Origin of the sequence: Pseudomonas sp. GOM6, from assembly GCF_029537485.1 — a bacterium.
GTDB lineage: Bacteria > Pseudomonadota > Gammaproteobacteria > Pseudomonadales > Pseudomonadaceae > Aquipseudomonas.
This window is the reverse complement of the sequence record NZ_JARPUS010000004.1, coordinates 115,344-171,328: the sequence shown is the minus strand read 5'-3', so window position 1 is coordinate 171,328 and position 55,985 is coordinate 115,344. Positions and strand designations below refer to the sequence as shown.

Annotated in this window: 55 protein-coding genes (2 of these 55 cut by a window edge); 30 read left to right on the top strand and 25 right to left on the bottom strand. The window is 65.7% G+C overall.

Going from position 1 to position 55,985, the window contains the following annotated elements; translation table 11 throughout:
• The 4 genes from P7A97_RS06680 to P7A97_RS06665 form a co-directional block, all read right to left on the bottom strand.
• Positions 1-48, bottom strand: the beginning of a protein-coding gene (locus P7A97_RS06680) for a M23 family metallopeptidase (RefSeq protein ID WP_277689138.1). The gene continues 927 nt to the left of window position 1, outside the view; the window shows 48 of its 975 coding nt (coding positions 1-48); it begins with the start codon at positions 46-48; its stop codon lies beyond the left edge, outside the window.
• A gap of 156 nt (positions 49-204) precedes the next feature.
• Complete coding sequence (locus P7A97_RS06675) at positions 205-1,146, bottom strand: AEC family transporter (protein ID WP_277689137.1); 942 nt, start codon at positions 1,144-1,146, stop codon at positions 205-207.
• 95 nt (positions 1,147-1,241) lie between these two features.
• Positions 1,242-1,802 (bottom strand): response regulator transcription factor, encoded by a 561-nt coding sequence (locus P7A97_RS06670; RefSeq protein WP_277689136.1) that lies wholly within the window; start codon positions 1,800-1,802, stop codon positions 1,242-1,244.
• A complete protein-coding gene (locus P7A97_RS06665) occupies positions 1,795-3,054 on the bottom strand; it encodes an ATP-binding protein (protein WP_277689244.1) in 1,260 nt (419 codons plus the stop codon). Before P7A97_RS06665 ends, P7A97_RS06670 begins: the two co-directional genes overlap by 8 nt.
• 340 nt (positions 3,055-3,394) lie before the next feature.
• Here P7A97_RS06665 and P7A97_RS06660 point away from each other — a divergent pair, with 340 nt between their 5' ends.
• From P7A97_RS06660 to P7A97_RS06630, 7 genes are all read left to right on the top strand, one after another.
• Positions 3,395-4,108: an SIMPL domain-containing protein gene (locus P7A97_RS06660; RefSeq protein ID WP_277689135.1), complete on the top strand. Its 714-nt coding sequence runs from the start codon at positions 3,395-3,397 to the stop codon at positions 4,106-4,108.
• Positions 4,109-4,322: 214 nt separating this feature from the next.
• Positions 4,323-5,924: an ABC transporter substrate-binding protein gene (locus P7A97_RS06655; RefSeq protein ID WP_277689134.1), complete on the top strand. Its 1,602-nt coding sequence runs from the start codon at positions 4,323-4,325 to the stop codon at positions 5,922-5,924.
• A 139-nt stretch (positions 5,925-6,063) separates the two neighbouring features.
• Complete coding sequence (locus P7A97_RS06650) at positions 6,064-7,647, top strand: ABC transporter substrate-binding protein (RefSeq protein WP_277689133.1); 1,584 nt, start codon at positions 6,064-6,066, stop codon at positions 7,645-7,647.
• A 78-nt stretch (positions 7,648-7,725) separates the two neighbouring features.
• A complete protein-coding gene (locus P7A97_RS06645; RefSeq protein WP_277689132.1) occupies positions 7,726-8,736 on the top strand; it encodes an ABC transporter permease subunit in 1,011 nt (336 codons plus the stop codon).
• A 226-nt stretch (positions 8,737-8,962) separates the two neighbouring features.
• The gene (locus P7A97_RS06640; RefSeq protein WP_277689131.1) at positions 8,963-9,868 is read left to right on the top strand and encodes an ABC transporter permease subunit; all 906 of its coding nucleotides are present in this window, start codon (positions 8,963-8,965) and stop codon (positions 9,866-9,868) included.
• Between the two features lie 132 nt (positions 9,869-10,000).
• Positions 10,001-10,990 (top strand): ABC transporter ATP-binding protein, encoded by a 990-nt coding sequence (locus P7A97_RS06635; protein ID WP_277689130.1) that lies wholly within the window; start codon positions 10,001-10,003, stop codon positions 10,988-10,990.
• Entirely contained in the window at positions 10,990-11,961 is a 972-nt protein-coding gene (locus P7A97_RS06630; protein ID WP_277689129.1) for a peptide ABC transporter ATP-binding protein, read from the top strand. Before P7A97_RS06635 ends, P7A97_RS06630 begins: the two co-directional genes overlap by 1 nt.
• A 5-nt stretch (positions 11,962-11,966) precedes the next feature.
• On the opposite strand, the gene P7A97_RS06625 is transcribed toward P7A97_RS06630, so the two are convergent.
• Complete coding sequence (locus P7A97_RS06625) at positions 11,967-13,115, bottom strand: ABC transporter substrate-binding protein (protein WP_277689128.1); 1,149 nt, start codon at positions 13,113-13,115, stop codon at positions 11,967-11,969.
• A 348-nt stretch (positions 13,116-13,463) separates the two neighbouring features.
• Here P7A97_RS06625 and P7A97_RS06620 point away from each other — a divergent pair, with 348 nt between their 5' ends.
• The gene (locus P7A97_RS06620) at positions 13,464-13,778 is read left to right on the top strand and encodes a hypothetical protein (protein ID WP_277689127.1); all 315 of its coding nucleotides are present in this window, start codon (positions 13,464-13,466) and stop codon (positions 13,776-13,778) included.
• A gap of 89 nt (positions 13,779-13,867) precedes the next feature.
• Here P7A97_RS06620 and P7A97_RS06615 read toward each other — a convergent pair whose 3' ends face one another.
• The 4 genes from P7A97_RS06615 to P7A97_RS06600 all read right to left on the bottom strand — a co-directional run bounded on the left by P7A97_RS06615 (position 13,868) and on the right by P7A97_RS06600 (position 17,514).
• Positions 13,868-14,788 carry a biotin-dependent carboxyltransferase family protein gene (locus P7A97_RS06615; protein WP_277689126.1) on the bottom strand — a complete coding sequence of 307 codons (921 nt, stop codon included), beginning with the start codon at positions 14,786-14,788 and terminating at the stop codon, positions 13,868-13,870.
• A complete protein-coding gene (gene pxpB / locus P7A97_RS06610; RefSeq protein WP_277689125.1) occupies positions 14,785-15,459 on the bottom strand; it encodes a 5-oxoprolinase subunit PxpB in 675 nt (224 codons plus the stop codon). Before pxpB ends, P7A97_RS06615 begins: the two co-directional genes overlap by 4 nt.
• Positions 15,456-16,202, bottom strand: coding sequence for a 5-oxoprolinase subunit PxpA (locus tag P7A97_RS06605; RefSeq protein WP_277689124.1), 747 nt, complete (start codon positions 16,200-16,202; stop codon positions 15,456-15,458). The genes pxpB and P7A97_RS06605 overlap by 4 nt, the downstream gene beginning before the upstream one ends.
• A 148-nt stretch (positions 16,203-16,350) precedes the next feature.
• Entirely contained in the window at positions 16,351-17,514 is a 1,164-nt protein-coding gene (locus P7A97_RS06600; RefSeq protein WP_277689123.1) for a type III PLP-dependent enzyme, read from the bottom strand.
• A gap of 573 nt (positions 17,515-18,087) precedes the next feature.
• Between P7A97_RS06600 and P7A97_RS06595 the strand changes: the two genes are divergently transcribed.
• The 5 genes from P7A97_RS06595 to P7A97_RS06575 all read left to right on the top strand — a co-directional run bounded on the left by P7A97_RS06595 (position 18,088) and on the right by P7A97_RS06575 (position 25,102).
• Positions 18,088-19,671 (top strand): peptide chain release factor 3, encoded by a 1,584-nt coding sequence (locus P7A97_RS06595; RefSeq protein ID WP_277689122.1) that lies wholly within the window; start codon positions 18,088-18,090, stop codon positions 19,669-19,671.
• Positions 19,672-20,006: 335 nt separating this feature from the next.
• Positions 20,007-20,618, top strand: coding sequence for a transcriptional regulator BetI (gene betI, locus P7A97_RS06590; RefSeq protein ID WP_277689121.1), 612 nt, complete (start codon positions 20,007-20,009; stop codon positions 20,616-20,618).
• Entirely contained in the window at positions 20,615-22,078 is a 1,464-nt protein-coding gene (gene betB, locus P7A97_RS06585) for a betaine-aldehyde dehydrogenase (protein WP_277689120.1), read from the top strand. The genes betI and betB overlap by 4 nt, the downstream gene beginning before the upstream one ends.
• A 16-nt stretch (positions 22,079-22,094) precedes the next feature.
• Positions 22,095-23,783: a choline dehydrogenase gene (betA, locus tag P7A97_RS06580; RefSeq protein ID WP_277689119.1), complete on the top strand. Its 1,689-nt coding sequence runs from the start codon at positions 22,095-22,097 to the stop codon at positions 23,781-23,783.
• Between the two features lie 104 nt (positions 23,784-23,887).
• Entirely contained in the window at positions 23,888-25,102 is a 1,215-nt protein-coding gene (locus P7A97_RS06575) for a BCCT family transporter (protein ID WP_277689118.1), read from the top strand.
• A gap of 97 nt (positions 25,103-25,199) precedes the next feature.
• On the opposite strand, the gene P7A97_RS06570 is transcribed toward P7A97_RS06575, so the two are convergent.
• Together P7A97_RS06570 and P7A97_RS06565 are read right to left on the bottom strand one after the other, a co-directional pair.
• Positions 25,200-25,805 carry a 3'-5' exonuclease gene (locus P7A97_RS06570; protein ID WP_277689117.1) on the bottom strand — a complete coding sequence of 202 codons (606 nt, stop codon included), beginning with the start codon at positions 25,803-25,805 and terminating at the stop codon, positions 25,200-25,202.
• Positions 25,806-25,813: 8 nt separating this feature from the next.
• Positions 25,814-26,293 carry an NYN domain-containing protein gene (locus P7A97_RS06565; RefSeq protein ID WP_277689116.1) on the bottom strand — a complete coding sequence of 160 codons (480 nt, stop codon included), beginning with the start codon at positions 26,291-26,293 and terminating at the stop codon, positions 25,814-25,816.
• Between the two features lie 112 nt (positions 26,294-26,405).
• Between P7A97_RS06565 and P7A97_RS06560 the strand changes: the two genes are divergently transcribed.
• Both P7A97_RS06560 and P7A97_RS06555 read left to right on the top strand, forming a co-directional pair.
• Positions 26,406-27,080 (top strand): hypothetical protein, encoded by a 675-nt coding sequence (locus P7A97_RS06560; RefSeq protein WP_277689115.1) that lies wholly within the window; start codon positions 26,406-26,408, stop codon positions 27,078-27,080.
• Between the two features lie 72 nt (positions 27,081-27,152).
• The gene (locus tag P7A97_RS06555; RefSeq protein ID WP_277689114.1) at positions 27,153-27,551 is read left to right on the top strand and encodes a VOC family protein; all 399 of its coding nucleotides are present in this window, start codon (positions 27,153-27,155) and stop codon (positions 27,549-27,551) included.
• A 12-nt stretch (positions 27,552-27,563) separates the two neighbouring features.
• On the opposite strand, the gene P7A97_RS06550 is transcribed toward P7A97_RS06555, so the two are convergent.
• Positions 27,564-28,295, bottom strand: coding sequence for a transporter substrate-binding domain-containing protein (locus tag P7A97_RS06550; protein WP_277689113.1), 732 nt, complete (start codon positions 28,293-28,295; stop codon positions 27,564-27,566).
• A 3-nt stretch (positions 28,296-28,298) separates the two neighbouring features.
• Positions 28,299-29,141: an SDR family oxidoreductase gene (locus tag P7A97_RS06545; RefSeq protein WP_277689112.1), complete on the bottom strand. Its 843-nt coding sequence runs from the start codon at positions 29,139-29,141 to the stop codon at positions 28,299-28,301.
• Between the two features lie 209 nt (positions 29,142-29,350).
• Here P7A97_RS06545 and P7A97_RS06540 point away from each other — a divergent pair, with 209 nt between their 5' ends.
• The gene (locus P7A97_RS06540) at positions 29,351-30,091 is read left to right on the top strand and encodes a transporter substrate-binding domain-containing protein (RefSeq protein WP_277689111.1); all 741 of its coding nucleotides are present in this window, start codon (positions 29,351-29,353) and stop codon (positions 30,089-30,091) included.
• A gap of 179 nt (positions 30,092-30,270) precedes the next feature.
• Positions 30,271-32,073 (top strand): ABC transporter ATP-binding protein/permease, encoded by a 1,803-nt coding sequence (locus P7A97_RS06535; RefSeq protein WP_277689110.1) that lies wholly within the window; start codon positions 30,271-30,273, stop codon positions 32,071-32,073.
• A gap of 305 nt (positions 32,074-32,378) precedes the next feature.
• Here the strand turns inward: P7A97_RS06535 and hrpB are convergent, their stop codons facing one another.
• Entirely contained in the window at positions 32,379-34,898 is a 2,520-nt protein-coding gene (hrpB, locus tag P7A97_RS06530; protein WP_277689109.1) for an ATP-dependent helicase HrpB, read from the bottom strand.
• Between the two features lie 109 nt (positions 34,899-35,007).
• On the opposite strand from hrpB, the gene P7A97_RS06525 reads away from it, so the two are divergent.
• Genes P7A97_RS06525 through P7A97_RS06515 form a run of 3 tightly spaced genes read left to right on the top strand, consistent with a single transcriptional unit; the run spans position 35,008 to position 36,814 of the window.
• Positions 35,008-35,427 (top strand): polyribonucleotide nucleotidyltransferase, encoded by a 420-nt coding sequence (locus tag P7A97_RS06525; protein WP_277689108.1) that lies wholly within the window; start codon positions 35,008-35,010, stop codon positions 35,425-35,427.
• The gene (locus P7A97_RS06520; protein WP_277689107.1) at positions 35,427-35,933 is read left to right on the top strand and encodes a DinB family protein; all 507 of its coding nucleotides are present in this window, start codon (positions 35,427-35,429) and stop codon (positions 35,931-35,933) included. The genes P7A97_RS06525 and P7A97_RS06520 overlap by 1 nt, the downstream gene beginning before the upstream one ends.
• Complete coding sequence (locus P7A97_RS06515) at positions 35,930-36,814, top strand: cation diffusion facilitator family transporter (protein WP_277689106.1); 885 nt, start codon at positions 35,930-35,932, stop codon at positions 36,812-36,814. The genes P7A97_RS06520 and P7A97_RS06515 overlap by 4 nt, the downstream gene beginning before the upstream one ends.
• A 64-nt stretch (positions 36,815-36,878) precedes the next feature.
• On the opposite strand, the gene P7A97_RS06510 is transcribed toward P7A97_RS06515, so the two are convergent.
• The 6 genes from P7A97_RS06510 to P7A97_RS06485 form a co-directional block, all read right to left on the bottom strand.
• Complete coding sequence (locus tag P7A97_RS06510) at positions 36,879-38,246, bottom strand: DUF1329 domain-containing protein (RefSeq protein WP_277689105.1); 1,368 nt, start codon at positions 38,244-38,246, stop codon at positions 36,879-36,881.
• Positions 38,247-38,383: 137 nt separating this feature from the next.
• Positions 38,384-38,794, bottom strand: a complete 411-nt coding sequence (locus P7A97_RS06505) for a limonene-1,2-epoxide hydrolase family protein (RefSeq protein ID WP_277689104.1) — start codon at positions 38,792-38,794, stop codon at positions 38,384-38,386.
• The gene (locus tag P7A97_RS06500) at positions 38,779-39,720 is read right to left on the bottom strand and encodes a sterol desaturase family protein (RefSeq protein WP_277689103.1); all 942 of its coding nucleotides are present in this window, start codon (positions 39,718-39,720) and stop codon (positions 38,779-38,781) included. The genes P7A97_RS06505 and P7A97_RS06500 overlap by 16 nt, the downstream gene beginning before the upstream one ends.
• Before the next feature lie 36 nt (positions 39,721-39,756).
• A complete protein-coding gene (locus P7A97_RS06495) occupies positions 39,757-40,752 on the bottom strand; it encodes an AraC family transcriptional regulator (protein ID WP_277689102.1) in 996 nt (331 codons plus the stop codon).
• Between the two features lie 10 nt (positions 40,753-40,762).
• Positions 40,763-41,560, bottom strand: coding sequence for a fumarylacetoacetate hydrolase family protein (locus P7A97_RS06490; protein ID WP_277689101.1), 798 nt, complete (start codon positions 41,558-41,560; stop codon positions 40,763-40,765).
• Positions 41,557-42,453: a TauD/TfdA family dioxygenase gene (locus P7A97_RS06485; RefSeq protein ID WP_277689100.1), complete on the bottom strand. Its 897-nt coding sequence runs from the start codon at positions 42,451-42,453 to the stop codon at positions 41,557-41,559. Before P7A97_RS06485 ends, P7A97_RS06490 begins: the two co-directional genes overlap by 4 nt.
• Positions 42,454-42,563: 110 nt before the next feature.
• Here P7A97_RS06485 and P7A97_RS06480 point away from each other — a divergent pair, with 110 nt between their 5' ends.
• The 4 genes from P7A97_RS06480 to P7A97_RS06465 all read left to right on the top strand — a co-directional run bounded on the left by P7A97_RS06480 (position 42,564) and on the right by P7A97_RS06465 (position 45,222).
• Positions 42,564-43,616, top strand: coding sequence for an AraC family transcriptional regulator (locus P7A97_RS06480; protein WP_277689099.1), 1,053 nt, complete (start codon positions 42,564-42,566; stop codon positions 43,614-43,616).
• A 71-nt stretch (positions 43,617-43,687) separates the two neighbouring features.
• Positions 43,688-44,107, top strand: coding sequence for an MAPEG family protein (locus tag P7A97_RS06475; protein ID WP_277689098.1), 420 nt, complete (start codon positions 43,688-43,690; stop codon positions 44,105-44,107).
• A 323-nt stretch (positions 44,108-44,430) separates the two neighbouring features.
• The gene (locus P7A97_RS06470) at positions 44,431-44,910 is read left to right on the top strand and encodes an Lrp/AsnC family transcriptional regulator (RefSeq protein WP_277689097.1); all 480 of its coding nucleotides are present in this window, start codon (positions 44,431-44,433) and stop codon (positions 44,908-44,910) included.
• 93 nt (positions 44,911-45,003) lie between these two features.
• On the top strand, positions 45,004-45,222 hold the full coding sequence (locus P7A97_RS06465) for a DUF2788 domain-containing protein (RefSeq protein WP_277689096.1): 219 nt from the start codon (positions 45,004-45,006) through the stop codon (positions 45,220-45,222).
• Between the two features lie 100 nt (positions 45,223-45,322).
• On the opposite strand, the gene P7A97_RS06460 is transcribed toward P7A97_RS06465, so the two are convergent.
• Positions 45,323-45,889, bottom strand: coding sequence for a pseudouridine synthase (locus P7A97_RS06460; RefSeq protein WP_277689243.1), 567 nt, complete (start codon positions 45,887-45,889; stop codon positions 45,323-45,325).
• A 180-nt stretch (positions 45,890-46,069) separates the two neighbouring features.
• Here P7A97_RS06460 and P7A97_RS06455 point away from each other — a divergent pair, with 180 nt between their 5' ends.
• Positions 46,070-47,095 (top strand): NAD(P)-dependent alcohol dehydrogenase, encoded by a 1,026-nt coding sequence (locus P7A97_RS06455; protein WP_277689095.1) that lies wholly within the window; start codon positions 46,070-46,072, stop codon positions 47,093-47,095.
• Positions 47,092-47,571 (top strand): GNAT family N-acetyltransferase, encoded by a 480-nt coding sequence (locus P7A97_RS06450; RefSeq protein ID WP_277689094.1) that lies wholly within the window; start codon positions 47,092-47,094, stop codon positions 47,569-47,571. Before P7A97_RS06455 ends, P7A97_RS06450 begins: the two co-directional genes overlap by 4 nt.
• Positions 47,572-47,603: 32 nt before the next feature.
• On the opposite strand, the gene amn is transcribed toward P7A97_RS06450, so the two are convergent.
• Complete coding sequence (amn, locus tag P7A97_RS06445) at positions 47,604-49,070, bottom strand: AMP nucleosidase (protein ID WP_277689242.1); 1,467 nt, start codon at positions 49,068-49,070, stop codon at positions 47,604-47,606.
• Between the two features lie 146 nt (positions 49,071-49,216).
• Between amn and P7A97_RS06440 the strand changes: the two genes are divergently transcribed.
• From P7A97_RS06440 to P7A97_RS06425, 4 genes are all read left to right on the top strand, one after another.
• Positions 49,217-49,927 (top strand): hypothetical protein, encoded by a 711-nt coding sequence (locus P7A97_RS06440; RefSeq protein WP_277689093.1) that lies wholly within the window; start codon positions 49,217-49,219, stop codon positions 49,925-49,927.
• A 140-nt stretch (positions 49,928-50,067) separates the two neighbouring features.
• Positions 50,068-50,211 carry a hypothetical protein gene (locus P7A97_RS06435; protein ID WP_277689092.1) on the top strand — a complete coding sequence of 48 codons (144 nt, stop codon included), beginning with the start codon at positions 50,068-50,070 and terminating at the stop codon, positions 50,209-50,211.
• Between the two features lie 113 nt (positions 50,212-50,324).
• Entirely contained in the window at positions 50,325-51,479 is a 1,155-nt protein-coding gene (locus P7A97_RS06430) for an MFS transporter (RefSeq protein WP_277689091.1), read from the top strand.
• A 67-nt stretch (positions 51,480-51,546) separates the two neighbouring features.
• Positions 51,547-52,212 (top strand): YoaK family protein, encoded by a 666-nt coding sequence (locus tag P7A97_RS06425; protein WP_277689090.1) that lies wholly within the window; start codon positions 51,547-51,549, stop codon positions 52,210-52,212.
• A 122-nt stretch (positions 52,213-52,334) separates the two neighbouring features.
• On the opposite strand, the gene P7A97_RS06420 is transcribed toward P7A97_RS06425, so the two are convergent.
• The 3 genes from P7A97_RS06420 to P7A97_RS06410 form a co-directional block, all read right to left on the bottom strand.
• Entirely contained in the window at positions 52,335-53,984 is a 1,650-nt protein-coding gene (locus tag P7A97_RS06420; protein WP_277689089.1) for an acyl-CoA dehydrogenase family protein, read from the bottom strand.
• Position 53,985: 1 nt separating this feature from the next.
• Positions 53,986-54,621, bottom strand: coding sequence for a TetR/AcrR family transcriptional regulator (locus P7A97_RS06415; protein WP_277689088.1), 636 nt, complete (start codon positions 54,619-54,621; stop codon positions 53,986-53,988).
• Between the two features lie 138 nt (positions 54,622-54,759).
• On the bottom strand, positions 54,760-55,985 hold the 3' portion of the coding sequence (locus tag P7A97_RS06410) for a hybrid sensor histidine kinase/response regulator (RefSeq protein ID WP_277689087.1). It continues 1,165 nt past the right edge of the window; the window shows 1,226 of its 2,391 coding nt (coding positions 1,166-2,391); its start codon lies beyond the right edge, outside the window; the stop codon is at positions 54,760-54,762.

Below are 55,985 nucleotides of genomic sequence, written 5' to 3'. Positions count from 1 at the left end.
AATGGTGTCGCGGGTAAGAGACCGACTAGACGGCGAGATGAACTTCATAGTGGCTTCCCGGAAAACAGTTCGGTCTGCCTGATAAGGCAGCCCGTCGAATGGCGCACGGGAATTTGCCGTAAATCGAAGATCTTTTCTGCGGCCTGCTGGGCGATTATGACAATTAACCGGCGTTGGTTTGCCGGCACCCAGATCACCTCAGGCTCAGATCCAGCCGCCCCACTGCAGCACCAGCAGACCGATATTGATGGTCAGCACCGCCATCAGCGTGGTGATGACGATGATGGTGCTGGCCAATACGTGGTTGCCGCCGCTGGCCTTGGCCATGACGAAACTGGCCGCCGCCGTAGGGCTGGCGAAATAGAGGAACAGGATGCCCAGCTCAGCATTGCGAAAACCGCAGAGGAAAGCCCCCAGGGTAGCCAGCAACGGCAGCCAGACCATCTTCATCAGGCTGGCACTCAGGGCCAGGCTACTGCCCTCGCGCAGGGCCGCCAGCGACAGCGTGCCACCAATGCAGATCAGCGCCAGCGGCAGGGTCATGCTGGCGAAGTAATCGCCCGAGGTGAGCAGCCAGGCAGGCAGCTTGACCTGCCAGTAGGCAAAGGGGATGGCGCTCACCACGCCGATGATCAGCGGGTTGGTCAGGATGCTTCTGAGGATGCTGCGCAGGTCGGCCTTGGCCTCGCGGCTGTAGACCGCCAGGACGATGGCCGACAGGGTGTTATAGCTCAGGATCACCACGCCACCGAGTACACCGCCGACCGAAAGACCATAGTCGCCATACAGGCTGGTAGCCAGGGCCAGGCCGAGGATGCCGTTGTTGCCGCGAAACGCACCCTGGGTGTAGACGCCGCGCTCCGAGCGCGGCACCCGCAGGATGGCCCAGGCCCAGGCCAACAGGAAGGTGAAGATGGTCGCCAGCAGGAAGTAGCCAAGCAGCGCCGGCTGCAGTGCAGCCTGCAGGTCGGCATGCAGGATGGCGAGAAACAACATGACCGGCATGGTGCCTTTGAACACCAGGCTGGACGCGGTGTCGATGAAGCGCGTGTCGATCCAGCCCAAACGCTTGAGCGCCACGCCGACAAACAGCATGGCGAAGACCGGCGCAGTGACGGCAAGGGTCTGCTGAACGACAGCGAGCATAGTGGCCCCACGTATTTGATTAGGGGGCTAATGATACTCGCCGACTGCGGAAAAAACCTTTCGCCAGGCTTTCGACTTAGGTCGGGGTGGTGCGCTCAGCGCCTGACCGGGCGCTTCTGCAGTTTGCGCTGCAGGGTGCGCCGGTGCATGCCAAGCGCACGCGCGGTGGCGGAGATATTGCCCTCGTGCTCGGCCAGCACGCGCTGGATGTGCTCCCACTGCAGGCGGTCCACCGACATCGGGTTTTCCGGCACCAGGGTTTCCAGGTCGGCATGTTCAGAGAGCAGCGCGGTCAGCACGTCGTCGGCGTCGGCCGGCTTGCACAGGTAATTGGTGGCGCCACGCTTGATCGCTTCCACGGCGGTGGCGATGCTGGAGTAGCCGGTGAGGATCACCACGCGCATTTCGGCATCCAGCTCCAGCAGCTTGGGCAGCAGCACCAGGCCGGAATCGCCCTCCATTTTCAGATCGAGCACGGCGTAGTCCGGCAGGTCTTCCTTGGCCAGGGCCAGCCCCTCTTCCGCCGAGTTGGCCACGCTCACACGCAGACCGCGACGATCCATCGCGCGCGCCATCACTCGGGTGAAGGTGGGATCGTCGTCCACCAGCAGCAGGTGCGGCTGCTCTTCCTGTTCGTGCAGTAGTTCGTCAGACATGCTCATCTCCAAGCCGGGGCAGCCGCAGTTCCGTCAGCGTGCCGCCTTCTTCGTGGTTGTAGAGTTTCACCGAACCGCCGGCCCGCGTCACGCTGGCCTGGCTGAGGAACAGGCCGAGGCCGAACCCCTTGCCCTTGGTGGTAAAGAAGGGTTTGCCCAGCTGTTCCGCAATGGCCAGCGGCACTCCGGCCCCCAGATCGCGGATGCTCAGGTTGATCCAGTCCTCGTCCCAGTCCAGGCGGATGTCCAGCTTGTCCGGGCAGGCATCGGCGGCGTTATTCAGCAGGTTGAGCAGCGCCTGGGTCAGATCGGCCGGCGGCAACAGGCGCGGCACCGCGCCGGAACCCAGGCACTGGAAACGGTAGGTGGCCTCGGGGCGCATCAGGTGCCAGCGATTGAGGGTGCTCTCCAGCCATTGCACGGCGGTCTGCTCGAATACCGCCTGACGGCGGTCGGCCTCGGCGGCGCGCACCAGTTGCTGCAGGGTTTCCTTACACAGCTTGACCTGCTCCTGGAGCAGCGCCAGATCGTCCTGCAGCACCGGCTTGTCGCGATATTCCTGGCGCAGCTCCTTGAGCAGCACGCTCATGGTCGCCAGCGGCGTGCCCAGCTCATGGGCGGCGCCGGCAGCCTGGGTGGCCACGGCCAGCAGCTGCTGGTCGCGCATACCCTCTTCGCGGCGCAGCGCCAGCAACTCATCCTGGCGACGCAACGCACCGGCCATCTTGGCGGCAAAGAAGGTGATCAGCACCGCCGCCATCGCCACCGACAGCCACATACCGTAGATCAGCAACGACTCGCGCTGCCCCAGCGGGATATCCAGCGGATGCGGCCAGAACAGCAGTACCGTGTAGCCGGCCAGGCCCAGGCCACAGAGCGCCATGGTGTGCAGCCAGGGCAGGGTCGCCGCGGCGATGGTCAGCGGCACCAGGTAATAGGACACGAAGGGGTTGGCCGGCCCGCCCGAGTAGTACAGCAGCACGCTGTGGATCACCAGGTCGCAGGCCAGCTGGATGGTGTATTCCAGCTCGGTCACCGGCCACGGCCCACGCAAGCGCAGGGCAGTGAACAGGCACAGGGCCAACGACACGGCGAGGGTCACGCACAGCGCCAGCCAGGGCAGCGGCACCATACCGGACAGATAGGCGATCCCCACCGAGCCGGCCTGGGCAGCCAGCACCAGCAGGCGGATCAGGGTCAGGCGCCAGAGGTTCTGCCGGCTGGCGGACAATAATTGCACCGGGGCATAGATAGAGGTCGTTGGCATGCCCGCGAGTATAACCAGAGGGCCGGGGCAGCCGCCTGCCTGCGGCAACCGGACGCAGAGGCTGCCAGCCTCAATAGGTGGCGACGCGGGGCGGTGAAATCGCGGCTGAAGCCACTCCCACAGGACATATCAGGGCTTTGTGGGAGCAGCTTTGGCCGCGATTGGCTCCCGGATAAGACCGTTCGGATGAAACGGCGTGCCGCTCAGTGCCATCCTCAGGCATAGGGTCTGAAATAAACGCCGCACAAATCCTGCGAACCGCCGTTAACCCGAACAGTCTGATCGTTTCGTCAACTACCAGGACAACCACCCGCAAGGAGTTCCCATGCACCCACTCAACCGCCTCGCCGCCACTTTTGCCCTCGGCCTGGCCACGTTCGCCAGCCTGCCGGCCCTGGCCGACGAGCCCCGCTACAACCAGGTGTCGCTGCGTGCCGAAGTCAGCCAGGAAGTGGCCCACGACCGCATGTTCGTCACCCTCTACACCGAAGCGCAAAGCGACGACCCGGCCGAGCTGGCCGCTGGTGTGACCAAGACCCTCAATGCCGCCATCGAGCAGGCGCGCAAGGTACCGGGCGTGAAAGTCAGCCTGGGCAGCCGGCAGAGCTATCCGGTGTACGAGGACGAAGGCCGCAAGATCGGCGCCTGGTGCGAGCGCGCCGAACTGCGCCTGGAAAGCGCCGAATTCGCCCGTCTGTCGCAGCTGTCCGCCGACCTGCTGGGCGAGCTGAAGATGGCCGACATGAGCTTCGCCGTCGCCGAAGACACCCGCAAGACCCACGAGGACGCGCTGATCAAGGAAGCAGTCGCAGCCTTCAAGGCCCGCGCTCAGCTGGCCACCGAAGCCATGGGCGGCAAGAGCTACAAGGTGGTCAATCTGGCCCTCAATGGCGGCGGTTTCCAGCCGGTGATGCCGATGCGCGCCATGGCCATGGACCGCGGCAGCTTCAGCAAGAGCGAGGCGGCGCCACAGATCGAGGCCGGCACCAGCCGCATCCAGCTGAGCGCCGACGGCACCATCGAAGTGCAGATGCCCTGACCGAATAGACAGGAGACACCGCCCAATGCGCGGTGCCTCCTGTTACGCAACCGACCGATCCTGTCGAGATTGCGACACGCGCTTACAACTTCATCACAACTACTAAACTGACCGACGCTCCAAGCTTGCGACAGGCACATGCCCTGCATAGCTTCACGCAAGGTGCTCACAAGGCACCCCTCACGATGACAACCACAACAAACATGAGGTCGACATGCGTAAGAACGCCGTTATCCAGGCTCTCCTCGCCGCCGGGCTGATCGCCAGCGCGCCCCTCGCCAGCGCCGCCAGCAGCCTGGTGTTCTGCTCCGAAGGCAGCCCCGCCGGGTTCGATCCGGGCCTGTACACCACCGGCACCGACTTCGATGCCGCGGCCGAGACCGTCTTCAATCGCCTGACCCAGTTCGAGCGCGGCGGCACCGCCGTGATCCCCGGCCTGGCCGAGAAGTGGGAGGTAACCCCGGACGGTCTGACCTACACCTTCCACCTGCGCCCGGGCGTGAAGTTCCACAGCACCGACTACTTCAAGCCGAGCCGCGACTTCAACGCCGACGACGTGCTGTTCACCTTCGGCCGCATGCTCGACAAGGAACATCCCTTCCGCAAGGCCTACCCGTCGGAGTTCCCCTATTTCACCGACATGGGCATGGACGCCAACATCGCCAAGCTCGAAAAGCTCGACGACCTGACCGTCAAGTTCAGCCTCAACGCAGTGGACGCCGCCTTTATCCAGAACCTGGCGATGAGCTTCGCCTCGATCCACTCCGCCGAGTACGCCGACCAGTTGCTCAAGGCCGGCAAGGCCGCCGACATCAACCAGAAGCCGATCGGCACCGGCCCGTTCGTGTTCAAGCGCTACCAGAAGGACGCGCAGATCCGCTTCACCGGCAACAAGGACTACTGGCAGCCGGACGACGTGAAGGTCGACAACCTGATCTTCGCCATCAACACCGATGCCTCGGTGCGCATGCAGAAGCTCAAGGCCGGCGAATGCCACATCACTCTCAACCCGCGCCCGGCCGACCTCGACGCGCTGGCCAAGGACCCGAACATCGTCATGCCCTCGCAACCGGGCTTCAACGACGGCTACATCGCCTACAACGTAACCCACGCGCCACTGGACAAGCTGCAAGTGCGCCAGGCGCTGGACATGGCGGTGAACAAGCAGGCCATCATCGACGCTGTGTACCAGAGCGCCGGCCAGCTGGCGGTCAACGGCATGCCGCCGACCCAGTGGTCCTACAACGACAGCATCAAGGACGCCGGCTACAACCCGGAAAAAGCCAAGGAGCTGCTCAAGGCCGCCGGCGTACCCGAAGGCACCGAGATCACCCTGTGGGCCATGCCGGTGCAGCGCCCGTACAACCCCAATGCCAAACTGATGGCCGAGATGCTCCAGGCCGACTGGGCCAAGGTCGGCATCAAGGCCAAGATCGTCACCTACGAGTGGGGCGAGTACCTCAAGCGCTCCAAGGCCGGCGAGCATGACGCCATGCTGATCGGCTGGAGCGGCGACAACGGCGACCCGGACAACTGGCTGGGCACCCTGTATGGCTGCGATGCGGTCGACGGCAACAACTTCTCCAAGTGGTGCTATGAGGACTACGACAAGCTGATCAAGGCCGCCAAGCGCACCACCGACGTGGCCGAGCGCACTCAGCTGTACAGGCAGGCCCAGGTCATCCTCAAGGAGCAGGTGCCGATCACCCCGATCGCCCACTCCACCGTGTACCAGCCGATGCGCAAGAACGTGCAGGACTTCAAGATCAGCCCGTTCGCACTCAACTCCTTCTATGGCGTGGGCGTCGGCAAGTAAGCCGGCCACCGGGCGGCATGCGCCGCCCGGCTCCGCCACAGAAGGACGCACTCATGCGCAGCGAGTAGCACGGATGCAATCCGGGAAGCACTCCCCCGGATTGCATCCGGCTACAGGCTCACCGCCCTAAGGACCCCCGATGCGTCGAGACCTGCTCTCCCTCGTCCTCTGTCTTCCTTTCTACGCCCACGCGCAGTCCCTGGTGGTCTGCAGCGAGGCCAGCCCGGAAGGCTTCGACATCGCCCAATACACTGCCGCCACCACCGCCGACGCATCGGCGGAAACGGTGTACGAGCGCCTGGTGCAGTTCGCGCCCGGCAGCACCCGCCTGGTACCGGCCCTGGCCGAGCGCTGGGAGATCAGCGACGACGGCCTGCGCTACACCTTCGAGCTGCGCCGAGGCGTGCAGTTTCACCAGACGCCCTGGTTCAAGCCCAGTCGCGACTTCAATGCCGATGACGTGCTGTGGAGCTTCCAGCGCCAGCTGGACAAGCAGCATCCCTGGCACGCGCTGTCGCCGCGCGGCTTTCCCTATTTCGAGGCGATGAGCTTCGGCGAGCTGATCGACAAGGTCGAAAAGCTCGACGACTATCGCGTGCGCTTCACCCTGAAACACCCCGAGGCACCCTTCCTGGCCGACCTGGCCATGGGCTTCACCTCCCTCTATTCCGCCGAGTACGCAGGGCAGCTGCTAGCCGCCGGCACGCCGGACAAGCTCAACAGCCAGCCCATCGGCACCGGGCCCTTCGTCTTCCAGCGCTATGCCAAGGATGCCCAGGTGCGTTTCACCGCCCACCCGACCTACTGGGCCGGCAAGCCGGAGATCGACAAGCTGGTATTGGCGATCACTCCCGATCCCAACACCCGCCTGCAACAACTCAAGGCCGGCGTTTGCCAGATCGCCCTGCACCCGCGCCCGACGGATATCACCGCACTGCGCCAGGAGCCCGGGCTCAAGGTGCTGGAGCTGGACTCGCTACTCACCGCCTATGTGGCACTCAACACCCGGCACCAACCGCTGGACGATGTGCGCGTGCGCCAGGCCATCAACCTGGCCTTCGACCGCCAGGCCTACCTGCGCGCCCAGTACGGCGAGGGCAATGCCAGCCTGGCCGTGGCGCCTTATCCGGCGACCCTACCGGGCTTCGACCAGGGCCAGCAGCCCTGGCCGCTGGACCCGGCTCGTGCACGCCAGCTGCTGAGCGATGCCGGTCATGCCCAGGGTCTGAAACTGTCGATCTGGACCCGCCCCGGCGGCGGCCCGACCAACCCCAACCCCGGGATCGGCGCGCAGATGCTGCAGGCCGACCTGGCCGCCATCGGCATTCAGAGCGAAATCCGCGTATTCGAGTGGGGCGAGCTGATCAAGCGCGCCAAGAACGGCGAGCACGACCTGGTCTTCATGGGCTGGGCCGGCGACAACGGAGACCCGGACAACTTCCTCACGCCCAACCTGTCCTGCGCCGCCGCCGAGTCCGGTGATAACCAGGCCGGCTGGTGTCACAAGGAGTTCGACCTGCTGGTGCGTGAGGCCCGCCAGCTGACCCAGCCCGAACGCCGCGCCGCCCTGTACCGCGAGGCCCTGGCGATCTTCCACGAGCAGGCTCCCTGGATTCCCCTGGCCCATCCCAAGCAGTTCGCCGTGCTGAGCCAGGATGTCGAAGGTTTCATCCTCAATCCCATGGGCTCGAACAATTTTGCCCGGGTACGCCGAGTGAGGTGAACCCAAGAGCACGATTTGCCCCTATAACCATCAGCCCCACAAGGGCACCGACCTGATGATGCGGAGTACCACCACGCAATGCTGTCGTTCATAGCCAGACGCCTGGGGCTGCTGATCCCCACCTTCTTCGGCGTCACCCTGCTGACCTTCGCCCTGATCCGCCTGATTCCCGGCGACCCCGTGGAAGTGATGATGGGCGAGCGCCGGGTCGACCCCGAAATGCACGCCGAGGCCATGCACCGCCTGGGCCTGGACCAGCCGCTGCCGATGCAGTACCTGAACTACATCGGCCAGCTGGCCCAGGGCGACCTGGGCCAGTCGCTGCGTACCCGCGAGGGGGTGTGGGACGAATTCCTCACCCTGTTCCCCGCCACCCTGGAACTGGCCCTGGCTGCACTGCTGTTCGCCGGCACCCTGGGGGTCATCGCCGGAGTGGTCGCCGCGCTCAAGCGTGGCTCGCTGTTCGACCACGGGGTGATGGGCCTCTCGCTGACCGGCTACTCCATGCCGATCTTCTGGTGGGGCCTGCTGCTGATCATGTTCTTCTCGGTGTACCTGGGCTGGACCCCGGTGTCCGGGCGCATCGACCTGCTTTACGACATCGAACCGAGAACCGGCTTCATGCTGATCGACAGCCTGCTCAGCGAAGAAGAAGGCGCGTTTGCCGATGCGCTGATGCACCTGATCCTGCCGGCCATCGTCCTCGGCACCATCCCCCTGGCGGTGATCGCCCGCATGACCCGCTCGGCGATGCTCGAAGTGCTGCGCGAGGACTACATCCGCACCGCGCGTGCCAAGGGCCTCTCCCCCGCGCGCGTGGTGTTCGTGCATGGTCTACGCAATGCGCTGATCCCGGTGCTCACGGTGTTCGGCCTGCAGGTCGGCGCCCTGCTGTCCGGCGCCGTGCTGACCGAGACCATCTTCTCCTGGCCTGGCATCGGCAAGTGGCTGATCGAAGCCATCGGTGCGCGCGACTACCCGGTGGTGCAGAACGGCATCCTGCTGATCGCCTGCCTGGTGATCCTGGTCAACTTCGTCGTGGACATCCTCTACGGCCTGGTTAACCCCCGTATCCGCCATCAGCGCTGAGGAGCACGCCGATGAATTGCTTGCTATGGGATCGTTGCAGGCCGAAGTGCCTGAGCATCGACACGCCACTAAGTTCCTTGCATCACGTGGGAGCGGCTTCAGCCGCGATTATCAGCACACACATCGCATCGCGGCTAAAGCCGCTCCCACAAGGAGACGCCCACCTCGGCGATTGGGTCGGGCCACGCAGGTTGGGCGCAGCGAAGTCCAACGGACGAGGTGCGCTATGACGGCTTCGACCACCCCGATCGACCAAAGCCTGCTGTACCCCTCGCCCTTCAGGGAGTTCTGGCAAGCCTTCGCTCACAACAAGGGCGCTGTCGGCGGCCTGCTGTTCATGCTGCTGATCGTGTTCTGCGCGCTGTTCGCACCCTGGGTTGCGCCGTTCGATCCCAGCGAGCAGTTCCGTGACGCCCTGCTCACCCCTCCGGCCTGGCTGGAAGGCGGCCAGACGCGTTTCCTGCTGGGCACCGACGAAGTCGGCCGCGACATCCTCTCGCGCCTGATCCACGGCGCCCGCCTGTCGCTGCTGATCGGCCTGGCCTCGGTAGCCCTGTCGCTGATCCCCGGCATCCTGCTCGGCCTGGTTGCCGGCTTCTACCCGAACCTGCTCGGCCCCTCGATCATGCGCCTGATGGACATCATGCTGGCCCTGCCCTCGCTGCTGCTGGCCGTGGCCATCGTCGCCATCCTCGGCCCGGGCCTGATCAACACGGTGATCGCCATTGCCATCGTCTCGCTGCCCTCCTACGTGCGCCTGACCCGCGCCGCGGTGATGAGCGAGCTGGGCCGCGACTACGTCACCGCCGCGCAGCTGGCAGGCGCCGGCCCACTCCGCTTGATGTTCATCACCGTGCTGCCCAACTGCATGGCACCGCTGATCGTGCAGGCCACCCTGAGCTTCTCCTCGGCCATCCTCGACGCCGCCGCGCTCGGCTTCCTTGGCCTCGGCGTGCAACCGCCAACCCCAGAGTGGGGCACCATGCTGGCCTCGGCGCGCGACTACATCGAACGCGCCTGGTGGGTGGTCTCGCTACCGGGGCTGACCATCCTGCTCAGCGTGCTGGCCATCAATCTGATGGGCGACGGGCTGCGCGATGCGCTCGACCCGAAGCTGAAGAATGCGCAGTAAGGAGCCCGCCATGCGAAACCCCGTAGCCCGGACTTCAGTCCGGGACAACCCGCCAAGCGCTCCCAGACTGAAGTCCGGGCTACAGCTGCCGCTAGTCACCTGGTGCAACGCACCACGGCAGGAGCGCCGCCCATGAGCCTGCTCGATATCCGTAATCTCTCCGTGCGCTTCGGCGGCGCCGACGCCGTGCCGGTGGTCGACGGCCTCGACCTGAGCATGGACAAGGGTGAAGTGCTGGCCATCGTCGGCGAGTCCGGCTCCGGCAAGTCGGTGACCATGATGGCGCTGATGGGCCTGATCGACGCTCCCGGCCGGGTCAGCGCCGACAGCCTGCGCTTCGACGGTCACGACATGCTCACGCTCAAGGGCCGGCAGCGCCGGACAGTGGTCGGCAAGGACCTGGCCATGGTGTTCCAGGACCCCATGACTGCGCTCAACCCCAGCTACACCGTGGGCATGCAGATAGAGGAAGTGCTGCGCCAGCACCTCGGCCTCAAGGGCAAGGCCGCCCGCGTGCGCGCCCTGCAGCTGCTGGAGCGGGTGGAGATTCCGGGCGCCGCCAGCCGCCTCGACGCCTATCCGCACCAGCTCTCCGGCGGCATGAGCCAGCGCGTAGCCATCGCCATGGCCATCGCCGCCGAGCCCAAGCTGCTGATCGCCGACGAACCGACTACGGCGCTGGACGTGACCATCCAGGCGCAGATCATGGACCTGCTGCTCGATCTGCAGCGCAACGAAGGCATGGGCCTGGTGCTGATCACCCACGATCTCGCGGTGGTCGCCGAAACCGCCCAGCGCGTGTGCGTGATGTACGCCGGGCAGGCGGTGGAGATCGGCAGCGTGCCGCAGCTGTTCGACGTCCCGACCCATCCCTATACCGAGGCGCTGCTCAAGGCCGTTCCTGAGCAAAACTGGGGCGAACACAGCCTGGGCGCCGAACGCCTGGCCACCCTGCCCGGCATCGTCCCCGGCCGCTACGACCGCCCCGCCGGCTGCCTGTTGGCGCCACGCTGCCCCTATGCCCAGCCGCATTGTCGCGAACAGCGCCCGGCGCTGGAGCCGCACGAACGCGGCGCGGTGCGTTGCTTCTACCCCCTTAATCTCAACGCGGAGGTGGCCTGATGAGCAACGTACTCGAAGCCCGCGAGCTGACCCGGCACTACGAAATTTCCCGCGGCCTGTTCAAGCCCAGCGCCGTGGTGCGCGCCCTGAACGGCGTGTCCTTCAGCCTGGAGGCCGGCAAGACCCTGGCGGTGGTCGGCGAGTCCGGCTGCGGCAAGTCGACCCTGGCCCGCGCCCTGACCCTGATCGAAGAGCCCAGCGCCGGTAGCCTGCAGATCGCCGGGCAGGACGTGGCCGGCGCCGGCAAGGCCCAGCGCAAGCAGCTGCGCCGCGATGTGCAGATGGTGTTCCAGAACCCCTATGCCTCGCTCAACCCGCGGCAGAAGATCGGTGACCAGCTGGCCGAACCGCTGCTGATCAACACCGACCTGTCACGCAACGAACGGCGGGAGAAGGTGCAGGCGATGATGCAGCAGGTCGGCCTGCGCCCCGAACATGCCCAGCGCTACCCGCACATGTTCTCCGGCGGTCAGCGCCAGCGTATCGCCCTGGCCCGCGCCATGATGCTACAGCCCAAGGTACTGGTGGCGGACGAGCCAACCTCGGCGCTCGATGTGTCGATCCAGGCCCAGGTGCTCAACCTCTTCATGGACCTGCAGGAGCAGTACCAGACCGGCTACGTATTCATCTCGCACAACCTGGCGGTAGTGCGCCATGTCGCCGACGACGTGCTGGTGATGTACCTCGGCCGCCCGGCCGAGATGGGCCCGGCCGAACTGATCTACCAGCGGCCGCTGCACCCCTACACCCGCGCCCTGCTCTCGGCCACGCCAGCCATCCACCCGGATCCGGCCAAACCGAAGATCAAGATCGCCGGCGAGCTGCCCAACCCACTCGATCCGCCGCCCGGCTGCGCCTTCCACAAGCGTTGCCCGTATGCCAGCGAACCCTGCTACAGCGAAGTGCCCGAGCTGCGCCTGCTCGATGCCCGCCAGGTAGCCTGTCACCACGCGGAGGACATCGCCCTTTAACAGGCTTAGCGCATCTGCTGCACCGGCACTGCGCGGCCGCCTTCGACTCGCGTGAGGTAGACGGCGTCCGATCCTTGATGATCGCCAGGGGCGAACGCCACACGGAAACCGCCCAGATCGACATCCAGCGACTCCAGCACCTCAACGAGGCGGGCGCGCGTTGGCTGTGGCCCGCTACGGCGCAAAGCCTCGACCAGCACCGCAGCATCTATATAGCCTTCCAGCGAGGCATAGCCTCTTGGCACGCGCCCCATGGCCGCCTGATATTCGCGCACCAGCGGCAACGATGCGTCATGGGGTGAAGGCACCACCTGAGAGATGTACACGCCCTCGCCGGCAGCCCCCGCCTCGGCAATGAAATCCTCGGTACCGACGAAGGACACGCTAAAGAAGCGTGCCGGCATATCCAGTTCCCGGGCCTGGCGCACCGCAGCTGCCATCTGCCTGTAGGTCCCCACGAAGAAGATTGCTTGCGGCTGCGACGCGCGCAGGGCCTGCAGCGCCGGACCGACCTCCAATGAATTGCGCAGGAAACGCTGCTCGGCACTGACCGTCAGATCGCGCTTGTGCAGCGCACCCGCCAACCCACTCTTGACCGTCTCGCCAAAGGAGTCGTCCTGCATCAGCAAGGCGACGCGCTGAAAACCAAGATCGTCGGTGATCCCGGCCACCAATGCTTCGATCTCATCGAAATAGGAGGCCCGCACATTGAACACCCAGCGATGCACCGGCTCGCGCAACACCTTGGCTCCAGTGAACGGAAACAGATAAGGCACGCGCGCCGCCAGGACGCCGGGCATGGCCGCGCGCGAGGTCGGGGTGCCGACAAAACCGAGCAGCGCAAATACTTCACCGGAGTCAATCAACTCCTGACTCAGCCTGGCGGTGTTCTGTGGCTCGTAGCCGTCGTCGCGCAGCGACAAGGTCAGTTTCCGACCGTGCACACCGCCGGCGACATTGATCTTGTGGAAATACGCTTCGACCCCGGCGCGAACACCACGCCCCAATCCGGCTGCGGGCCCGCTTTGGGCATTGACCATGCCCAGGCGCACCTCACCGACTGAAACGCCCTCCTCGGCACGCAGCGAAGTGCAGAACAGCAGGCAGACAGAAACAGAGAAACCGCACAACAACTGCCGCAACATCTTCGACATCCCAACTGGACTCATCAGTGGAGGCCCTTCTCTTATATACGTCCCTGGCAAAGCAGCGGGCTGACACCAGCGGCGAGCCCTGTGCTCCAGCTTAGCGTTGCTGGCGGCAAGACTCACGCGAGATGCGCACGAAAAAATCTAATTTATTGATCATGGAGCCTTGAGCAAACTTACACGAGAAGCGGCTTTTCAAGCCTTACTAAAGCCCCGCACCCCTCGATAATACTGGGCTAGACAAACTATCAACAGCATCGATTAACACCATTGCCAGCTTCAAATTTTCTATCGAATTTATCTAAGTAACATGAGCCCCGTAGTTAGATTCCAGCCCAATACGGAGCCCCCATCATGAAAAAGCAAATTCTCGCCGCCCTGTTCATCTCCACCGTCACCCTCAGCGGCCTGAGCTTGGCCGAAGACGGATACGACCGCACCATTGCCGAGGACGGCTTTGATCGTACTGGTATCAAGGTCGCCGAAGACGGCTTCGACCGCACCGGCATCAAGGTTGCCGAGGACGGCTCCGACCGCACTGGCATCAAGGTTGCCGAAGACGGCTCCGACCGCACCGGCATCAAGGTTGCCGAAGACGGCTCCGACCGCACTGGTATCAAGGTCGCCGAAGACGGCTTCGACCGCACTGGCGCCAGCCAAATCGGCTGAGCGCTCCCACACAGTCAAGGCACAGGCAACAATGCAGCTGATTGCGCTCCCGCCGAAGGCGCCCTCATGGCGTCTTCGGCATGTTCGGCTCAGCGGCCAAAGAAACGGTAGAACTCGCGCAGGTCACGCTGCACATCACCGACACCGACCAGGGTAAAGCTTAGGCTCTGCCGCGGCCTACACTGCGCCAGACGCCACTGATCCAACGGGTGCAACCAACCCAGGATCGGGTAACCGCCCATGGTCTGATGATCCGCCTGCAGGATGATCGGCTGCCCATCTGGCGGCACCTGAATGCAACCGCGCACCACACCCAGCGACCACTCGCGCTGCGGTGCCTGCAATGGCTCGCCGTACAGCCGTGCGCCCATGCGGTCACTTTGCGGCTCGAGCCGCCAATGCTGAGTGAAAAAGGCCTTTAGCTGCTCCGGCGCGAATGCTGCGGCATCCCCCCCGGTCATCACCCGCAGCGATGCAACAGCCTGATAATCCGGCCGGTAACACCAGGGCACGCTGGCGCCACGCGAGAAATTGCCACTATCCGCGACCAGCAGATCCCCCACTTGCAGTGCCTCGCCTCGGCCTTGTAAACCGCCGAGCCCCTCACGCGCCTGGGTGGCGACACTGCCCAGCACCCGGGGCGCGCGGAAGCCGCCTGCCGCCGCGAGGTAGGCACGCTGGCCACTGGGCGCATAGCCAAACTGCAAATGCTGCCCGGCACGCACACGAAAGCGCGACCAGTTCATCACCGGCCTGCCATCCAGACTCACCGGCAAATCGGCCCCGCTCACGGCCAGCCAGAGTTCGCCCTCAGCCTCGAACTGTAGGCCTCCCAGGGCCATTTCCAGTACACAGGTTCCCCAGGCATTACCCAGCAGACGATTGGCCCAGGCCGCGGCATGCCAGTCCAGCGGACCACTGGGCGATACGCCCAGGTGCTGCCAGCCCGTGCGCCCCGCATCCTGCAGCAGGCTCAGCGGCCCCGGCTTGATCACACGCAGAGCACTCAAAGGGCCAATTCCCGACGGTAACGCCGCTCATCCACCGCCACGAAACGTACCCGATCCCCCAGCGCCAGCGGGCAGGGTGGATTACGCCTGGCATCAAACAGACGCCAGGGGCACAGCCCCAGCAGGTGCCAGCCACCGGGAGAGGCCTGCGGATAGATGGCCGTCTGCCGTTCGGCAATCGCCAGGCTGCCGGCTGGCACCTGGGTACGTGGCGTCGCGCGGCGCGGCAGCGCCAGTGCTTCGGGCAGCTCGCCCAGATAGGCGAAGCCCGGCGCGAAGCCGATAGCACCTACCCGATACTCCACCGCGCCGTGCAACTCGATCACCCGCTCGACCGTCAGACCGCAACGCCGCGCGACCTCACCCAAATCGGCGCCGGCATACCACACCGGAATCTCGTGCAGGGCACCGGCAGCGCTCGCCTCATCGGCCTGCTGCCACGGCTGCAGGAGCGGCGCCAGGCGCTCGGCCAGGGCCAGATGGTCGGTTCGCTGCAGGTCATAGTGCAGCAGCAGGCTGGTCCACCCCGGCACCAGATCGGTCAGCAGCGGCCCCAGCTCAGCGCGGATACGCTCGGCCAACCGAGCGATACGCAACGGCAAGCTGGCATCCGGCCGCTCGGCCAGCACCAGCAACAAAGCCTCGGCACCGGCTGGCTCAAGACGCATCACAGAGCGTCCAGCTGTGCTCGCAGCCGCCGCAGTACCGCCAGCGACTCGGCGTTGTCGCCATGCACGCAAAGACTGTCGGCAGACAACTGCAGTGGTTTGCCGTCGATATCGGCGAAAGCTTCACCACGGGCGATGGCCAGCGCCTGGTCGAGAATCCGTGCAGGCTCATGATGCACGGCACCGGCCAGGCGCCGAGGCGCCAGCTGGCCATCGGCCTGGTAGGCGCGGTCGGCGAAGGCCTCGAACAGCAGCGGCACGCCAGCCGCCTCGGCCAGGCACCGCTCGCGCGAATTGTCGGCCAGGGCCAGCACCATCAGCGGCAGCCCCTCACGGTAGCGGGCGCAGGCACTCAGCACGGCAATCAGCAAGGCATCGTCGCGTACCAGGTCGTTGTACAGCGCGCCATGCGGCTTGACGTAGGCGACCTGGGTGCCGGCGGCGCGGCAGAAGGCGTCCAGCGCACCGAGCTGGTACAGCACCAGGGCACTGACCTCCTCCGGCGAGCAGGCCAGGTGGCGGCGGCCGAAGCCCTGCAGGTCGGGATAGGACGGATGGGCGCCGATGGCCACGCCATGTTGCCGCGCCAGTAGCACACTGCGCTGCATGATCAGCGGGTCACCGGCGTGGAAGCCGCAGGCCAGGTTGGCCTGGTCGACCAGCGGCATGGCGTGCTCGTCGTCGCCCATGCGCCAGGCGCCGTAGCTTTCGCCCATGTCGCAGTTGAGGAGGATACGTGTCTTCATGCCAGCAGCTTAAAGCCCTGCCGGATGATGGGAAAGCCACAGGAGGGGCCTTGGCCGCGACAAGAAGGGCAGCAGACGTTCGCGGCCAAGGCCCCTCCCACACAAACAAAACCCCGCCGAAGCGGGGTTTGTCTGCAAGCGCAAGCACTCAGATATAGAAAGCCTTCAGCGGCGGGAAGCCGTTGAACTCCACCGCGCTGTAGCTGGTGGTATAGGCGCCGGTGGACAGCCAGTACAGGCGGTCTTCGGCGGACAAGTTCAGCGGCAGGCCGTACTTGTAGTTCTCGTACATGATGTCGGCGCTGTCGCAGGTCGGGCCGGCGATCACCACTTCTTCCATCTCGCCCTTCTTCTCGGTCCAGATGGGGAACTTGATGGCCTCGTCCATGGTTTCGATCAGGCCGCTGAACTTGCCCACGTCGGTGTACACCCAGCGCTCCACGGCGGTACGCGACTTGCGCGCCACCAGCACGACTTCGCTGACCAGGATGCCGGCGTTGGCGATCAGCGAACGGCCCGGTTCGAGGATGATTTCCGGCAGTTCGTCGCCGAAGTCTTCCTTGAGGAAGCGGGTAATTTCCTGGGCGTAGGTTTCCAGGTCATTGGTGCGCTGGATGTAGTTGGCCGGGAAGCCGCCGCCCATGTTGATCATCTTCAGGGTGATGCCGTCTTCTTCCTTGAGGCGCTCGAAGATCACCTTGACCTTGGCAATGGCGGCATCCCACACGTCGATGTCGCGCTGCTGCGAGCCGACATGGAAGGAAATGCCGTAGGGCTCCAGGCCCAGCTGCTTGGCCAGCACCAGCAGGTCCAGGGCCATGTCCGGGTTGCAGCCGAACTTGCGCGACAGCGGCCAGTCGGCACTGGTCGAGCCTTCGGTGAGGATACGCACATAGATCTTCGAGCCCGGCGCGGCCTTGGCGATGTTGCGCAGGTCGGCTTCGGAGTCGGTGGAGAACAGGCGCACGCCCTTCTCGTAGAAGTAGCGGATGTCGCGGGCTTTCTTGATGGTGTTGCCGTAGCTGATACGCTCCGGGCCGACGCCGGCGCTCATCACCTTGTCCAGCTCGTAGATCGAGGCGATGTCGAAGCTGGAGCCTTTGTCGCGCAGCAGCTCGGTGATCTCGATGGCCGGGTTGGCCTTCACCGCGTAGTAGATCTTGGCGAACGGAAAGCAGTTGACCAGCTGATCATAGGCATCGGCGATGGTCTGCTTGTCGATCACCACGAAGGGGGTTTCCTTCTGATCGGCAAGCGCCTTCATGCGCTTGAAAGTTTCGGGTGCGAAATAGTCTTCGACCTTGATCGACATGCGTGGGACTCCCTTTGGGCAAAACCAGGAACACTGTTATTCGGGCAGCTGAACCAGCCACAGGTTCAATTGCCCGTCGGGGGTGGCCGTGGAAGGCCGGAACGTCTGATCAGTTTCCCCACTTTGGTTCGCCTACTTCCCAAGGCATGTCGCCGAGTCGCTGCTCGTTACAGCTGCAGCACCGGAGGGCCTTGCAGAATCATCATGGCTAGGCGCTTCGCCGCAGACAGTAGATTGACTACGGCAAGGCGGAGAACAACGCCAGGGTGGTTCTGCAAGGCTCTCCGAGTCTCTCGTCGTCAGTACTTGAGCCGGATGGATCGTTGCCAGCATGGACGTTCGGGCGCGAACTTTAGGATCAAGAAACCCTGTTAGCAACCAAAAATTGCCGCAGTTTTACACTCGATTGTCGCTTGCCCGATTGATTGTTTTTTATCCCAAACAAAACGTCCGAAATGCTGCACAAAACCAGCATTGACGCGGCTCGCCGGCCGGCCGCCGCAGGCCTCTTCTTTATCGGTATAATCGCCGCCTTTTTTGACACTCCGACGAGTCCGTCGACAGGTTCCCCGCATGAGCATCCAGGCCAAAGAAGTCGCCAAACGCCGCACGTTTGCGATCATCTCCCACCCCGACGCCGGTAAGACCACCATTACCGAGAAGCTACTGCTGATGGGCAAGGCGATCGAGGTCGCTGGTACGGTGAAGTCGCGCAAATCCGACCGCCACGCCACGTCCGACTGGATGGAAATGGAGAAACAGCGCGGCATCTCCATCACCACCTCGGTGATGCAGTTCCCCTACCGCGAGCACATCATCAACCTGCTCGACACCCCCGGCCACGAAGACTTCTCGGAAGACACCTACCGCACCCTGACCGCGGTGGACTCGGCGCTGATGGTGCTCGACGGCGGTAAGGGCGTGGAGCCGCGCACCATCGCCCTGATGGACGTGTGCCGCCTGCGCGACACGCCCATCGTCAGCTTCATCAACAAGCTCGACCGCGACATTCGAGACCCCATCGAACTGCTCGACGAAATCGAAGCGGTACTGAAGATCAGGGCCGCGCCGATCACCTGGCCAATCGGCTGCTACAAGGACTTCAAGGGCGTCTACCACCTGACCGGCGACTACATCATCGTCTACACCCCCGGTCACGGCCACGAGCGCACCGAAGCCAGGATCATCCAGAACCTCGACTCCGATGAAGCCCGCGCTCACCTGGGCGACATGTACGAGCGCTTCGTCGAGGAACTGGAGCTGGTGCAGGGCGCCTGCCACGAGTTCGAGCCGGACGCCTTCCTCAAGGGCGAGATGACCCCGGTGTTCTTCGGCACCGCCCTGGGCAACTTCGGCGTGGATCACGTGCTCGACGCCGTGGTCGACTGGGCGCCCAAGCCGCTGGCGCGGGTGGCCAACGAGCGCAGCGTGGAGCCGGAGGAAGAGAAGTTCAGCGGCTTCGTATTCAAGATCCAGGCGAACATGGACCCCAAGCACCGCGACCGCATCGCCTTCATGCGCATCTGCTCGGGCAAGTACAGCCAGGGCATGAAGATGCGCCACGCGCGCCTGGGCAAGGACGTGCGCGTCGGCGACGCCTTGACCTTCTTCTCCAGCGAACGTGAGCAGCTAGAAGAGGCCTACGCTGGCGACATCATCGGCCTGCACAACCACGGCACCATCCAGATCGGCGACACCTTCACCGAAGGCGAGAGCCTGGGCTTCACCGGCATCCCGCACTTCGCCCCGGAACTGTTCCGTCGCGTGCGCCTGAAGGACCCGCTGAAATCCAAGCAGCTGCGCCAGGGCCTGCAGGAGCTGGCCGAGGAAGGCGCGACCCAGGTGTTCTTCCCCGAGCGCAACAACGACATCATCCTCGGCGCCGTCGGTGTGCTGCAGTTCGATGTGGTCGCCAGCCGCCTGAAGGAGGAATACAAGGTTGAGTGCGCCTACGAGGCGATCAACGTCTGGTCGGCGCGCTGGATCGAGTGCAGCGACGAGAAGAAGCTCAAGGAGTTCAAGGACAAGGCCTTCGAGAACCTGGCCGTCGACGGCGGTGGCCATCTCACCTACCTGGCGCCGACCCGCGTCAACCTGAGCCTGATGGAAGAGCGCTGGCCGGAGGTGAAGTTCCGCGCCACCCGCGAACACCACTGATCGCTGCTCACCGAGAAAGGGCGCGCTCCGCAAGGACCGCGCCCTTTTTCTTTGCCTGATGTTCCTAGTGGCAATCGATGCTTGCGATGCCAAGCATCGCGGCTGAAGCGGAATGCCGCCCAGCCGCTCCCACAACGTCATATCCAGGCTTCTGTGGGAGCGACTTCAGTCGCGATTGGCGCCCCCAAGCAAAACACTCTCCACACCCAACCGGCAGCCAACTATCACGTTAGCGTCACGTTCGAAGAAATTTTCAGAACTTGACCGACAAAGGTTGCACGCAGACAGAAGACTTGTTTAAGGTTTTTTTAATTGAACGTTCAATCAATAAAAATATGCCTAAAGTCGGAATCAAAGAAACCCGTCGTCAGCAGCTGATCCAGGCCACCCTGGAGTCCATCGCCGAGCTGGGCCTGCAGGACACCACCATCCTCAGCATCAGCGGCAAGGCGCGCCTGTCGTCGGGGATCATCAGCCACTACTTCGGCGGCAAGCAGGGCCTGATCGAAGCCGCCCTGCGCCAGCTGCTGGAGCAGCTGCGCCAGGACCTGCTCAAGCGCCTGGGCGACGGCCAGGTCAGCGCCGAGCAGCGCCTGCTGGCCATCGTCGAGGCCAACTTCAGCGAGTTCCAGCGCTCCGAGCTGGCCGGGCGCACCTGGCTCAGCTTCTGGGCGCGCGCCGCCCACGAGCCGGGCCTGGCGCGCCTGCAGCGCATCAACAACCGGCGCCTGTACAGCAACCTGCGCTACGCCTTCGGCCTCTGCCTGCCGGCCGCAGCTGCCAGCGATGCCGCCAGCCAGGCAGCCGCGATGATCGATGGCTTCTGGTTGCGCAGCACGCTGGGCAACGCCCCGGCCGCCGACTTCGCCGCCGCCGAGCGCCTGTGCAAGGGCTTCGTCATGGCCTGCCTGCGCGCCCACTCTGCCAAGGAGACCCCGAACACATGAACCTGCCCCGCCACCTCAACTACATCCACGGTCGCCCACTGGCCAATGCCAGCGGCGAAACCTTCGACGTGATCAACCCCGCCACCGGCGAGGTGATCTACCAGGTGGAAGTAGCCGACGAATCCATCCTCGCCGCCGCCCTGGACAGCGCCGCCGAAGGCCAGCGCCAGTGGGCCGCACTCGGCGCCGTGGAGCGCAGCCGCATCCTGCTGCGCGCCGTGGCCCTGCTGCGCGAACGTAATGACGAGCTGGCCGCCATCGAAGTGCGCGACACCGGCAAGCCGTGGCAGGAAGCCGCGGTAGTGGACGTGCAGACCGGTGCCGACTCCATCGAGTTCTTCGCCGGCCTGGCACCGATGATCGAAGGCAACCAACAGGATCTGGGCGCGGACTTCTACTACACCCGCCGCGAGCCGCTGGGCATCTGCGCCGGTATCGGTGCATGGAACTACCCGCTACAGATTGCCTGCTGGAAGTCGGCACCAGCACTGGCCTGCGGCAACAGCATGATCTTCAAGCCGTCCGAGGAAACCCCGCTGGGCGCGCTGAAACTGGCCGAGATCTTCAGCGAGGCCGGCGTACCGGCCGGTGTGTTCAACGTGGTCCAGGGCGCCGGTAAGGTCGGCGCCTGGCTGGCCGAGCAGCCGCAGATCGCCAAGGTGTCCTTCACCGGGCAGATCAGCACCGGGCAGAAGGTCATGGCCGCCGCCGCCGGCTCGCTCAAGGAAGTGACCATGGAGCTGGGTGGCAAGTCGCCGCTGATCATTTTCGACGACGCCGACCTGGATAACGCGGTGTCCGCCGCCCTGCTCGGCAACTTCTACACCCAGGGCGAGATCTGCACCAACGGCACCCGCGTGTTCGTCCACGACAGCCTGCACGACGCCTTCCTCGAACGCCTGCTGCAGCGCGTGCGCGACAACGTCCGCATGGGTGACCCGATGGACCCGGACACCAACTTCGGCGCGCTGATCTCCCGCGCCCATCGCGACAAGGTGCTCGGCTACATCGCCAGCGGCCTGGAAGACGGCGCGCGTCTGGCCTGCGGCGGCCACGCTGCAAGCCCTGCCTCGGCGCCGGGCGGCTACTTCGTCGAGCCCACCGTATTCGTCGACTGCCGCGACGACATGCGCATCTGCCGCGAGGAAATCTTCGGCCCGGTGATGAGCGTGCTGCGCTTCCACGACGAAGCCGACGTGCTGCGCCGCGCCAACGACACCGACGCCGGGCTGGCCGCCGGCGTATTCACCCGCGACATCCGCCGCGCTCACCGCATGGTCGCCGGCCTGCAGGCCGGCATCTGCTGGATCAACGCCTACGGCGCCTCGCCGGCGCAGATGCCGGTGGGCGGCTACAAGCTGTCCGGCATCGGCCGCGAGAACGGCCTGGCCACCCTCAACCACTACACCCAACTCAAGGCCGTCTATGTCGGCATGGAGGACCTGCAGAGCCCTTTCTAAGGGCCGGGAGTCACGCATGACTTATTCTTCTGAGTACGACTACATCATCGTGGGTGCCGGCTCCGCCGGCTGCGTCCTGGCCAACCGCCTCAGTGCGGACGGCGCCCACCGCGTGCTGTTGCTGGAAACCGGCGGCAGCGACAAGAGCATCTTCATCCAGATGCCCACCGCGCTCTCCATTCCGATGAACACCCGCAAGTACGCGTGGCAGTTCACCACCGAGCCCGAGCCCTATCTCGACAACCGCCAGATGCACTGCCCGCGCGGCAAGGTGCTGGGCGGCTCGTCGTCGATCAATGGCATGGTCTATGTGCGCGGTCATGCCGACGACTTCGACGAGTGGCAACAACTCGGCGCCCAGGGCTGGGACTACGCCCATTGCCTGCCCTACTTCCGCAAGGCGGAGAGCTGGGCCTTTGGCGGCGACGACTACCGCGGCACAGACGGCCCGCTCGGGGTGAACAACGGCAACAACATGCAGAACCCGTTGTACCGCGCCTTCATCGACGCCGGTGTGCAGGCCGGCTACCCGGCCACCGCCGACTACAACGGCGCGCAGCAGGAAGGCTTCGGCGCCATGCACATGACCGTCAAGAACGGCCGCCGCTGGTCCACCGCCAACGCCTACCTGCGCCCAGCCATGGCCCGCGACAACCTCAAGGTGATCACCCACGCGCTGGTCGAGCGCGTGCTGCTCGACGGCCAGCGCGCGGTCGGCGTGCGCTTCCAGCAAAACGGCAAGGTGCAGGAAGTCCGCGCCAGCCGCGAGGTCATCCTCAGTGCAGGCCCCATCGGCTCGCCGCACCTGCTGCAGCTGTCCGGCATCGGCCGGGCGGATGTGCTCAAGGCCGCCGGCATCGCCGTGCAGCACGAGCTGCCGGGCGTCGGCGAAAACCTGCAGGACCACCTGGAGTTCTACTTCCAGTACCGCTGCCAGCAGCCGATCACCCTCAACGGCAAGCTCGACCTGTGGAGCAAGTTCCTCATCGGCACGCGCTGGCTGCTGAAGAAGGACGGCCTGGGCGCGACCAACCATTTCGAGTCCTGCGCCTTTATCCGCTCGACGGCCGACAGCCCCTGGCCGGATATGCAGTACCACTTCCTGCCGGCGGCGATGCGCTACGACGGCAAGGAGGCCTTCGACGGCCACGGCTTCCAGTTGCACGTAGGGCACAACAAGCCGAAGAGCCGCGGCTTCGTCCGGGCGCTCAGCGCAGACCCGACGATTGCGCCGCAGATCCGCTTCAACTACCTGCAGCACGAGGACGACCGTGCCGGCTTCCGCGCCTGCGTACGGCTGACCCGCGAGATCATCGAGCAACCGGCGATGGACGCCTATCGCGGTGACGAGATCCAGCCCGGCGCCGACGTGCAGAGCGACGAGCAGATCGACCGCTTCGTGCGCCAGGCCGTGGAGAGCGCCTACCACCCCTGCGGCACCTGCCGCATGGGCGAGGACGAACTGGCGGTAGTCGATTCCGAGACTCGTGTGCGTGGCCTGCAAGGGCTGCGCGTGGTGGACTCCTCGCTGTTCCCGAGCATCCCCAACGGCAACCTCAACGCGCCGACCATCATGCTCGCCGAGCGCGCCGCCGACCTGATCCTCGGCCGCCAGCCGCTGGCACCGAGCAGTGCCCCGGTGGCGCTGGCCGAACGCAGCGGCCAGCAGCAACGCCCGCACGCCCCGCAGCGCCGCGTCAACTGATCCCCCGGCGCGCCTCCCACGAGGCGCGCCGCATAACGCCAATTACAGGAGGAGCACCCCATGCTATTGATCAAAGAACCCGTTGCAGCAACCAGGAGGGCGGCATGACTCTCTGGTTATCGATCGGAATGCTGTTCACCTTCGCCGCGATTGCCGCGGTGCTACTGAAATGGGGCAACCTGCGCTGCATCGGCGTGACCCCGGTGAAAACCTTCACCTTCATCGCAATTCTCTTCACCTCGGGCCTGGACGTCGGCCTGATCATGTTCCCCCTCACCGAGTTCGCCGGCTACAGCGACCCGGCCAGCCCCGAGTATGCCTTCGCCAACCCGCTGGCCATCGAGTTCGGCTTCTGGGGCTTCCTCATCTGGGGTTTCTACTTCCTCACCTGCTTCTACTTCTGCGTGATCGAGCCGCGCGTACGCTTCTTCGAGCTGCCGCTGGTCAAGCTGGTGAACAACCTGGTGATCATCGGCACCTGTGCCTTCACCGCCTTCCTGCTGCTGAAGAACCTGCCCTGGTACCTGCCGCAACTGGGCGACGGTGAGCAGCTGCAGCCGAGTTTCTACCTGATCGTGCTGCTGTCCATCGCCATCGCCGTGTACTCCAGCACCCAGCTGCGCTACGTGCGCCTGCTCAGCCTCGGTACCAGTTGGCTGTTTATCGGCCTGATCGCCTACATGTGGGGCGCCGCCTTCCTCGGCGAGCAGGGCAGCGTCGACGACTTCTTCGCCACCGCCGGACTGATCGGCGACTACTTCAACCACCTGGACAGCTTCCTGCTGCCGATCAACGACTACCACGCCTTCTACCTATACTGGTGGTTCTCCTGGAGCATCATGATCGGCCAGTTCACCGCACGCTTCGCCGGCGGCCTGCGCACCTGGCAGCTGCTCGGCGCCATGCTGGTATTCCCGTCGCTGGCCATCGGCGTGTGGTTCAGCGTGCTGTACTTCTACCACCAGCACGCGCTGAACATCGGCGGCATGCTCAACCTGGCAATGGTGGTGGTCGGCGTGAGCATGGTGGTCAACTCGCTGGACTCGCTGATCCGCCTGTACACCGACAACCTCGGTCTCAGCGTCGCCCGCTATGGGCGCACGACCTACATCCTCGGCAACCTGGTCGCGCTCAGCGCACTCACCCTGCTGTTCAAGCTGGAGTTCCTGCAGATCGAGTGGGTCGGCGCGCTGGTGATCGCCCTGTACCTCGGCTGCTTCGCCTACATCCTGCGCTACAAGCGCCGCGAAGTAATGGCCATCGAGGGCTCACCGAAGGAGAACCGCATCGACTACAGCAAGCTGGAACTGGCGGGCTGAGTGGTGCACTTAGGTTGGGTTGAGGCGCGCTGCGCCGAAGCCCAACGGTGCGAAATATTGGGCCTCGCTGCGCTCAACCTACGCGGCCCGACCCAACCTACGCGCTCGCCTTCAACAACGCGCGCACCTTGGCCGCCGAAAGTTTCTGCAGGCCACACAGGTAGGCGTGGTCGGCATCGATGGCATGCCGCTCGCGCAGCAGATCCTGCAGGTGCAGGGTCAGGTTGGCCGCCATCTCGGCATCGGCCAGGGCGCGGTGAGCCTGGCCGGTGCTGGGCAGGCCCACCCAGCTGTTGAGATTGCCCAGCTTGTGGCTGGGCGCCTCCGGCAGCAGGCGCCGCGAGAGCAGCAGGGAACAGGCGAAGTCGCGCTGGCGACGACGGCCAAGCAGATCCAGCTCGGCATCCCAGAACTTGGCATCGAACGCCGCGTTGTGCGCCAGCAAGGGCGCGCCACCGATGAACTCGGCCGCCTCGGCCATCACCTCCGCCACCGGCGGCGCGCTACGCACCATGGCGTTGCTGATGCCGGTGAGCTGCTCGATAAAGGGCGGCACCCAGGCGCCGGCATTCATCAGGCTCTGGTAGCGACCGACGATGCGCCCCTCGGCAATCAGCGCCACACCGATCTCGGTCGGCCGCGCGCCCTGGCTCGGCGACATGCCGGTGGTCTCGAAGTCGATCACGGCAATGGGTTCGGACATCGGTTACCTCAGTTCTTCAACAACAAGGCGCCTTCGACCGGCACGAAGCGGTCGGCGGCGCGAATCAGGGAATTGGCGGTGAGCCCGGCCACGCCATACACACAGCTGCTCACCCCATGGCGAGCGCGGATGCGCTCGAGCAGCAGGTCGAAGTCGCCATCGCCGGAGGCCAGCACCACCTCATCCACCCGTTCGGCAGCCTCCATCACGTCCAGGGTGATGCCCACGTCCCAGTCGCCCTTGGCCGAGCCGTCGCTGCGCTGGATATAGGGTTTGAGCATCACCTCGAAACCGAGGTTGCGCAGAATCTGCTGGAACTGGCGCTGCTTGGCGTCGCCACGGTCGATGGCATAGGCACGCGCCTCGACGATCTCGCCCAGCGCCGCCACCTGGCGCCACAGCTCGGCGTAATGGAAGTGACAACCATGGGCCTGGCGCACGGTGTAGTAGAGGTTCTGCACATCGGCGAACAGGGCGATCTTCTTCACAGCAGGACCATAGGCGAAATGAGCGGCGATTATGCGGCATGCTCATGGTCATGTCCTCGCCCACGGCCATCGGCTAAAGTGAATGGCAGTAGTCCTTTGGTGAAATCTGCCGATGAATCCGCTTAGCGTCCTGCGCGACTCCGCCCACTTCTTCAGCCGCAACCTGCCGTTCATCGCCACGCTGTGTCTGCCGCTGATCGCCGCCGAATGCCTGGCGCGTGCCATCGTCGCCAGCCTCACCGACAGCAGCCAATCTCCCGCCTACGAACTGCTGGTCGGCCTGCTGTTCTACCCGCTATACAGCGCCGCGCTGATTCTCTATCTCGACGCTCGCAGCCAGGGCCAGCGCCCGGCCGTACGCGACCTGCTGGCCGGTTCCCTGCAGCTGTGGCCGGTCTTTGCCGTGCTGGCCGGACTGACCACCCTGCTGATCATGCTCGGCGGCGCGCTGTTCCTGCCGCTGGCCCTGTACCTGATGGTCAAGCTGGCCTTCGCCGAATACCTGCTGGTGCTGCGCGGGCTGGCACCGCTGCAGGCGATGCGTGAAAGCGTGCTGCTCAGCATCGGTCACTTCTGGTCGCTGCTGGCCTGCGTGCTGCTGGTCATCGTGCCGTTGTGGCTACTGGACGACTGGACCCTGCAGCTGCTGGGCGAGCAGCCGGACGCCATCAGCAGCCTGGTGCTGGATATCGTCAACGGCTTCCTGCAGCTGTTCTCCACCGTGGTGCTGTTCCGCTGCTTCATGCTCTGCAGCCAGCGGCCGACCGAGGACAGCCACAGCAGCTGACTCGCGGGACAAGAAAAACGCGAAGCAGCTGCTAGGCTTGGGCGCTTACGCGTCCATCAGGGAAGAGTCCTCATGTCCGAGCCCAACCCCAGCATCCTCTCCCACGTCTCCATCGGCACCAATCAGTTCGACCAGGCCGTGGCCTTCTATGACCGCGTCCTGGCCACACTGGGCTGCAAGCGCATCCTCGAGCACGCTGGCGCCGTCGCCTGGGGCCGCGAGTACCCGGAGTTCTGGGTACAGACACCGATTGATGGCCAGCCGGCCACTGTCAGCAACGGCACGCACTTCGGGTTCGTCGCAAACAGCAAGGACGAGGTGCATGCCTTCTTCGAGGCTGCTGTGGCGGCCGGTGCCACCCCAGATGGACCACCCGGCCCACGCCCGCACTACGGCGAGCCCTATTACGGCTGTTTCGTGCGTGACCTCGACGGGCACAAGATCGAAGCCGCGTACTGGGACATGGCCTGACCTGGCACCGGCTCAGTGGTAAGCCTCGGCCGCGTGTTGTAGCCAGCCTTCGCGCAGCAGCTGCTGCAAGGTATCGATCAGCAGGTCACGCTCATCGCTGTGCCCGGCTGCACGCGATAGCCCCAGGTACAGCGACGTGCTGGCCGGCGGCTGATAGGCAAGCTTGACCAGGCGCTGCGCCAGCTGGGCATCGCGAAGCTGGTAGTCCACCTGGCAGTCGGTGCCGATCAGCAACTCGACGCGCCCGCGCAACAGCATCTTCAGCAGTTGATCCTCGTTCTTTACGCCGACCTTGAGCAGGCTGGTATCGGAATCGAACGGCTCGAAGTAGACCGACTGCAACACGTAACCAATGCGCAAGCCCTGCAGCTGCTGATAGCTGACCAGGCTCTCCGCGCGCTGGGGTGCCCCGTAGAAACGCGGCGCGCAGCCATAGTAGGACGGCTCCAGATAATCGATGTACTGCTCACGCTCCGGGGTACGGGCCAGCCCCGTCATCAAGTCGGCCTGACCGCTGCGCATGTCCTCGAGCGCCCTGGCCCAGGGTTGCAGACGTATCTCGAAGCGCAGCCCGGTACGTTTCTCCAGCTCGCGCAACAGGTCGATATCCAATCCTTCCAACTGACCATCAGCACCGGCCATGCGAAACGGCGGCCAATAGTCGGTGACGACACGCAGCGGCTGCCCCGGCTCCTGCGCCCAGGCACCGGCGCTGCACAGCAGCAACAGGAGCCAGCGCAACATGACTCAGCGCCCGGTCGAACCGGGCTTGAGCCCGGACAGCCGCGGCAGCAGCACGCGCTCGAACAGGCGCGGGAAGAAGCGCGCCAGCAACCGGGCACGCCAGTTGATGTTGGACAGCACCAGCAGGCGCCGCCGGCGCAGCGCTGCCTGGTAGATCGCCTCGGCCACATCCTGAGCCGAGGCTACCTTGCCGATGGCCAGAGGCGGTTGCTGGCTTACCGAGCCATCGCCAACCAGTGCGTTCTTGCGCAGATCAGTGGCAGTAAAGCCGGGGCACACCAGCATCACGTTCACCCCAGACCCCTTGAGCTCGGCACGCAGCGTCTCGAACAGCCCGTGCAAGGCATGCTTGCTGGCGTTGTAGGCGCTGCGATAGAGCAATGGCGCGAAGCCGGACAGCGAGCTGAGCACAATGACCTGGCCGCGCCGTGCGATCAGCCCCGCCAGCGCCGCCTTGGTGCAGTGCACTGCACCGAAGTAGTTGACCGCCATGATGCGCTGGAACACCGCCAGTTCGGTCTCGGCAAAGGTGCTGCGATGGGTGATGCCGGCATTGTTGAGCAGCAGGTCGATGCCACCGAAACGCTCCTCGATCAGTCCCATCGCCTGCTGCACGGCCTGCGCATCGGCGACATCGCAGACCAGGCCGATAGCCTCGCAGCCCAGGTGATCGCCCAGGTGCTGTACCAGGCTTTCCAGCGCCGCTTCCTGCACATCGAGAATGGCCAGCCGCGCACCGGCCTGGGCGAAGCGCATCACCAGCGCCCGGCCGATACCGGCGCAGCCGCCCGTCACGACGACCACCTTGCGCTCGAATACCTTGTTGGCGAAGACCTTGCGATACATGAACGCTCCCGTTTTCTGCCGCTGTGTGCGCCAAATACCTCTTGCAGCATAGTCTCAGCCACTCGCCACCACAGCTACCAGAAACACCCGGCGGCGGCATCGCCACCGCTCGACCAACCGGTCGCCCGCTCGGCTGGACAAAGTCAGGGCGCGCCGCCATGCTCACAGTCGAACTCACAACAAGACGGCCAAGAGCCGCGAAATAGACGATGCGCAGCTCCCTTCTGACTGCACTACTGGCCTGCCTGTATTCCATCACCTGCTGGGCGCAACCCGCCACCGACAGCCAAACCATTAACGTTGGCTACTACGAGTTCCCGCCCTATTCCTGGACAGACGACAACGGCCAGCCGCAGGGCTCGATCCTGACCCTGACCGAACGCCTGCTGCGCCACGCCGGTTACCGTGGCGAATACCGCTCACTGCCGGGAGCGCGCCTGTACATGGCCCTGCAGAATGGCAGCGTGCAGCTCTGGCCCGGTGCCGGCGGCAAGATCGAACTGGCCGGGCACACCTATGAAGCGCGCAACAGCCTGGGTGACTTCAACCTGGTGCTGTACCGCCGCCAGGACACGCCGGCACCACGCATTCCAGAAGGGCTACGCGGCAGGGATGTCATCCTGATCAGCGGTTACAGCTACTGGAAGCAGGTCAACGATATGTTCGCTGACCCGAACCTGGGCATCCTCACCCACCGCACCAGCACCCATGCTTCGGCCCTGGAGATGCTCCTGCGCAAGCGCGGCGACTTCCTGCTCGACTATCAGGCTCCAGTGGAGCAGACCCGCAAATCCCTGGGCCTCTCTCCCCTGCCCTACACCGTGCTGCAAGCCATGCAACTGCGCCTGATCGCCTCGCGCCACGCGCCGGGCAGCCAGCGCCTGCTGGACGATCTGGATCGCGCCTACGACGAACTGCAGGCAGCCGGAGAAGACTTGCACCTGGACTGATTGGCAGCCATCCCGTGTCTGCCGCGAACTTATCGCTGCTGGCGTAGACAAAGCTGCCAGCGCGGCCGCAGTGCTACTATCCCCAACCGGCGCAACGCCCGCGCCAGACACACTTGCCAGCACGTAAACAGACGATTCTCAGGGCAAGTCATTCCCGCACGCACTCCCCGGAAGTCTCTATGGAAATGGATTGGAGTCAGGCACTACAAGAAAGCCTGAGCTGGCTCGCTGTCGCCACCCTCATCACCTTCATCTCCTTCACCGCAGCCGCCGCCCTGGCCATCCGCTTCACCCGTTGGGGTCGCCAGTTCTGGCAGATCGCCGGGCCCTACCTGAGTCCACGGAGCAGCTGGAAACCACTGCTGGTATTCGCCCTGCTGCTGGTGCTGGCACTGTTTTCGGTACGCATGAACGTGCTCTTCTCGTTCTGGTACAACGGCTTCTACAGCGCCCTGCAGGACCTGAACCAGACGGCGTTCTGGTTCCTCCTCGGCGTGTTTGCCGTGCTGGCGACCATCCATGTGCTGCGCGCCCTGTTCAACTACTACGTGACCCAGGCCTTCAGCATCCGCTGGCGCATCTGGCTGACCGAGCGCCTGACCGCCGACTGGATGGACGGCGACGCCTACTACCGCGGCCAGTTCCTCGACACCCCGGTGGACAACCCGGACCAGCGTATCGAGCTGGATGTGAACGCCTTCGTCAGCTACTCGGTGAGCCTGGCCCTCGGCGCCGTCAGTGCGCTGGTCTCGCTGGTCGCCTTCACCGCCATCCTCTGGGGCCTGTCGGCGCCGCTGACCGTGGCCGGCGTGGAAATCCCGCGGGCCATGGTGTTCGCCGTGTACCTCTACGTGATCATCGCCACCTGGATCGCCTTCCGCCTCGGCCGACCGCTGATCCGCCTGAACTTCCTCAACGAAAAACTCACCGCCAACTTCCGCTACGCCCTGATGCGCCTGCGCGAATATGCCGAGAACGTGGCCTTCTACCAGGGCTCAGCGATTGAGCGCGGCACCCTGCTGGGACGCTTCTCGGCGCTGATCGGCAACGTCTGGGCGCTGGTCTATCGCAGCCTGAAGTTCGACGGTTTCAACCTGGCCGTCAGCCAGGTGGCGGTGGTGTTCCCCTTCATCCTGCAGGCGCCGCGCTTCTTCAGTGGCGCGATCAAACTGGGCGACGTGATGCAGACCTCCCAGGCCTTCGGCCAGGTACAGGATTCGCTGTCGTTCTTCCGCTCCTCCTACGACACCTTCGCCCAGTACCGCGCCACGCTGGACCGCTTGACCGGCTTCCTCGACGCCAACCAGCAGTCGCGCGACCTGCCGCGCGTGGCGCGCATCAGCCAGTCCCAGACCCTGGACATTATCGGCATGCAGGTGCAGCGCCCGGACGGCCACCTGCTGCTGAAGGACCTCAACCTGAATCTGCAGCCAGGCCAGGCGTTGCTGATCAAGGGCCCGTCCGGCAGTGGCAAGACCACTCTGTTGCGTGCCCTGGCCGGTCTGTGGCCCTACGCCGAAGGCGAAGTGAGGGGCCCAGGCGGCACTGAAGCGCTGTTCCTCTCGCAACGCCCGTACCTGCCGCTGGGCGACCTGCGCACCGCCATCGCCTACCCCGGCACCAGCGCGCCGGGCGACGACGAGCGTCTGCAGCAGGCCCTGCGCCAGGTCAACCTGGCCCACCTGGCCGACCGCCTGGATATCAGCAGTGACTGGTCGCGCATTCTCTCCATTGGCGAGCAGCAGCGCCTGGCTTTCGCCCGGGTGTTGTTCAACCGGCCGCGCATCGTCTTCCTCGACGAGTCGACCTCGGCCATGGACGAGGGGCTGGAGCACGCGCTGTATTCGCTTCTGCGCAACGAGATGCGCGACAGCATGCTGGTCAGCGTCGGCCACCGCACCACCCTGGCCGGCTTCCACAGCCACCGTCTGGAGCTGGATGGCCAGGGCGCCTGGCTGATGACCGAGCAGAGCAACGCGTAAGCCGCGTCAGCTGCCGGCTCCGTGCCGGCGGGGGCCCGACATTTCCGGTCTATCGCGGATTCAGGGAAAGAGGCAACTTGCGAGCTGGCAAATGCATGTCAGCTCGCATGTTGTAGACGGGACAAGGCCGACTTTTGTGGGAGCGACTTCAGTCGCGATGAAGTCAGCGCAAAGCGTCGCGGCTAAAGCCGCTCCCACGGTGTCCTTAGGTTCGGGCGGGCCGCACCACCACAGCCTTGCCGATCCGCTACACCTCTCCACGCTCCGAACCTCAACGCACTTCTTGCTCAGAGTCCGCGAGGGCCTTATTTCCTGGGCTTGGCCCGCGCGGTAGGCTCAGCCACCAGCGGGTCATCCGGCCAGTAGTGCTTGGGATAGCGCCCCTTGAGGTCTTTCTTCACCTCGGCATAGGTGTTGGCCCAGAAGCTGGCCAGATCCTGGGTTACCTGCACCGGCCGCCGCGCCGGTGACAGCAGGTGCAGCAGCACGCCCTGGCGCCCGCCGGCGATGCGCGGTGTGGCGGCCAGGCCGAACAGCTCCTGCAAGCGCACCGCCAGCACCGGCGGCGTTTCCGAGTAATCGACCGAGATGCGCGAGCCGGACGGCACCTGCAGGTGTTTCGGCGCCAGCTCGTCCAGACGCTGCGGCAACGGCCAGGGCAGCAGGCCCTGCAGGATGCTCGGCAGATCAAGGTTGGCGAAGTGACTGAGGCGGCTGACCTTGCCCAGATAGGGCTGCAGCCAGTCCTCCAGGGATGCCAACAAAGCGGCGTCGCTCAGATCCGGCCATTCGCTGTCGCCCTTCTGTTGCAGGTCGAGACGCCGTAGCAACGCCACCCGCGCCTGCCACTGGCGCAGTTCCGGCGTCCAGGGCAGCAGCTCCAGCCCCTTGCGCCGCACCAGGCCGAGCAGGGCGCGACCACGGGCGTCCTCATCCAGGCCGCTCAGGGCCTCGCGACTGAGCACCAGCTCGCCGACCCGACGCTGACGCTCGGCACGCAGTACACCTTCGCGTTCGTCCCATTCCAGTTCCTCGCGCACGCTCACCTGCTCAGCCAGCACCGAGTCGAACAAGGCGGGATCGAGGTCGGCGGCCAGGTAGATGCGCTCCTCGCGCTGGCCCTGACGGCTGCCGAGGTCGGCGATCACCAGCCACTCGTGCTTCATCAGCGCATCCGGCTCGCCGAATTGCGCGGCGCGACCGTTGGCCAGGCGGTAGTCGCCACCGCCGGCCTTGCGCTGGCGGGCGACCCGGTCCGGATAGGCGAAGGCCAGCAGCGCGCCGAGCCAGCGCGGATGCTCGGGATCGCTCACGGCCTCGCTGGGGGCGCCGCGTAGATAGGAACGGAACTGCCGCGCCAGCTGCCGGGCGCGCTGCACGCCACCGCGCGAGCCGCCAGTGGCGCGCGACTCGCCGGCCAGCAGGCTCATGCGGCTGTGCAGGTCGGCACCACCGCCGCGCAGGATGTCGCGTTCGCCCAGTAGCGCCGCCAGGTCAGCCGCCAGCGCTCCGAGCCCCAGGGCCTGGCCGCGCAGCAGCAGATGGGCAATGCGCGGATGCGCCGGCAGCTCGGCCATGGCCTGGCCGTGGGGCGTCAGCATGCCGCGCTCGTCCAGCGCACCGAGGCGCGCCAGCAGGTCGCGGCCCTGGGCGAAGGCCGCCGCCGGCGGCGCGTCGAGAAAGGCCAGCTCGCCGGGCTCGACGCCCCAGCGCGCCAGCTGCAGAGCCAGGCCGGCCAGGTCGGCGGCTAGGATTTCCGCCGCGTCATAGGCGGCCAGCTGCTCATGCTGGGTCTGCGACCACAGCCGGTAGCACACGCCAGGTTCCAGACGCCCGGCGCGGCCGGCGCGCTGGGTGGCCGAGGCGCGGGAGATGCGCTGGGTGTCGAGGCGGGTCATGCCGCTGGCCAGGTCGAAGCGCGGCACCCGCGCCAGGCCGGCGTCCACCACCACGCGCACGCCGTCGATGGTCAGGCTGGTTTCGGCGATGTTGGTGGCCAGCACCACCTTGCGCATGCCGGCCGGCGCCGGCTCGATGGCGGCGCGCTGGGCATTCAGCTCCAGCTCGCCGTGCAGCGGGCAGAGCAGCACGGCGGGTCGATGGCCCAGACTTTCCTGCAGTTGCTCATGCACACGGCGGATCTCCGCCTGACCGGGGAGGAACACCAGCAAGCTGCCTGGCTCATCGGCCAGCGCCTGCAGCACGGTCTGCACGACCCGCTGCTCGATGCGCTCACCCGGCTGCCAGGGCGCGCCCCAGCGCATCGCCACCGGATGCATGCGCCCTTCGCTGGACACCACCGGGGCTGCGTCGAGCAGCGCGGACAAGCGCTCACCCTCCAGGGTCGCCGACATCAGCAGCACCTTGAGCGGCGGCTCGTCGCGCAGCAGCTCGCGGCCGTTGAGGCATAGCGCCAGGGCCAGATCGGCGTCGAGGCTGCGCTCGTGAAATTCATCGAAGATGACCAGGCCGACGCCCTCCAGCGCCGGGTCGTCCTGCAGGCGACGGGCGAGGATGCCCTCAGTGACCACCTCGATGCGGGTATTCGGCCCGACCTTGCTGTCCAGGCGGATGCGGTAGCCGACCGTCTCGCCGACCTTCTCACCCAGCTCGCTGGCCAGGCGCTCGGCGGCGGCGCGGGCGGCCAGCCGGCGCGGCTCCAGCATCAGGATGGATTGCCCGGCCAGCCAGGGTTCAGCCAGCAGGGCCAGGGGCACGCGGGTGGTCTTGCCGGCGCCGGGCGGCGCCTCCAGCACAGCCTCGTGCCGCTCGGCCAGGACAGCGCGCAGGGCAGGCAATACGTCGTCGATGGGCAGGCGGTTCATGCAATCTCCAGATGGGCCGGCGATTATAAGTGTGAACCGACACCGTTCGTCGGCATCCAACGGCCACAGCGGCTTGCTATAGTGCCGCCCTCATTGCCTGGAGGTGCATATGCGCACGTTTTCCCGTGTTACCGGTGGTGTTCTCGCTGTAACCCTGATTGCCCAGCTGACGGCCTGCGGCACCATTCTGTACCCAGAACGCCGTGGCCAGATCGACGGCAAGGTCGATATCGCCGTGGTCGGCATGGATGCCATCGGCATCCTGTTTTTCGTCATCCCCGGCCTGATCGCCTTCGGCATCGACTTCGCCACCGGTGCCATCTACCTGCCCGGCGGCCAGCAGGCCAGCCTGGCCCCCGAGAAGCTGCAGGACGCCATCGGCGCCGACGGCAGCATCGATCACGCTCGCCTCAAGGCCATCCTGCATCGCGAACTCGGCCAGGACCTGCCGCTGGACGACCCGCGTCTGATCCAGCATAGCGGCAGCGCCGAACAGCTGGCCGCCTACGGCCTTCGCACGGAGGCCTGATGCCACATCCGCTCGCCGCCCACCTGCAACGCCTGCTGGCCTACCACGGCTGGGCCTATGCCCGCTTGCTCGGCGAGCTGCAGCCTTTGACCGAAGAGCAGTACCACGCCCCTTGCGGGCTGTTCTTCGACAGCATCCACGGCACCCTCAACCATCTGGCAGTGGTCGACCGCATCTGGCTGGCGCGGGTGCGCGATGAGCCGCAGCCCTTCGCCAAGCTGGATGCCGAGGCGGTGAGCGAACGCACGGCGTTCGAGGACTACCTGGAAGTCGGCGTCGCCGCCTGGCGCAACCAGCTCGACGGGCTCACGGATGTCGAACTGCTGGCTCCGATCAGCTACCGCAACATGGCCGGCGAGCCGTTCCAGCGGCCGTTGCTGGATATCGTCAGCCACCTGGTCAACCACGGTACCCATCACCGTGGCCAGATCACCGCGGCGCTGACGGCACTGGGTCGTCCGGCGCCGAAGCTCGACTACATCTACGCCTTGCCAGAACTACCATGACCGCCTCACCCAAGCATGCCCGCCTGATGCGCCTGGCCACCTCGGCTGCGCTGGCCACCGCCCTGCTGCTGGCCCTGGCCAAGGCCGTGGCCTGGTGGTTGAGTGGTTCGGTCAGCCTGCTGGCCGGCCTCACCGATTCATTGCTGGACGGCGCCGCCTCGCTGCTCAACCTGATCGCCGTGCACTACGCCCTGCGCCCGGCCGACGAGGATCACCGCTACGGCCACGGCAAGGCGGAGGCCCTGGCCGGCCTGGCCCAGGCCCTGTTCGTCGGCGCCAGCGCGGTGCTGGTGGCACTACAGGCTGTCGAGCGCCTGCAACACCCGCAACCACTGGGCGCCCAGGCACTCGGTATCGCGGTGATGCTGCTGTCGCTGGCGATGACCGTCGTCCTGCTGCTGTTCCAGCACCACGTCATCCGCGAGACCGGCTCCACGGCGATTCGCGCCGACTCCCTGCATTACCGTTCGGACCTGCTGCTCAACAGCAGCATCCTGCTGGCCCTGGTGCTGGCCGCCTTCGGCTGGCACCGACTGGACCCGCTGTTTGGCCTGGGGATCGCCGTCTACATCCTGTGGAGCGCGATCAGCATCGTGCGCGAAGCGGTGGCGGTGCTGATGGACGAGGCCCTGCCACCGGACGTTAACGAGCGCATGCACGAACTGGCCTGCGCGGTGCCCGGCGTGCTCGGCGCGCACGATCTGCGCACCCGCGTTTCCGGCACCCGCTGGTTCGTTCAGCTGCACCTGGAGCTACCCGGCACACTTAGCCTCAGCGAGGCGCATCAGCGCTGCGAAGCGGTCGAGTTGGCGATCCAGAAGGCCTACCCGCGCGCCGAAGTGCTGGTGCATGCCGACCCCAGCGAAGTGGTACACCACTGACGCCCTGGCTGGCAGTTCACACGGCCCTGCCCTCTGCTGGCAAGGCCGTCGCTGCGGCTGGGTTTTAGCGAATTCCCTGATTTCTGAGTGCCGCCGGAGTGAACTCGGAGGCCGACACCTCGATCCCGAACTCGATGCCGTGCTTCTCCTCGTTCTTCATGCCGATGGCCAGATAGCGGCCTGAGATCAGGTCATTGAGGGTCTCGAAGGCGTACATCGGCACCTGCGCTGCGTAGTGCTGCAGGTGCATGACCTGGCCCACACGCCACAGCTGGCCACGGGCGTCGTACTGCTCGGAGAGCGCAATCTGCCAGGAGTCTTCGTCGATGAAGAAGCGCCGCTTCGAATAGATATGGCGCTCGCCCGGCTTGAGGTTCGCCTCGACCTCCCAGACCCGGTGCAGTTCATAGCGGGCTAGGTCCTGATTGGTGTGACCGGGCTTGACGATGTCGCGATACTTCAGGCTCGGCGAGTCGATCTTGTAGTTGTTGTAGGGGATGTACAGCTCGCGCTTGCCGACCAGTTTCCAGTCGTAGCGGTCGGGAGCGCCGTTGAACATGTCGAAGTTGTCGATGGTCGCCAGGCCGTCGGCCGCGGTTCCCGGGGAGTCATAGGCAATCTGCGGCGCACGCCGCACACGGCGCTGCCCCGAGTTGTACTGCCAGGCCATGCGCGGCAGGGCAACCTGGTCGATGGACTCGTGCACCAGCAGCACGTTGCCCGCCAGACGCGCCGGAGCGGTCACCCGCTGGGTATAGAAAAACAGGGCATTGGAGGCTTGCTTGGCCTTGAGGTCATCCAGCCCGTCGGGGAAGGCAATCCTGTCCTCGAAGCGGATCAGCGTGTAGTCGCCGGAAGCCTGTGGCGTCACCTGCACGATGTTGCGCCGCAGAGTGCGCCCGCGGTAGCGGGTGATATGGTTCCAGACCGCTTCCAGACCGTTTTTCGGTAGCGGGAAGGCGTAGTAGCGGCTGTCCGTGAAACCCTGCAGGCCCGTACCGTCCTCGATCAACGAGGTTTTGAGGGCGCTGGTCCTGATGGCCGCATAGATGTCGTCCGGCAGCGCCGTGGTGCGGTGGCTAGGGTAGACCGGCATGCGATAGGTATCCGGGTAGCGCTTGAACATGGCCAGTTGCCCGGCGGACAGCTGGGCCCTGTATTGCTCCAGATTCTGGCGGGTGATGGTGAACAGGGGCGACTCACCGGCGAAGGGGTCTTGCAGGAAGCCCTCCTCGCTCAGCGCCCCGGCGTCGCGCGGCAGCCCGCCGGTCCAGGCGGGGATGGTGCCGGCGTCATTGCCGGCTCTTTCCGCACCAATCGGGGTGAGCTGGCTCCCCAGGCGTTGAGCCTCTTCGGGAGTAACCGCCGCGATTGCCTGGGCCGTCATGACGCCCATGGATAATGCCAGTAACAGGCAGGTGATCTTGTTCATTGTCGATGGCTCTGGGGGTTGATTGCCTTGGCAGCAATTTTCTTGGGCAAAAACCGGCCGTGCTGGATAACTCGCCAGGCTCGACGAGCGTTATCCAGTCACGGGCATGGCCGGCTGTTTATGGGATTTGGGTAAATTTACTGACGTACAGCGGCGTGCCTGCCCCGTCGAGGCCAGAACAGCTGGCGCAGCAGAGCACGCACTGAAACGCGGTCTTGCCAGAGCAGAATGCGGCCGTCGCGAAAGCGGAATACCGCTGCCACCTCAAGCTCAACCGTGCGTCCGAGCACCCGGAGGCGCTCCACTCGCTCGACATACAGTGCATCACCGATAGGCATGATTCGGCTGATGCCCAGCACCCTGAACTCGCTCACCCACCACAGCAGAACTCGCAAGTGCCGCCGCACCGACGACAGACCACGGGCGGCCGTCCACTCGGGCAGAGGCTGGGTGTGAAAGACACAGCGCTCGTGCAGGCAGGCGACGAGTGCGTGCTCATCCAGTTGTTCAGCCGCGACGAACAGACGCTGCACTAGCTCGATCGACATGCTTTGTCGCCCTCCTGTGCAACGCCCAGATCCCCGACAGGACGCTGCCACTCCGGCGGCCCCCACAGGTGTTTCAGGCGCTGCGACAACGGGCCGGGGCGGGCCACGTCGCGGAAGATCGCGGCGAACTCGCGGAAGGTCAGGGTCAGCAGGTTGTAGCTGTGCACCTGGCGTACCACGCCGTACTCCGGTGGCTCGCTGGGGTCTTCGGCGGCATAGGTGCCGAACAGGTGATCCCAGAGCATCAGCACGCCGCCCATATTGCGGTCGATATAGCGCGGGTTGCGGCCGTGATGCACACGGTGGTTGGACGGCGTGTTGAACAGCCACTCGATCACCGCCGGCAGCCGCCCGACCCACTGGGTGTGCGGGAAGATCTGCAGGGTCATGTTGGCCGCCAGCATGGTCAGCACCCACTCCGGCGGGTAGCCAAGCAGCACGGCCGGCAGGAAGAAGGCATACACCCCGGTGACCGCGTACATCAGGCTCTGGCGGAAGGCCACGGTGAAGTTGAAGTACTCCGAGGCATGGTGCACCTCGTGCACGGCCCAGAAGATACGTATGCGGTGCGCCGCCAGATGGAACAGGTAGAAGCAGAAGTCGACCAGGACGAACAACAGCAGCAGCGACCAGAGGTTGATCGGCATCGTGGTCAGGCGGAAGCCGTAGACCCAGTCGAAGGCCGGCACCACCACGGCGAGCACCATGAAGCCCTCGGCGATCAGCACATAGGCGCCACCCAGCAGGGTGCTGGCCAGACTGTCCTTGAGGTTGTACTGGTCGCCATGGCGAAAGTGCCACCACTCCAGCGCGGCCAGGCTCAGGGTCAGTGGCAGGGCCAGCAGCATCAGCAACTGACTGGGCGCCAGAGTGCCCTGGAGCTGCTCCAGAGCAGCCCCCAACCCAGTCAAGAGTGGAATCTCCATCGGACTTTCCTCGAACGTTTGCGACGTGAGGAAAGCCTATTCAGGGACGCTGAAACGGTCTTGATAATCCGTGCCAATTCGCCGTACGGGCTGACCTGGCGCGGTGCCATACCAACGCTGATAGGCATGGTTGAACGCGCTCTGCTCGGCGTAGCCAAGGAGAAAGGCGACTTCCTTGAGGCTCAGTGTCGGATCGTCGAGCAAGTGCCGCGCATGACACTGGCGGACCGCATCGAGCAGTTGCCGGTAGGCGCAGCCGGACTCGTCCAGACGGCGCTGCAGGGTGCGCCGCGACAGATGCAGACGCGCCGCCACCGCATCGATGGAGGCGCCCGTGGGCAAGGTCTGCAGTATCGCCTCGCGCACCGCACGCACCAGCTCGGTCGCGTTCGGCAGCGTTTCGCGCAGGGTGCGCTGGCGGCTGTCCCAAGCCGGGCTGAGCATGGCCGCGCTGAGATCGATGGGAGCCTGCAGGGCCTCGGCGGCGAAGCTCAGGCGCAGCGCCGGCTGGGCAAAGCGCAGCGTGCAGCCGAAGGCTTCCCGGCAGGCTTGCTCCTCGCCTTCGGCGGCACCCATCAGGTCGATGTGCAGCGGTTGGCCGGCGCCCGGGCAGACGCTGCGCAACACACTGAGCAGCGCCATCGCATGCAGCTGCTCCAGCACACGGTCGGGGCGCCCGAAGCGCTGGTCCCAGGCGATGACTACCCGCTCATCCACTCGGCTTAGCTGCGCCCACTGGCGACCGTAGAACCAGCGTTCCAGCAACAGGTAGGTGTCGAGAAACTCGCCCAGGGTACGGGTGTTGACCAGCAGGTAGCCGAGCGGCCCGGCATGTTGCAGGCGTACATGGCGGCCGATCTCCAGCCCGCGCGCGGGCCCGGGTGCCAGGGCGATGGCCGCCTGCACCTGCGCCTCCCATTGTTCCAGTGTCAGCGCCGCAGCTCCGCGCCGGGCGCTGGCTGGCCGGGTCAGGCCGAGGCTGGCCAGCCAGTCGTCAAGGATGGCGTCGAAGGCGCAGGGCACCACGATCACATTGCGGGCCTCAGGCGAAGACGCATGTCACCTCGCCCAGCCCACCGACACTGAAGCTCAGGCGGTCGCCACGGGCCACGTCGGCAATCGGTGCCTGCGTTCCGGTCAGCAGCACGTCGCCAGCACGCAGCGGCTGCCCCAAGGCAGCCATCTTGCGCGCCAGCCACAAGGCGGTGGCCAGCACATCGTCCAGCACGATGTTCACGTCCGCGCGCAGCGGCTGGCCATTGCACAGCAGCGTGCCGATCAGCGCCTGCCCCTCCAGTTGCGCCAATGGCACTACCTGCTCGCCCAGCACATAGAGCCCGGAGGAGAGGTTGTCCGCCACTGCGTCGAGCAATGTCAGCTGCCAGCCGGAAATGGCCGAGTCGTTGATCTCCAGCGCCGGTACCACGCCGTCCACACAGGCCAGCAACTGCTCCAGGCTGATCTCACCGCTCGGCAGATCGCGGGCCAGCAGCAGCGCCAGTTCGACCTCCACCTTGGGCTGCAGCAGACGCTCCCAGGCGATGCTCGCGCCCGACTGGCAAGCGGTATCGGCGAGCAGCCAGCCGTACAGCGGCTCCTCGACCTTGAGCGCCGCGCGCAGCGCGGCCGAGGTCAGCCCGGCCTTGGCGCCACTCAGGTAGCGCCCCTGCGCCAGGGCCTGCTGAATGCTGGCAGCCTGCACTGCATAGGCCTCGTCCAGACTTGCCAGGGCGAAAGTCTCGCTGACCCGTGGCTCGGGCTGGCGCTGACCGCGCGCCAAGGCCAGGGCATTGGCGGCAGCCAGCAGGCGCGTATCGCAGATAGGCGTGTGCAGGCTCATCGGCTCGGCACCTCGCCAACCACGGTGGTGCGGAACATTTCGCGGCGCATGCCGTGGTAGTCGGAAATCGGCAGGTGCCAGGTGCTGCGGTTGTCCCAGATCGCCAGGGTGCCCTGACGCCAGCGCATGCGGCAGGTGAAGGCTGGGGCGGTAGCCAGCTTGAACAGATAGTCGAGCAGCGGTCTGGCTTCTTCCGAACGCAGCCCCTCGATACCCACGGTGTAGGCCGGATTGACGAACAGCACCTTCTGCCCGGTTTCCGGATGACGGATCACCAGGGGATGCGCGCGGGTGTCTTCGGCGGTGTCCTTGCCGTAGTTGATCGCCATGTTTTCCAGCAGCGCATTGTGATTGGCGTTGACCCCATAGGCCATTTCCGGGCTGTGCACCGCGTTGAGATTTTCCAGCAGCGCCTTCATTCCCGGCGACAGCCACTCGTAGGCCAGGGCCAGGTTGGCGTAGCAGGTGTCGCCACCGTAAGGCGGGATGTCATGGCCGTAGAGCAGGGTGAAGGCCGGCGGCCGCTCCTGGAAGGTCCAGTCGGTATGCCAGGCACCGCCGAAGACGAAGGGGGCTTTTTCGTCGGCTTCCTTGACCACGTGCACCACATGCGGGTGCTCGGCCATGGTCTGCACATAGGGTTCGCGGCCGAACTCGCCAAGCTGCTGGGTGACCCGCTCCAGGTCGGCGGGGCTCAGGTTCTGCTCGCGGATGAAGATCACCTTGTGCGCCAGCAGAGACTGGCGCAGCTCGGCGAAGCCTTCCTCGCTCAGGCGGGTCAGGTCGAGATCCTCGACATCCGCGCCGATGGCGCCGGTGGTCGGGGTGACTCGCATGTGGCTGTAGCTGGCGGCACGGTTATGGCTGGGCAGGGCGTAGATGAATTCACTCATGGCGGTGTTCTCATTGTTGTGAGTGGCCCCAGCATGCGACACGGACGTGCAGCCAATCTATGATAATGACTGCCACAAATTGATAATGACTGCCAAAGGATGCCTATTCGATGAACTGGCGCCAGAGCCGCCCGCTGACCGGCGTGCGCTACCTGCTCGACGTCGCCCGTAGCGAGGGCGTGGATGCCTCTGCCTGCCTGATCGGCAGCGCCATCGCCGCAGAGGCGCTGCAGCAGGCCAATGCACAGATCGAGGCCTGGCAGGAACTGGCGGTGATCCGCAACCTGCTGGAACATGCCGGCCGGCCCGGCCTGGGCTTCGTCGCCGGACGGCATTACCACCTGACCTCGCTGGGCCTGCTCGGCTTCACCATGCTGGCCAGCCGCACCTTGGACGAAGCCTTCGCCGCCTTCCGCCGCTACCAGCTGCTGGCCCTGACCCTGTGCCCGGCGCGCATCGAGACGGAACGCCGCGGCACCTGGCTGCTGTTCGATGCCAGCGTGCTACCGCAGGACGCGCGCCGTTTCGTCATCGAACGCGGGCTGGCCGGCTGCCTGAGCGTGACGACCGAGTTGCTGCAGCGTCCGGCCACGCCCCTGGCGGTAGAGATGACCGCCGAGGCGCCGACTGACCTGGCTGCACTGCAGCGCGACTTCCCCTACCCGGTACGCTTCGGCGCGACGCGCGACGGCATCCTGTTCAGCAACGCCGAGTTACAGCTCGACCTGCCGCAGGCACATATCAGCGCCCAGCTCGAAGGCGAACAGCTGTGCGAGCGCCTGTGCACGGAGATCTCCCACGATCTGGTCACGCCGCCCAACGCGCGCCTGGTGCAGCAGGTGCTGATCCGCGACTCGGCCAGCCTGCTCGCCAGCCGCACCGTGGCCGAGCGCCTGGGCCTCTCCGAGCGCACCCTGCATCGGCGCCTGGCCGCCGAGGGGCATGCCTTTCAGCAGCTCAACGAGCAGATCAAGCGGCGTCTGGCCGAACGCCTGTTGCGCGACTCGCGCCTGGATCTCGGCGGCATCGCGCAGCGCCTGGGCTATGCCGACGCGGCCAGTTTCTCGCGGGCTTTCGTGCGCTGGAACGGCAGCTCGCCCGGACAATGGCGCAACCGGGCCGGCGCCCCCGAAGTCGGTTTGGCGGCTCCGAAACCGGACTAGAGTATTTACTCTAAAAACTCTAAGCTGGCGTCGCTTCGCCCTCACAACAACAACAACCACAAGGAGCCGCCATGTCCCTCTCCCCCTCCGCCGTTGCCCTGCTCGGGCTGGTCGCCTGGACCCTGTTGCTCGCTCTGCTGCTGCTCAACCAGCGCGGCCTGCTGGTGCTCAGCGGACGCATGAAGGTCAACGCCTTCGCCCCCGATGGCAGCAACACCCCGGGCGCCTTTGGCCAGCGTCTGGTACGCGCCCATGCCAATTGCCTTGAGAACCTGCCGATGCAGGCCGCCGTGCTGCTTTATGCGATGCAGGCGGGACTCACCACGGTGACCGACCCGCTGGCCTGCACCCTGCTGGGCGCGCGCGTGTTCCAGTCGCTGATGCACCTGATCAGCACCAACCCGCTGTTCGTCTGGCTGCGCTTCGCCGGCTGGCTGGTGCAGTTGGTCATCCTGATCTGGTGGTTGCTCAAGCTCAGCGGCCTGGTCTAAATCGCAGGCAAGAAAAAGGGGAGGCTCCAGGCCTCCCCTTTTTCATGTCCGTCGCGTGCAATCGTGTCGCCGCTTCTTTCCTCGCCCGCCTGGTTGGGCAGTGCGGACCCGGGTGCCTGCACGATCCGGTAGGACCGCCGGCGCCGCGACACCTGATTGGGTGTGGCGGGTGGACATCAACGTCCGGGCCTTGAAACTGAGGGAAAGCTTAACGGCGCAGCGCAGGCACAGGATTGCGAATATTGCTCACAGAAGCCTTACTTGCGCAATTTTTCACCCCTGATAAAGTCAACAGCGCAATCAATCAAGAAAAAGACACTTCCATGAACAAGCTTGACCGCTATGACCTGCGCATTCTCGCCGAGCTGCAGCGCGACGCACGCATCTCCAACCAGGAACTGGCCGAGCGCATCGGCCTGTCGCCCTCGCCCTGCTCGCGGCGGGTCAAGCAGTTGGAGGACGACGGCTACATCGCCCGCCAGGTGGCCCTGCTCGACAGCAAGAAGCTCGGCCTAAGCCTGACCGCCTTCGTCCTGATCGGCATGGACCGCCACACCCCGGAGCGCTTCGAGCACTTCCAGGAGGTGATCCGCCAGTGCCCGGAGGTGCTGGAATGCAGCCTGGTGACCGGGATGGACGCCGACTACCAGCTCAAGGTGGTGGTGCCGGACATGGACCACTACCAGAAATTCCTCCTTGGCCAACTGACCCGCATCGAGGGCGTGACCAGCGTGCGCTCCAGCTTCGTGCTCAACCAGGTGCTATCCAGCACCGAGCTGCCGCTGGAGCACCTGCGCGGCTGATCGCCGCAGGGCCGACCGGCGTGTGCCGCCTGGCGGGCCGGGTTGCGTATAATCGCCGCCCCGTTGTCCGCTAGTGACGCAGAGGTCCCCACCATGGAAACCGAACAGTTCGAAAGCCTGATGATGTACGTCCTGGTCGGCGGCCTGATGCTGTTCATGTTCTTCATCATCTGGGACCTGGCGAAGAAGTCCAAGGCCGGCCGCCTCGGCACCGCCATCCTGTTCCTCGGCCTGGGCCTGTGCCTGTTCGCCTTCCTGGCCAAGCCGCTGATCACCTACATCATCGAAGTGACGCGCGGTATTCACGGCTGATTGCAGACCTGCAGACTCGTAGCCCGGATGCAATCCGGGATTTCCCACCCGCTCGGCGAGGCCTGCCCCGGATTTCATCCGGGCTAGGGCGAACCCCTCACTACAGCTGCGGCTCCAGCTCGCGCCACTGCCCCGGTTGCAACCCGTCCAGACTCCAGGGGCCGATGCGTACCCGCACCAGCCTGAGCGTCGGCAGGCCAACGGCAGCGGTCATACGCCGCACCTGGCGGTTGCGCCCCTCGCGGATCACCAGCTCCAGCCAGGCGGTCGGTACGCTCTTGCGAAATCGCACCGGCGGATTCCTCTCCCACAGTTGCGGCTCTGCCAGCTGGCGCGCCTCGGCCGGCAAGGTCGGGCCATCGTTGAGCTGAACACCCTCACGCAGCTGGCGCAGCTGTTCCTCGCTCGGCTCGCCCTCCACCTGCACCCAGTAGGTCTTGGCCAGTTTGTGCTTGGGATCGGCGATCCGCGCCTGCAGGCGCCCGTCGTTGGTCAGCAGCAACAGGCCCTCGCTGTCGCGATCGAGGCGCCCGGCCGGATACACACCGGGCACATCCACGAAGTCCTTGAGGGTGGCACGGCCCTGCTCGTCATTGAACTGGGTCAACACGTCGAAGGGCTTGTTGAGCATGATCAGCCGCGGCTCGGCCGGCGGTGCCTTGGCCACCCGGCGGGGTGCGGGACGGCGAGTGGCGGAGGGGCGAGGTGGACGCGGCATGCTAATGACCGGAAGCAGTGAACAGGCCGGCAGTTTAACCGAGCACTATCAGCCGCGCTGATGATGCACGCAGACGGCCTCGCGACAGCTAAGCTGCTCCGGTCGAATCATCAGTCACGAGGACGCGTCATGAGTAACGAAGTCGCCACTTTTACCGGCTGGGCCGCCACCGCAGCCGGTGCGCCGCTGGAGCGTTTCAGCTACGACCCGGGCCCGCTGGGCGCCGAGGAAGTCGAAGTGGCTGTTGAGTACTGTGGCATCTGCCACTCCGACCAGTCGATGATCGACAACGAGTGGGGCAATGCCCGCTACCCCTTCATCCCCGGCCATGAAGTGGTCGGCACCGTAGTGCGGGTGGGTGAACAGGCGCGCGGCCTCAAGCTCGGCCAGCGTGTGGGCATCGGCTGGTACAAGGGCAGTTGCATGCACTGCGGCTCGTGCATGGAAGGCTCGCACAACCTCTGCCGTACGGTGAAACCGACCATCGTCGGCAGCCACGGCGGCTTCGCCGATCGCCTGCGCTCGCACTGGGCCTGGGCGGTGCCGCTGCCGGAAGGGCTCGACCCGGCACTGGTCGGCCCGCTGTTCTGCGCCGGCTCCACGGTGTTCAGCCCGCTGCTGGAATTCGACGTCAAACCCACCGACCGCGTCGGCGTAGTCGGCATCGGCGGCCTCGGCCACCTGGCCCTGCGCTTTCTCAATGCCTGGGGCTGCGACGTCACCGCCTTCACTTCCTCGCTAAGCAAGCAGGACGAGGCCAAGCGTCTGGGCGCGCACAAGGTTGTGGCCTCCACCGACAGCGCGGCGATGAAGGCCATCGCCGGCACCCTGGACTTCCTGCTGGTCACCGCCAGCGCCGACCTGGACTGGAACGCCCTGCTCGCCACCCTGCGCGGCAAGGGCCGGCTGCACTTCGTCGGCATCGTGCCGAGCGCCATTCCCACCCATGTGTTCAGCCTGATCCCGCAGCAGAAGAGCCTGTCCGGCTCGCCGGTGGGCTCGCCGAAAACCATGGCGACCATGCTCGAGTTCTGCGCCCGTCACCAGATCCTGCCGCAGGTCGAACAGTTCGCCATGAGCCAGGTAAATGAAGCACTTGATCACCTGCGTGCAGGCAAGGCGCGCTACCGGGTGGTGCTGGACGCCAGTCGATGACCGAGCTGTTCCACTGGCGCCGTAACGGCGCCTGGCACCTGGGCGCGGTGGACGGCACGGACCGGCCGCACCTGCTGGACGTGTGGGAGGCGGCAGTACGCGCCACCCACCACTTCCTCGCCGAGGACGACATCCAGTTCTACCGGCGGATGCTCGCCCGGCAGTACTTCGACCTGGTGCGACTGATCTGCCTGCGCGATGAGCGCGGGCAGATTCTGGGGTTCGCCGGCACCGCCGAGGACCGCCTGGAGATGCTCTTCGTTGATCCGGCCCATCACGGTCAGGGCGTCGGCAAGCTGCTGCTCAAGCATGTAATCGCCCATCAAGGCGTGCGCCGGGTCGACGTCAATGAACAGAACCCTGGCGCCGTAGCCTTCTACCTCGCCCTGGGCTTCGAGCAGATCGGCCGCTCGCCGCTGGACGGCGCCGACCGACCCTTTCCACTGCTGCATCTACGCCTGCGCGACACCGCCTGACAGGCCCAGGGCTACCCGCCCCTGAACCACGCTTAGCGGAACGGCGGCTCGTCGAAGCTGCGCAGCTTGCGCGAGTGCAGTGCGTTGAGTTGGCAGCGCATCAGGTCCAGCGCCGTGATACCGATAGCCAGGTGCTGGCTGACGGCGCGCTGGTAGAAGCTGCTGGCCGAGCCGGGCAGCTTGATCTCGCTGTGCAGCGGCTTGTCCGACACACACAGCAAGGTGCCGTAAGGCACGCGCAGGCGATAGCCTTGCGCGGCGATGGTGCCGCTTTCCATGTCCACCGCCACCGCCCGCGACAGGTTGATCAGCGGCCGTTCGTGGGCCCAGTGCAGCTCCCAGTTGCGGTCGTCGTAGGTCAGCACGGTGCCGGTGCGCAGACGCTTCTTCAGGGTTTCGCCGCGCTCACCGGTGACCTGCGCCGCCGCTTCCTGCAGCGCCTGTTGCACCTCGGCCAGGGCCGGAATGGGGATGTTCGGCGGCAGCACCCGGTCGAGGATGCCGTCACGACGCATGTAGGCGTGGGCCAGCACGTAGTCGCCGATGGTCTGCGATTGGCGCAGGCCACCGCAGTGGCCGATCATCAGCCAGCAGTGCGGCCGCAACACGGCCAGGTGGTCGGTGATGTTCTTGGCGTTGGACGGACCGACACCGATGTTGACCAGGGTGATGCCGTGACCATCGGCGGCGATCAGGTGGTAGGCCGGCATCTGGTAACGGTGCCAGACAATGGCGTCGGCCACGGCCTGGGCATCGTCCTCGGAAGTGCCGCGCTCGATGATGACGTTGCCCGGCAGCACCATGCGCACGAAGCGCGGGTCGTTGCGCAGCTGCTCCAGGCCATGGCGGATGAACTGGTCGACGTAGCGATGATAGTTGGTCAGCAGGATCCACGGCTGCACATGACACCAGTCGCTGCCGGTGTAGTGCTGGATGCGCTTGAGCGAGAAATCGGTACGTGCCGCATCGAACAGCGCCAACGGCAGGTCATTGTTGTCGCCCCAGCCATACAGACCATCGGCCACCGAGTCGGTCGCAGCGGACAGGTCGGTGCTGGGGAACACCCGCGCCAGCTCGGCGGCGCTCACCCCGGAGCCAGCCAGCTCGTCGCCCTGATCCACCACATAGGGGTAGGGAATGTTCTGCTGGCTGAAACCGACCTCGACGGTAACGGAAAAATCCTCCATCAGCGGGCGCAACTGATCCAGCAGATAACCACGAAACGCCGCCGGCTGGGTCACCGTCGTGCGGTAGGTGCCCGGTACCTGCACCTTGGCATAGGCGCGCACGCTGCTCGGCACTTCGCCCTGACAGTGGTAGGTCAGGCGCAGCTCGGGGTAACGAAACACCGCGCGCTCGGTTGCGCTGGGCTGAGTACGTTCCTTGAGGTAGCGCTTGAGCGCCAGGCTCAGGGCACTGGTCGCCTGATGATGCAGATCGGCGAGGCGGTCAACCGCCTCATCCGCGGTGGCGGCAACGATGAAATCGGTGTGCGGCATAAGGGTCACGGGGCAGCTTCCTGGCTTGATCTGACGCTCTATCTTGCGCTCGTCAGCGCATCCAGTGCCAGTGTCAAAACAGTGATGGCGCGCGCGTGGTGCACGGGCGTTCTACGCTTTACACAAAGCATCCGTGGAGAGTTGTTGTGCGCTGCCTGCCTATTGTGTGCCTGTTGCTCGCCACGCCTATCCTGGCCAACCCGCTGGACGGGCGCTACCAGGCCACCCTCGACAACCAGCCAACCGAGCTGATCCTGCGCAGCCATGAGCAGCAGGTAGAGGGCGAGTATGTGGAGGGCCAGCACCTGCGCCTGCGGCTTACCGGCCGTTTCGACGGCACCCTCCTGCAGGCGCAGATCAGCGACCCCAAGTCGGGCCAACTGCTGGCCAACATGAACGCTAATTATGCCGACGGCATGCTCAGCGCCAGCCTGGCCGCCCGCGACCCGCACAGCGGCGAGGCCCTGCTGCGTGAGGCGCTGTTCCAGCGGATCGCGCCCGCACCGCCGCCAGTGGACCCGCACCAGGACCCAGCCCTGATCGGCACCTGGGTCTACGAGCAGATGAGCAACAGCACCGGCCTGGAATTTGCCTCGCTCACCACCGTCACCACCCTGCGCATCCGTGCCGATGGCACTATCGCCCAGTGGCGCCGCAGCGTGGCCGGTGGCAGCGAGTGGAGCTACGACCGTCCCGGCGAACTGCAATACCGCGGCCGCTGGCGCAGCGACGACGGCCTGCTGCTGGTGCAACTGCAAGATGCCCGCGAGTACCTGCCAGCGGCGCGCTACCACTTCAGCGAGCCCTACCTGGTCACGGAGAGCAATACCGGCAAGATGATCTGGCAACGGCGCTAAACGCCCGTGACAGCCCATCAGCAACCCTACCCATTACCACCGGACTGACGCCCCGCTCAGGCGGGGCGCCGAGATGGATTGACCCCACTCTGGCCGCGCCCTAGACTTCGCGCCCCATTTCGACCAAACACCTCGCTGCCATGCTGCCGCTCGCCCACCTGCCCTGCTCCGCCCAGCCCGATCCCGAGCTGCTGGCGCGCACCCGGCCCGGCGACAGCAAGCTCAAGCGCCGGCGCAGCGTGCTGTTCGCCTTTACCTTCTCTCCGCCCGCCTCGCTGCGCTGAGTCCTGCGGCACCGCGCCGCAACGCCACCGACTCCTACACCCGCCCCGCCAACGCGCGTGGGCATCTGTCGCTTATTGGCCGCGCCCGGGCCGCAAACGGGCTGGAGAGAACAATGAACAATCGCTATCTGCTCGGCGTGCTGATCTTCGCCGTGTCCGTGGTCGGCCTGAGCATGGGCGCCACCCTGCCGCTGGTGGCGCTGCGCCTGCATGAGGCCGGCTCCGGCAGCCTGGCCATCGGCATCATGTCCGCCCTGCCGGCAGCCGGGATGATGCTGGCCGCCGTATTGATCAACCGCCTGTGCCGCCATTTCAGCGGTCGCCAGCTGTACCTGCTGTGCTTCGCGTTATGCCTGCTGGCCTGCGCCGCGCTACTGCCAGACGAGCCATCGCTGCCCATGCTGGCCGGCGCACGCCTGCTGCTCGGCCTGGGCATGGGCGTGCTGGTGATCCTCGGCGAGAGCTGGGTCAACGAGCTGTGCAACGAGCGTAAGCGCGGCCAGATCGTCGCCCTCTACGCCGCCTGTTTCACCGGCTGCCAGTTGGGCGGCCCGGCGATGATCAGCCTGTTCGGTGCCGCCAGCGACTGGCCGGTGCTGGTGGTGCTGGGCTGCAACCTGCTGGCCCTGGCCTGGCTCTGGCACAGCCTGCCGGCGGACTGGTCGGAAGCCGCGGAGGAAGCACCGCGCAGCTTCTCCCTGCTCGGGTTCATGCGCATAGCACCGGCGCTGTGCCTGGGCGTGCTGTTCTTCGCCTTCTTCGATGCCGTGGTGCTGTCGCTATTTCCCGTCTACGCCAGCAGCCACGGCTGGGCGGTGGGCGTGGCGGCGCTGATGGCCAGCGTGATCCTCGGCGGCGACATGCTGTTTCAGGTGCCGTTGGGCTGGCTGTCCGACCGCATCGACCGCCGCGCCCTGCACCTGGGCTGCGGCGTGCTGACCCTGGCCCTCGGCCTGGCCCTGCCCTGGCTGATCACCGAGCGTGAACTGCTGTGGCCGGCGCTGGTAATTCTTGGCGCGGCGGCTGGCGGCATCTATACCCTGGCGCTGGTGCTGATCGGCCAACACTTCCGCGGCCCCGACCTGGTCACCGCCAATGCCTGCGTCGGCCTGCTCTGGGGTGTCGGCAGCCTGCTTGGGCCGCTGCTCAGCGGCGCACTGATGAGCGTCGGCCCGCAGGGCGTACCGCTAGCCCTGTGCCTGGCCGTCAGCCTGTTCGTGGTCGCGGCACTTGGTGCATGGCCGGCTGCGCGCCGGGTGTTCTCCTAACAGTGCATGGCGCGCCCGGCACATTTCGGGCATAACGGGGCGACGACGGACGGGGGGACGTCTCGCCATGATCAATCAACTGCCACGCTGGGTGGAGATCGGCGGCTTCTGCCTGGCGCTGATCGCCGGCAGCGTCAATGCCATCGCCCTGCTCGGCTTCAACCATCAGGGCGTGTCACATCTCTCGGGTAGTTCCAGCCAACTCGGCGTGGAACTGGCCCAGGGTGAACTGGCCGGCGCCCTGCACCTGCTGCTGATCCTGCTGAGCTTCGTTGCCGGCGCGGCCATCAGCGGCTGTGTGATCGGCAACCAGTCGCTCAAGCTCGGGCGCCGCTACAGCGTGGCCCTGCTCGCCGAGAGCCTGGCCCTGCTGCTGGCCATGCTGATGCTGGAACAGGGCAACCACCTCGGCCACTACCTGGCCTCGGCGGCCTGCGGCCTGCAGAACGCCATGACCAGCACCTACAGCGGCGCGGTGGTGCGCACCACCCATGTCACCGGGCTGTTCACCGACCTGGGCATCATGCTTGGCCTCAAGCTGCGCGGCCAGCCGGCGGATCGCCGACGGATCCTGCTGTACCTGATCCTGATCGGCGGCTTTATCGGCGGCGGGGTGCTCGGCGGCCTGGGCTACTTCGACTGGCACTACCGCGCATTGCTCGGCCCGGCGGCGCTGGCTGCGCTGCTGGCGCTGGTCTACCTGGCCTATTGGCGACGCCAGCAACGCGCCTGAAACGCCTGAGGGACCGCACAAGGTGCGGAGCCTCGCCCGGAGGCAATCCGGGCGCCTGGAGCGATCGGCCTCCCCGGATCAGCTCCGGACTCCCCCACCCCGGGAGGCGGGGATCACCGGAATCAAATCAGGTGCGGCGTGCTGCGCGCTACCAGCGCCTCGACATCCACACCACGCGGCAAGGTGCCGTAGACCCGGCCACCTTCACCCAGGCGGCTGGCGATAAAGGCGTCGGAAACGGTGGCGTTGCCAGCCTCCAGCAGCAGCTTGGCCTGCAGGGCCACGGCCACATCCTCGGTCAGCTGGCGCGCACGGTACTGGATATCGGCAGTGTCGCGGAAATCCGCCTGCAGGCGCTGGATGTGCGCCTTGAGGCGCGCATCGCCGTGGCCGTCGCCCAGCTCGGCGAACAGCGCATCGAGCACGCCGGCCTCCTTGGACAGGGCGCGCAGCACGTCCAGGCACTGCACGTTGCCCGAGCCTTCCCAGATCGAGTTGACCGGTGCCTCGCGGTACAGCCGCGGCAGGATGGTCTCCTCGACATAGCCGGCGCCGCCCATGCACTCCTGGGCCTCGTTGATCATTGCCGGAGCACGTTTGCAGATCCAGTACTTGCCGATGGCGGTGACCAGGCGGGCGAACTTGTCTTCCCGCTCGTCGTGCGGGTTGTCCAGGGCCTTGCCCATACGCATGGTCAGGGCCAGCGCCGCCTCACTTTCCAGGGCCAGGTCGGCCAGCACGTTCTGCATCAGCGGCTGCTCGGCCAGCACCCGGCCACCGACCTTGCGGTGCGCGCAGTGGTGCGCGGCCTGGGTCAGGGCCTGACGCATCAGGCTGCTGGAGCCGATCATGCAGTCGAAGCGGGTCAGCGAAACCATCTCGATGATGGTCGGCACGCCGCGGCCTTCCTCGCCGACCATCCAGGCCAGGGCGCCACGGAACTCCACCTCACTGGAGGCGTTGGCCCAGTTGCCCAGCTTGTTCTTCAGGCGCTGGATGTAGAACTGGTTGCGCGTGCCGTCCGGGCGGTGGCGCGGCAGCAGGAAGCAGCTCAGGCCCTTGTCGGTGTAGGCCAGGGTGAGGAAGGCATCGCACATCGGCGCCGAGCAGAACCACTTGTGGCCGACCAGCTCGTAGGCCTGGCCCGGACCGGGGATGCCAACCGGATGCGCCTTGGTGGTATTGGCACGGACATCGGTGCCGCCCTGCTTCTCGGTCATCGCCATGCCGATGGTGACGCCGGCCTTCTGTTCGATACCGACGTTGCGCGGGTCGTACTCGGTAGCGAGGATCTTCGGCAGCCAGATCTCGGCCAGGTTCGGCTGCAGCTTGAGCGCCGGCACGGCGGCGTAGGTCATGGTCAGCGGGCAGGCATTACCGGCCTCGGGCTGGTTGTGCAGGTAATTGAGCGCGGCGCGGGCTACCTGGGCACCCTCACGCGGATCGGTCCAGGGCAGCGAGGGGATGCCGTGTTCGATGGCCGAGCGCATCAGCTCGTGGTAGGCCGGGTGAAACTCCACCAGGTCGACCCGGTGGCCGTAGCGATCGTGGCTCTTGAACACCGGCTTGTTCTCGTTGGCGAGGAAGCCAGCCTGCATCAGCGGGCCGCCCGCCAGGGCGCCATAGGCCTCCAGCTTGTCCTCGGCCCAACCGCCGCCGAAACGCCGCGTCCACTCCTGCAGCGGCAGATCGACCCGGTACAGGTTGGCGCCATCGAGCGAGGGCACCTGGTTGAACACTTCGTGGGTTTCGGCGAATTCGTGCAGGGACATATCAGGACTCCGGGGCGCCAACGGCGCGCAGACAAAAAGTAATCAGGGATTGGCTGACGGTGGCCAGCTCGACGCCAGTCTGGCCGGCCTCACGGGCAGCCCGGGCCGGCGGCGAGAGCGGGCCGACCAGCGCCTCGGCGATCGCACCCACCAGGCAGGCGGCCACCAACTGCACCTGGCCGACGCGGAAGTCGCCGCTCTGCACGCCCTCTTCGAGCAAATCGACGAACAGCTCGGCGTAAGCCTCGCGGTACAGCAGGCGCTGCTCATCGACCTCAGGGTCGACCGGCTCGGCGATCAAGGCGAAGGCCAGGCGCCGGCTATGCCAGGCGCGGCTGGCAAACTGGTCCAGCCCGGCGGCCAGACGCTCGACAGGACTGCCGGCGCCGCGCAGCACAGCGGCCAGGGCATCCACTTCGACACGGCAAGCATTGCTGAAGACTTCCGCCGCCAGCTCGCCCTTGCCGCTGAAGTGCCGGTACAGGCTGCCGGTGGCGATACCCGCATCCTCGGCCAGGGCCTGCATGGTCAGGTTGGCGAAGCCACCTTCGGTGACACGGGCATGGGCGCAGGCGAGGATGCGCTCACGCAACTCCTGGGCGCGCTCCAGGCGAGTAAAAGGAACAGAAGAAGCCATGAAATGAATCCTGATTCAGCATTTGGCAAAAGTGAATCACGGTTCATTTTTTTATGGAAACGGTATTTCCGCCAAATATGGCGGCTTTAGCGGATTACCAGACCGCCTGCCCCACCTGAAGAGCGCCGCGGGCAGGCCTCAGGCACGAGGCGACTGGCACAGCACCCAGTCATGCAGCAGGGTTTGCAGCTCGAGGAATTTCACCGGCTTGGCCAGGTAGTCACTCATGCCGGCGGCCAGGCAGCGCTCGCGGTCGCCGCTGTGGCTGTGCGCGGTAATGGCCAGAACCGGCAGTTCGGCGCAGCCCGGCAGCTGGCGCAGCGCGCGACAGGTGGCAAAGCCATCCATCACCGGCATCTGGCAGTCCAGCAGCACCGCGTCAATCGGCTCGCTGCGCAGCATCTCCAGGGCCTCGCTGCCGTTGTCGGCCGTGCGCACGCGGTAGCCGAGCTTGAGCAGCATGCCGCGAGTGACCAGCTGGTTGATCGCGTTGTCCTCGACGATCAGCACGGTGCACTGTTCCGGCCGCCGCTGCGCCATGCCGCCGATGCGCCGCAGCGGCGCCGGCGTGCCGGTGCGCGGCTGGACCGGCTGGCTGAGTTCCAGGCTGATGGCAAAGGCACTGCCCTGACCCACGCGCGACTGGTGCTGCAGGCTGCCACCGAGCAGCTCGACCAACTGCCGGCAAATCGCCAGGCCAATCCCCAGGCCGCCGTACTGACGGGTCAGGGAGCTATCCAGCTGATGGAAGCGCTGATACAGCTTGCCGCCTTCGGGGGCCGCGAAGCCGATACCGCTGTCGATCACCTCGAAGCGCAACGGCATGCTGGTCGTCAGCGGGCCAGCCGCAGAAACCCGCAGGCTGACCTGCCCCTGGTGGGTGAACTTGATCGCGTTGTCGAGCAGGTAACCCAGGCTCTGCGTCAGCTTGGCCGCGTCGCCCTCAAGCGTGTCGGGCAGGTTGTCCTCCAGCTCGACGACAAACTCCAGCCCCTTGTCGCTCGCCTGCGGGCCGTACTGGGCACGCAGGCCGTCGACCAGGCCACGCAGGCTGAAGGGCTCACGGCGTGGGTAGAGCTTGCCGGCCTGCAGCTCATTGAGGGCGAGGATATCGCTGACCATGCGCATCATGTCGCGGGCCGAGCTGGCGGCGGTCTTCTGGTACTGCTCCAGCTCCACGTCCATTTTCACCGTCTGCATCAGCTCCAGCGAGCCGATCACGCCATTCATCGGCGTGCGCAGTTCGTGGGTGACGGTGGCGAGGAATTCGTCCTTGAGGCGGTTGCTGTCGGCCAGCTCGCGGTTGAGAGCCTCCAGCTCGCGGCCCGCCTCCTGCAGGATGCGCGCACGCTCTTCCTTCATCG

Bases quoted from the DNA above. Each gene is read 5' to 3' on its own strand.
- P7A97_RS06560 (WP_277689115.1), top strand. From the start codon at position 26,406: ATGAATCCGCTTAGCGTCCTGCGCGACTCCGCCCACTTCTTCAGCCGC.
- P7A97_RS06480 (WP_277689099.1), top strand. From the start codon at position 42,564: ATGAACTGGCGCCAGAGCCGCCCGCTGACCGGCGTGCGCTACCTGCTC.
- P7A97_RS06545 (WP_277689112.1), bottom strand. From the start codon at position 29,141: ATGTATCGCAAGGTCTTCGCCAACAAGGTATTCGAGCGCAAGGTGGTC.
- P7A97_RS06640 (WP_277689131.1), top strand. From the start codon at position 8,963: ATGACGGCTTCGACCACCCCGATCGACCAAAGCCTGCTGTACCCCTCG.
- P7A97_RS06660 (WP_277689135.1), top strand. From the start codon at position 3,395: ATGCACCCACTCAACCGCCTCGCCGCCACTTTTGCCCTCGGCCTGGCC.
- P7A97_RS06475 (WP_277689098.1), top strand. From the start codon at position 43,688: ATGTCCCTCTCCCCCTCCGCCGTTGCCCTGCTCGGGCTGGTCGCCTGG.
- P7A97_RS06500 (WP_277689103.1), bottom strand. From the start codon at position 39,720: ATGGAGATTCCACTCTTGACTGGGTTGGGGGCTGCTCTGGAGCAGCTC.
- P7A97_RS06675 (WP_277689137.1), bottom strand. From the start codon at position 1,146: ATGCTCGCTGTCGTTCAGCAGACCCTTGCCGTCACTGCGCCGGTCTTC.
- P7A97_RS06570 (WP_277689117.1), bottom strand. From the start codon at position 25,805: ATGTCCGAACCCATTGCCGTGATCGACTTCGAGACCACCGGCATGTCG.
- P7A97_RS06510 (WP_277689105.1), bottom strand. From the start codon at position 38,246: ATGAACAAGATCACCTGCCTGTTACTGGCATTATCCATGGGCGTCATG.
- P7A97_RS06485 (WP_277689100.1), bottom strand. From the start codon at position 42,453: ATGAGTGAATTCATCTACGCCCTGCCCAGCCATAACCGTGCCGCCAGC.
- P7A97_RS06620 (WP_277689127.1), top strand. From the start codon at position 13,464: ATGAAAAAGCAAATTCTCGCCGCCCTGTTCATCTCCACCGTCACCCTC.
- P7A97_RS06465 (WP_277689096.1), top strand. From the start codon at position 45,004: ATGGAAACCGAACAGTTCGAAAGCCTGATGATGTACGTCCTGGTCGGC.
- P7A97_RS06670 (WP_277689136.1), bottom strand. From the start codon at position 1,802: ATGTCTGACGAACTACTGCACGAACAGGAAGAGCAGCCGCACCTGCTG.
- P7A97_RS06625 (WP_277689128.1), bottom strand. From the start codon at position 13,115: ATGTCGAAGATGTTGCGGCAGTTGTTGTGCGGTTTCTCTGTTTCTGTC.
- P7A97_RS06635 (WP_277689130.1), top strand. From the start codon at position 10,001: ATGAGCCTGCTCGATATCCGTAATCTCTCCGTGCGCTTCGGCGGCGCC.
- hrpB (WP_277689109.1), bottom strand. From the start codon at position 34,898: ATGAACCGCCTGCCCATCGACGACGTATTGCCTGCCCTGCGCGCTGTC.
- P7A97_RS06415 (WP_277689088.1), bottom strand. From the start codon at position 54,621: ATGGCTTCTTCTGTTCCTTTTACTCGCCTGGAGCGCGCCCAGGAGTTG.
- P7A97_RS06505 (WP_277689104.1), bottom strand. From the start codon at position 38,794: ATGTCGATCGAGCTAGTGCAGCGTCTGTTCGTCGCGGCTGAACAACTG.
- P7A97_RS06535 (WP_277689110.1), top strand. From the start codon at position 30,271: ATGGAAATGGATTGGAGTCAGGCACTACAAGAAAGCCTGAGCTGGCTC.
- betA (WP_277689119.1), top strand. From the start codon at position 22,095: ATGACTTATTCTTCTGAGTACGACTACATCATCGTGGGTGCCGGCTCC.
- P7A97_RS06550 (WP_277689113.1), bottom strand. From the start codon at position 28,295: ATGTTGCGCTGGCTCCTGTTGCTGCTGTGCAGCGCCGGTGCCTGGGCG.
- P7A97_RS06420 (WP_277689089.1), bottom strand. From the start codon at position 53,984: ATGTCCCTGCACGAATTCGCCGAAACCCACGAAGTGTTCAACCAGGTG.
- P7A97_RS06425 (WP_277689090.1), top strand. From the start codon at position 51,547: ATGATCAATCAACTGCCACGCTGGGTGGAGATCGGCGGCTTCTGCCTG.
- P7A97_RS06605 (WP_277689124.1), bottom strand. From the start codon at position 16,202: ATGAAGACACGTATCCTCCTCAACTGCGACATGGGCGAAAGCTACGGC.
- P7A97_RS06630 (WP_277689129.1), top strand. From the start codon at position 10,990: ATGAGCAACGTACTCGAAGCCCGCGAGCTGACCCGGCACTACGAAATT.
- P7A97_RS06430 (WP_277689091.1), top strand. From the start codon at position 50,325: ATGAACAATCGCTATCTGCTCGGCGTGCTGATCTTCGCCGTGTCCGTG.
- P7A97_RS06450 (WP_277689094.1), top strand. From the start codon at position 47,092: ATGACCGAGCTGTTCCACTGGCGCCGTAACGGCGCCTGGCACCTGGGC.
- P7A97_RS06575 (WP_277689118.1), top strand. From the start codon at position 23,888: ATGACTCTCTGGTTATCGATCGGAATGCTGTTCACCTTCGCCGCGATT.
- P7A97_RS06555 (WP_277689114.1), top strand. From the start codon at position 27,153: ATGTCCGAGCCCAACCCCAGCATCCTCTCCCACGTCTCCATCGGCACC.
- P7A97_RS06520 (WP_277689107.1), top strand. From the start codon at position 35,427: ATGCCACATCCGCTCGCCGCCCACCTGCAACGCCTGCTGGCCTACCAC.
- P7A97_RS06600 (WP_277689123.1), bottom strand. From the start codon at position 17,514: ATGTCGATCAAGGTCGAAGACTATTTCGCACCCGAAACTTTCAAGCGC.
- P7A97_RS06650 (WP_277689133.1), top strand. From the start codon at position 6,064: ATGCGTCGAGACCTGCTCTCCCTCGTCCTCTGTCTTCCTTTCTACGCC.
- P7A97_RS06515 (WP_277689106.1), top strand. From the start codon at position 35,930: ATGACCGCCTCACCCAAGCATGCCCGCCTGATGCGCCTGGCCACCTCG.
- P7A97_RS06655 (WP_277689134.1), top strand. From the start codon at position 4,323: ATGCGTAAGAACGCCGTTATCCAGGCTCTCCTCGCCGCCGGGCTGATC.
- amn (WP_277689242.1), bottom strand. From the start codon at position 49,070: ATGCCGCACACCGATTTCATCGTTGCCGCCACCGCGGATGAGGCGGTT.
- P7A97_RS06525 (WP_277689108.1), top strand. From the start codon at position 35,008: ATGCGCACGTTTTCCCGTGTTACCGGTGGTGTTCTCGCTGTAACCCTG.
- P7A97_RS06490 (WP_277689101.1), bottom strand. From the start codon at position 41,560: ATGAGCCTGCACACGCCTATCTGCGATACGCGCCTGCTGGCTGCCGCC.
- P7A97_RS06595 (WP_277689122.1), top strand. From the start codon at position 18,088: ATGAGCATCCAGGCCAAAGAAGTCGCCAAACGCCGCACGTTTGCGATC.
- P7A97_RS06455 (WP_277689095.1), top strand. From the start codon at position 46,070: ATGAGTAACGAAGTCGCCACTTTTACCGGCTGGGCCGCCACCGCAGCC.
- P7A97_RS06470 (WP_277689097.1), top strand. From the start codon at position 44,431: ATGAACAAGCTTGACCGCTATGACCTGCGCATTCTCGCCGAGCTGCAG.
- P7A97_RS06435 (WP_277689092.1), top strand. From the start codon at position 50,068: ATGCTGCCGCTCGCCCACCTGCCCTGCTCCGCCCAGCCCGATCCCGAG.
- P7A97_RS06540 (WP_277689111.1), top strand. From the start codon at position 29,351: ATGCGCAGCTCCCTTCTGACTGCACTACTGGCCTGCCTGTATTCCATC.
- betI (WP_277689121.1), top strand. From the start codon at position 20,007: ATGCCTAAAGTCGGAATCAAAGAAACCCGTCGTCAGCAGCTGATCCAG.
- betB (WP_277689120.1), top strand. From the start codon at position 20,615: ATGAACCTGCCCCGCCACCTCAACTACATCCACGGTCGCCCACTGGCC.
- P7A97_RS06645 (WP_277689132.1), top strand. From the start codon at position 7,726: ATGCTGTCGTTCATAGCCAGACGCCTGGGGCTGCTGATCCCCACCTTC.